Source organism: Nonomuraea sp. NPDC005650 (assembly GCF_040605375.1).
Lineage (GTDB): Bacteria > Actinomycetota > Actinomycetes > Streptosporangiales > Streptosporangiaceae > Nonomuraea.
The window spans coordinates 57,174-114,844 of the sequence record NZ_JBEXCR010000028.1 but is presented as its reverse complement, the minus strand read 5'-3'; the positions used below and the strand labels follow the sequence as shown (position 1 = coordinate 114,844).

Genomic DNA, 57,671 nt, shown 5'->3' with positions numbered 1-57,671 from the left:
TGTCCAGTACCGTCACGGCCGCGCCCGCTGCCGAGAGCACCGGCCCCTGCTGCCCTCCGCCGGAAGCCAGGCACAGCACCTCGGCACCGACCAGTTCAGCCGGAAACCAGCCGCGCGGCACTGCCTGGTAGCCGATCAGGACGACGGACCAATCGCCGGCCCGTGCCTGGGCGATGACCTCCGGCCCGACCGGCTGGGTCCATTCGTTACTGTTCTCCACCTCGCGGTCCCAGGCGGCACGGTTATACGCCACGGGATCAAAGCTGTCCGTCACAACGGCAAAGCTTAGGGGCTGGCACAAGGGCACCCGATGCGGGCTGGGCAGGGCGCACAGGATGCCCGGCGCGGCGCAGGCCCACCACTCGACCGCCGTGCCTACCGGGAACACGCGGGTTACCGGCCGACGGCGAGCGGAGGTCTGGCGGACCTGATGAACGGCATCGACAAGATCGTTTTCTCCGCCATGCTGATCGAGGTCGGCCGGCGCAACGCACGGCGACCTCACCGAGGAGGTCGCGCGGTTCAGGCGGCGGCCCGGCAAGGACATCCTGGTCCAGATTTTGAACACCGACTGCGACGGTGGCGCGCGGTTGCGGTGATCAGGCGTTGCTGTTCTGGAGGAGAAGGCGGGGTCAGCGTCCGGTCGTGCCGTCGATCAGTTCGCGGAGGATGTCCGCGTGGCCCGCGTGACGGCCGGTCTCCTCGATCAGGTGGGTGAGTGCCCAGCGGATGCTGGGAGCGGGGCGGCCCGGCCGCGGTCGAGGGACCGGTGCGCCGAGATCGGCGCACCCGTCGAGTACGTCGTTCGCGCGCCCGACCGCCTCGCGGTAGCGGGCGACGACATCGGCCACGCTGTCCGCCGGCGCGGCACGGAACGTCGCCTGCCAGTCGGTGACGTCGTCCCCGAGGAACAACGAGCGTTCGACGAAGGTCAGGTGGTTGAGCAGGCCGAGCAGGGTCGTGCCGGATGGTACGGCGGCCGTTCGCACCTGAGGTTCGGGGGCGTCCTCGACCTTCGCGGCGATCGAGGTCCGGAGGTAGTCGAGAAATCCGCGCAGGACCTCGGCCTCGCCGCTCCCGGTCCGGGGCGGGGGAGTGTCGCGGCGGCGGCGTACGGTGTGAGGCATGGTGATCTTCTCCCTTCGCCGGGTCAGGCGCCGCGGCGGATGAGCAGGACGTGGTCGGTGAGCTCGGCGGTGCGCCCGCCCGGCCCCGTCGCGATCCGGCGGGGTGCGTCGGCCCGCTCGACCGTCCATCTCGCCGGGTCCAGATCGAGGTCCGCGGCGACCTCCTGCGGCGCCGGGTAGCGGACGTCGGGGTCCTGGTTCCACGACCACGGCGCGGTCGAGCCGTGGTCGACGACCAGCAGCCGTCCGCCAGGGCGCAGCGCGTGCGCGGCCGCGCGCAGGACGGTTGCCCGGTCCAGGTCCAAGGGGGTGTGCAGGTAGTGGGCGCAGATCAGGTCGAACCGGCCTTGGGGGAAAGACCCCGTCAGGTCATGCCGTACGGCGATGATCTGGTCGCCCAGGTCGTACGAGCGGGCAAGGGCGGCGAGCCGCTCGGCCGCCACGGCCGAGACGTCGACGGCGGTGACGTGCCACCCCCGGCGGGCGAGCCACAGCGCGTCGCCACCGTCACCGCACCCGAGGTCCAACGCGTCGCCGGGCGCCAGGCCCGTAACCGTCTCGGTGAGACGGGCATTCGGCCGCGGGTTGACGGCCGCCGAACGTGCCGCGTAGACGCCGTCCCAGAACGTGAGCGCATCGGTGGTGCTCATCAAAACTCCTTCGGTGGGTACGCGCACAGTCTGACCAGGCACGCCGCGATCTGGCACGCAATCTTGCGGTTCCGGCAAGATGGCCTCATGGACCACGAACTGGACGAGGTGCTCGACGCGGTGGGGCCGCGGCTGCGCGCGCTGCGCCGTCACCGCGGCATCACCCTCGCTGCCCTCGCGGCGACGACCGGCGTGTCGGAGAGCACCCTGTCCCGGCTGGAAAGCGGGCAGCGCCGCGCCACCCTGGAGTTGCTGCTGCCGCTGGCCCGCACCTATGACGTTCCGCTGGACGACCTGGTCGGCGCCCCGCGCACCGGCGACCCCCGGATCCACCTCACGCCGATCCGGCGGTTCGGGATGACCTTCGTGCCGCTGTCCCGGCGGCCGGGCGGGGTGCACGCGTTCAAAATGATCATCCCCGCCCAGTCGGAGCCGGTCGCGCCGACCCCGCAGACCCACGACGGCTTCGAATGGCTGTACGTGCTCAACGGACACCTGCGGCTCATCCTCGGCGAGCGCGACCTGACGTTGCCGCCCGGTGAGGCGGCCGAGTTCGACACGTCCTTGCCGCACTGGCTGGGCAGCGCCGACGGAGGCGTCGTCGAGCTGCTGATCCTGTTCGACCCGCACGGGATGCGCGCGCACATGCACGCCAGCCCGCATCGGCCGGCGCCAAGCGGAAGCCCGCGGTGAACGCGCCGAGGTCCGCGGGCTACAGGTAGGCGTCCTCCTGCCAGGGCACGCAGCCGGGACGGCGCCCGCCGGACAGGAACTCCTTGACGGCCTGGCGGGCGAGGTCGAGCGGGATGTCAGAGTTCGCCGGGAAAGGGATCCGCTCGTGGATCATGCGGTATCCGCCGGCGCCCGACTGTGTTTCCGGGCGGCCGCTGCTCGCCCAGTTGCCCGCGGGGTCGGCGTACTTCAGGGCGCCGACCCCCGCGTCGCCGTTCACCGCCAGGTACAGCTCGTGGTCGGGGAAGCCGGTGTCGGGGTCCACGCGTTCGGCGACGAAGAGGGCGGCGACGCGGTGCGTGTCCGGCATGCTCAGGAGCGTGTCGATGAGGGCGTCGACGTCCTCTGGTGTGGCGAGCAGCTCGGGCGCGTCGCGGTGGCTCGACGCGTAGTACGCCTCCACGTGGTAGGTCATGACCGGTCCTTCTCGCCTGAGTAGAGCTTGTACTGCCAGGTGCCGCCCGAGTCGAGCCAGTAGACCGTCAGTCTCTGGTCCGGGGCGAGTAACCAGGGTAGGACGTGGTTGCAGCCCATGCGTGGCGGGCAGGGCCCCTCGGGGTGGTTGACGACCAGGTGGGCCTCCTTGAGCGACTTACGTCGCAGGTACATGTAGTAGGCGAACTTCTGCTCGGCGTCGTGCGCCCTCGTGGAGCGCAGACCGGCGAAGTTCGGCAGCCGTTCCTGCAGCCGCTTGTTGATGCGGTCGATGAGTTTCCGATCCGCCGCCTCCTGTCCGCTCGCGACTCTCGGCAACCGCTTGCCGTCGACGTCCGCGCCCACCCCGCTCGTTTGGCCGGCGTAGGGCGGCAGCAGCGCCCGCAGCCGGCCCAGTTCGGCTTCGGGCAGGAGGACGGGGACGCTGTCATACTCCGCGTCCAGCGCCTTGACCATGACCGGGATCTCGGCCTTGACCGGGGCCTGGGCGAAGGCGTTGTACTCGGCGTTGACCCGATGGCCGCGGGTCGTCGAGGCGTTGTACGAGACCCGGCAGGAAACGTCCACGGTGCCGTTCGGGGGCATGGTGACGTGCTTGCGGCAGTTGCCCGCGAGGGCGCCGTCCAGCCAGACGGTGATGACGACGTCGACCGTGATCCTGCCGATCTTGACGTACGGGCTGCCCGCGTTGGTACGGCTCTGGAGGGTGAAGTTGGCCGTGCAGCCGCTGTTGCCGCAGGGCGAGAGCCTTCCCCTGCCCTGGACGTCGAGCCGTACGCTGAGGTCGACAGCGCTCTTCAGGACTTTGACGCGCTTCCGCAGATTGTTGATGTGCGCGCGTGCGTCCTCGCCGCGCATTGCGTCGACGACGACGTCCAGTGCGAAGTCGTCGAGCCTCCAGCCGAGACGTGCCGTGCTCGAGTAGCGGGTGCCCCTGATGCGCGGGGTGGCGCTGGGCGATCCGCCGCCCCCCGACTCGATGCGCACGATGCGGTACGGCGCCGCGGCCGTCACGTAGACCGTGCCGAACGGGACGACGACTTTCCTGGTCTCGACGCCGTCGATCTTCGTGACGGGGCCGTTGGGCGAGGTCGGGCGCCCGGCGGCCAGTCCCACCCATTTCGCCAGTTCGGGAGGGGAGAAGACCTTCAGGAGATCGGTGCCGATCGTGTCCTTGGAGGTCCTGGCCCAGCGCTTGGCGTACTCCTTGCTCAGCGCCTTCGTGGCGCCGTTCTGCCGCCAGTAGGCCGCGTCGGCCTTGATGAAGGTCCTTCCGCTGACCGTGATCAGCTGGATCTTCTGGCCCTTCACGGTGAGCGTGCCCGAGGCCGAGCCTTTCGAGGTCACCTTGATGTCGAGGCCGATGCGCCCGCTGCGGTCGGACATGGCGCCGACGTAGTGCGCCGCCGGGAGACCGGACAGGTCGGCGACCGCGCTGGTGAAGGGGGCCGACTCGGCGGGCTTGCTTGCCGAATCCCGTGAGGAGGGGGTCGGCAGGCGGCCGAGGATGCTGATGACCATGGAGAGCACGACGGCCACGCCGACGAGTACGGCCGTGATCCCGCCGCCTATGAGGAGGAGGTGGCCCCGGCGGAGCCCCCGCCGCACCGGCTGCGCCCCGTACGGCGGGGGTGGACCTTGGAACGGAGGCGGCCCCGCGGGTGGGGGCGGACCTTGAAACGGGGGCGGGGGCGGGCCTTGAAACGGAGGCGGCCCCGCGGGTGGGGGTGGGCCTTGGAGCGGAGGTGGCCCCGGAGGCGGGCCGCCGGGTGGTAAGCCTTCGGGCGGGGTGTTCCCCGCGTTCGGGTCAGGTCGATCGCTCATTCCGCCGCCCCCTGGCTCCTGGGAAAGTGGTCCGCGTTGCCCCTTTCGTGGATCTTCACATCCGTTGCCGATCACGGCAATGGCCCTGCTCCGGACCGGACGGAGTCGCCGGATCCCGCTCGCCGCGGGAGCTACCCGCCCACCCCCGGCTGGAAGACGCTGAGCGCGAATCGCGCCGGCCCGTCGGAGTCCGGCGCGTTCGCGTAGCAGTGCGGCTGATCCCCGTTGAAGCTCACCGCGTCCCCCGCGAGCAGGAGCAGTTGCTCGTCCGAGACCTGGAGCCGGACTTCGCCGCTGATGACGAGCAGGTGCTCGACGGTGCCCGGACTGTGCGCCTCACTGCTGTGGGACTCCGCCGGGAAGAGGGTCCAGTCCCACAGCTCCAGTACGTCGGGCGGGCCCGCGCCGCCCACCAGGTGGGCGTGCCCGCCATGGGCGCCCTGCCACAGCCGAGGACCTTGACCGGCACGGACGACCTTGGGCCTGGGGGACTCGGGAAGCTCCACGAGCCGCGGAAGGCCCAGCCCGAGAGCGTCGGAGATCCGCAACAGGGTCGCGATGTTCGGATTGGACCTGCCCTGTTCAATCTGCACGATCACGCGCCGGCTCAGCCCGCAACGCGCGGCCATCTCATCCAGGGTCCAGTCGCGGGCCTGACGGGCGGCCCGCACGTTGGAGGCGATCACGTCGGTCAGGTCCTGCAGGCTCGTCATCCGCCACCTCTTGTACGAGTGCACTTCATAGTGCACTCTAATGCACTATCCGTTCCAACGCTTCAGGGAGGCCCGCCGATGCCACGAGACCTGGGTTTCAGCACGCGTGCCGTACACGGCGGGGTGAGCCCCGATCCTGCCACCGGCGCCATCGGACCTCACATCGCGACCTCGACGAACTTCGCGGCCGAGTACGGAAGCATCGGCTTCAGCGCCGAAGGCACCGTGGAGGAGGAGGTGCCCTTCGCGTACGCGCGTGAAGGCCACCCGAACGCCGCCCAGCTCGAGCAGAAGCTGGCTCTGCTGGACGGCGCGGAGGCGGCCGTGGTGTTCGCCACGGGCATCGCGGCGATCTCCGGGCTGATGCTGCGGGTGCTCTCGCCCGGCGACCATCTCCTGGTCAGCGATGTCAGCTATGCGGGCACCGCCGAGTTCACCCGTGGGCTGCTGCCCTCCCTGGGGATCGAGGTGAGTGTCGCCGACATGTCGGATCTCGACGATGTCCGCGACGCGCTGCGGCCGAACACCCGCCTCGTGTACGCCGAGACCCCGTGCAATCCGATACTCAAGCTGGCCGACATCCAGGCGCTCGCGCAGGTGGCACACCAGCACGGGGCCGAATTGTGCGTCGACAGCACCTTCGCCACGCCCGCGGTCACCCGCCCCCTGCTGCTCGGCGCCGACTACGTGGTGCACTCGCTGACCAAGTACATCGGCGGTCACGGTGACGCGCTGGGCGGAGCGGTGCTCGGCAGGGCCGAACCGATGGAGCGCCTGCGGCGCCAGATCGGGGTCCACCTCGGCGCCACGCTCAGCGCGTTCAACTGCTGGCTGATCCTGCGCGGAATCGAAACCCTGCCGATCCGCATGGCCGCGTACGCGCGCGGAGCCGGGCACGTCGCGCGCTTTCTCGAGGACCACCCCCGGGTTCTTTCCGTACGGTATCCCGGGCTGCCGTCCCACCCGCAATACGCTCTGGCGAAACGGCAGATGGACAGCGCCTCCGGCATGATCTCCTTCACCGTCGCCGACCATGAACGATTCGGCGGAGGACTGAAGGAGCACCTCGAAGTCTTCTCCTTCGCCGCGTCACTTGGCCTGTCGCGCAGCCTCATCCTCGAAGCCCGCACGGCCGATCTCCAGCGCACGACCTTCAAACTCGACGATGCGCACCTGCGGCGTTATCGCGAATGGGCCGGTGAAGGTTTCTTCCGCCTGTCGATCGGCCTGGAAGACGCCGAAGACCTGTGCGCCGATCTCGATCGAGCCTTGTCGGCGACCTGACCACCGGAAAGAAGGGAACGCGGACATGGCGATGACAGTGGAGCGCCTGGCGGAGTTCGGAGCCGCGTGGCGGGAGAAGGACCTCGACCGGCTCATGGAGTTCATGACCGACGACTGCGTGTTCCGGTCCTCGGTCGGGGCTGAGCCGGGCGCGACGTTCCGGGGGCGGGCCGAGGTGCGGCGCGGCTTCGAGTTGATGCTCTCCCACGATGCCGGCTCCGAGTCCCACGACGGCATCTCGTTCGTCGCCGGCGACCGAGGCGCCGCGCAGTGGGCCTACACCCGGACGGACGCGGACGGGCGGGAGCATCGGGTGGACGGCTGCGACCTGTTCGAGTTCGACGGTGACCTGATCAGGGTCAAGGACGCCTACCGCAAGGTCCACGGATCCATCGGCTGACGGCTCGCCTCCTTCGGCCGCTCTTTCACGCGCGCGCATATCTGGCGGCCATGGCATGGAAGACTTCCTTGGGCGTCCACCGGGTCTCGTCGAGCAGCTTGACCACGCCGTATGAGCTGAGATCCTGCTCGCCTTGCAGGCTGAATCCCGCGAAAGTGAACCAGAGCGCGGTTTCGACGCCCTCGTCGTGGAAGATGTCGAGCAATTCGGTGAAGTACCGCACCTGCTCGCCCTCGTCGCGGATGGCATCCTTCGGCGGCTGCCACGCCATGGCGCCGAGTTTTCCCGCGCCGGTGTAGGCGCAGGTGCCGAATTCGGTGATGGCGACCGGCTTGCCGTGCGCGAAATGCCCGCGCAGATCCTCGCGGAAACGGTGGGAGTTGTACGCGGCCCGGTAACCGCCGACGCCGACCAGATCGAAGGGGGACCAGTCGACGGCCTCCCATTGCCCGGACGCGTAGGTGACGCGCCCGTCGAAACGCTTTCTCACAGCCGCCGCCACCTCGCCCAGCCGGCCGTTGAACCGCTGCATGATCGGGCCGATGGACGACCAGAGCTCTGGGCTCCGCATGGCCGCGAACCGATCGAGAAAGGTGTCACCGGGCAGGTAACCGCCGCAGTACGCGCTCATCTCGCACCCGGCCACGAAGGTCACCTCGGCGCCGTTCTTCCGCAGCGCCTCGGCCTGCTCCGCACACTCGACCAGACAGGCCATGGTCTCCTCGGCCGGAAGGTCGACCGGAAACGGCGCCAGCCAGACCTCCAGGCCGACGGCGGCCGCTTCCTCGGCCGCGACGGCCAGCCGCGCAGGGTTACCGCCTGAGACGCGGACCACCGAGCAATGTAACTCGTCGGAGATCGTCCGCATGTCCCGCCTGACGGCCTCCACGTCGAACGTCTTACGGGACAGCTGCTGGCCGGGCAGGAATCCGGTGTCGTAGTTGATGCCGTGTTTCATGACAGACCCTTCTGTAGAGGACGCACGGTGCTATCGGGGGCCGCAGATTCCCAGCGCCTTGCCGATGAGCTCGGGGTCTTCGACGGTGTCGAGCAGCGCCATCGCATAGTCGGCCCGGGACAGCTGCATCGCGCCGCCGGTCGCGTTGGCCTCGAAGTCGACGTGCACCTGCCCGGCCGGGGGCTTGTCATTGAGCATGGTGGCGCGGGCGATGCTCCAGTCCAGGCCGCTGACCTGCAGCATGCCCTCGGCCCGCGCGAGGTCGACGTAGACCTCCCGGAAGAACAGCCAGGCCAGGGTGACCGCGAGGCGAGGGCGGGTGGCGGGCACCGAGCGGCTGCTGGTCATCACCAGCCGTGCCACGCCGGCCTCCCGCATGGCGGTGACGAGGTTGTGCGCGATGCGGCTCCCGCCGACGGCGGCGAGCACCGCGTCCTGGCCGCGTACGGCGGCGCGCAGTGTCTCGAGGTCGTGCGCGTCTCCCTCGTGTACGCCGGCCAGGCCCGGAAGGCCGGGTAACCGGGAGGTGCGACGAGCGAAGGCCGTGATCTCGTGCCCGCGCTTGGTGCCCTGCTCCAGGACGTGCTTGCCGGTGCGACCCGCCGCACCGACTACCAGGATCTTCATCTTATTGCTCCTTCCTATATTGCATTATGCACTATAGCGGTATGCCTCAACCTTCGGTGGGGATTCGGTCGCCGGGAAGAGCATGATCCCGGCCACGACGAGCGCGGCGCCGGCCGCGTGCCAGCCGGTCAGAACCTCGTCGAGGAAGATCACAGCGGTAACGACCCCGATCACCGGGACCATGTTCAGGATCATGCCCGCCATCCCGGCGGAGACGAACCGGATCGCGTGGTTGTACAGCACGAACCCGAGCGCGAAACAGACTCCGCCGACGAACATGGCGATGACCCAGAAGCGCGGGGCGACGTGGACGGGCAGGACCTCCTGGCCGGTCACCCAGGGCCAGACGGCGAGCGGCAGAGTGAGCGCGGTGGCGTAGGTGAACTGGTAGGCGGTCATCGTGATGGCGTCGACGGTGGGCGCGGTCTTCGCGGCGAGCGTGACGTAGACGGCCGCCGCCACCGACCCGCCGATGACGATCAGGTCGCCGGTGTTGAACCCGGTCCCAAGGCGGCCGCCCTCCAGGGCGATGACGCCGGCGAGCGCCAGGACGAGCCCGAGAACGGAGCGGCCGCGGATGGGCTCCTTGAGGAACATGGCGGCGAGGATCAGCACGAAGCATGATTCGGTGGCGCCGAGCAGGGAGGCGTTCGTCGCGGTGGTGTAGGTCAGTCCGACGGTGAGCCCGCCGTAGGCGAGGGCCGGTTCGAACAGTCCCAGCAGGGCGAATCGCGCCTGGCCGCCCGGCGGGCCGCGGCGCCTGCCACGCGCGAGCACCAACATCCACAGTACGGCGGTCGCGGCGGCCAGCTTGAGGAACAGGAGCGTGATGGGGCCGAAGCCGGCCAGGGCGTATTTCGTGGCGGTCGTCGCGCTGCCCCAGCCCAGCGCGGCCACGATCAGGATGAGGGTGAACCGCCAGGAGTTCACGAGATCGCTCCTTCCACCGGACAGCGGTCCTGAGGGCAGGCGTGGTAGTCGCAGAACCTGCAGATGCGGTCGGCGCGGTCAGGGCTCACCGTCAGCCGGGCGAGGACTTCTTCGACGATGCCGGTCAACGCTCCCACCTGCTCGTCGGCCAGTGAGGCGAAGGCCACGCGCAGCACGGCTCGCCGCTGCGCGACGATCTCGGTCGCGACGGCGGTCCCGCGCTCGGTCAGCCACAGCGACACGCTGCGCTTGTCCCTCCCCGCGCGGCGCTCCACCAGCCCTTCCGCCGCGAGCCGGTCGACGAGCCGCACCGTTCCCGAGCCGGTGATGCCGAGCACGCGGCTGAGCTGGTCGATGTGTTCGCCCGGCACGGCCAGGATGGTCGCCAGGGCGGAGGCGCCGCTGGGGCCGAGGGTGGTCACCTTTCGGGTGGCCTCATCCAGTTGGTCGGCCAGCGCGACCACCAGGGCGCTGATGAGATTCGCCGCTCTGTCATCCATATACGCACGATAGCTGACTGAGTCAGTCATTCAATGGTATGGCGTGATTTGTGGGGTATCCGTCGTGGACAGCGCACGGCCGCCTTGTGCACAGTCGAATGACTGACTCAGTCAGCTATTCGGATGGAGTGCGCCATGAGCCGACCCTCTCTTGACAGGCCGTCGTACTGGCACCTGTTCGGCGTGCTCGCGCGCGGGCGCCGGCTCCGGCTGGCCGGGCTGGGCCTGGTGCTCGCCGTGAGTTCGGCGCTGCCCCTGGCCGGGCCGCAGCTGCTGCGCGCGTTCATCGATCAGGTGGCGAGCGGGCGGTCGTCGTCCCTCTGGTTGCCGGTCGGCGGTTATCTGCTGGTCTCGGTCGTCCAGCAGGCGTTGTCCGCCGGCTCCGCGTACGGAGCGACGCACCTGGCCTGGATCGCCACCAACGCCCTGCGCGAAAGGGCGACGCGCCACGCTCTCGAGCTCGACCTGTCGTTCCACGACGGGCGATCGCCCGGCGAGATGATCGAACGGACCGACGGCGACATCTCCGCGGTGTCCTCGTTCGTCTCCTCCTTCGCGGTGCAGGTGATCGGCAACACCCTGACCATGGCCGGCGTGCTCGTGCTCGTTCTCCTGGAGGACTGGCGCATCGGGCTCGGCCTGGCCGGCTTCGTCGCCGTCGCCGGGGTGACGCTGGCCCGGCTGCGGCACTCCGCGGTTCCGCGGGCCGCGGAGCGACGGGCGGCCTCGGCCACGTTGTTCGGCGAGATCGAGGAGAGGCTGACCGGCGCAGAGGACCTGCGCGCCAACGGAGCCGGCTCGTACGCGGTGGGACGCTTCCAGCAGACAGGTGCCGCGCTGCTGCGGGCGACCGTCCGGGCCGCCACCGCCACCAGGAGCGTCTACGTCCTCACCCTGTCGCTGTTCGCCGCGGGGAGTGCCCTGAGCCTCCTGGCAGGAACGGCGCTGTTCCAAGCCGGGACGATCACCCTCGGCACCGTCTACCTGCTGTTCCGCTACACCAACCTGCTCCGTGATCCGCTGGAGCAGATCTCCACGCAACTGCAGAAGGCCCAGGACGCGATCGCGGGGTTCGCCCGCGTCCAGGAGCTGCTGGACGAACGGCCCTCCATCCGCGACGACGGGCAGGCCGCGCTTCCCCCGGGGCCGCTGGCGGTGGAGTTGAAGCGGGTCGGATTCGCCTACCGCGAAGGCGCCCCCGTCCTGGAGGACGTCTCCCTGAGCCTCGGCCCCGGCTCCGTACTGGGCGTCGCGGGCCGTACCGGCAGCGGGAAGTCGAGCCTCGCCCGCCTCCTGTTACGCCTGGCCGACCCCGGCGAGGGAGTGGTGCGGCTGGGCGGGGTGGACCTGCGCGAGGCGCGACTGGGGAGCCTGCGCGACCGCGTCTGCATGGTGACCCAGGACGTGCAGCTCTTCGACGCCTCCGTCCGTGACAATCTCACCCTGTTCGGTGCGCAGCCCGCCGACGACGGCCGGCTGGTCGAGGTGCTGCACCGACTCCAGCTCGGGCCGTGGTACCGGGCACTGCCCGACGGCCTCGACACCAGGCTCGGCCCCGGCGGGGCCGGAGTGTCGGCGGGGGAGGCCCAGCTCGTCGCGTTCGCCCGGGCGTTCCTGCGCGATCCCGGGCTGGTCGTCCTGGACGAGGCGACGTCGAGGCTGGATCCGGTCAGCGAGGCCCGCATCGAGCAGGCCGTCGGCACGCTGCTCCAGGGACGGACCGCGATCCTGATCGCGCACCGGCTCGCCACCCTCGGGCGCGCCGACGACATCGTGGTGCTGAGCCGGGGGCGCGTCGTGGAACACGGCCGCCGGCAGGTGCTCGCCGACGACTCCACCTCCCACTTCGCCCGGCTGCTCGCCACCGCATCGGAGGCCACGCGATGACAATCAGACCCGAGCCGACGTGGCGGCTGACGCTGCGCGTCGCCCGCCACCGGATGGGCCTGTTCTCGGCCACCGTCGCCCTGCTCGTCGCCGCCAACGGTCTCGTGCTGGTCATCGGCCGGCTGCTGCAGCAGCTCTTCGACACCCTCAGCGGCGCCGCCCCGGCCGGACTCGGCGCGTACGAGCTCATCGCGATCCTGGTCGCGGCGGAGGCGGCGCGGATGGCCGTGGTGTGGGGCGGAATGGTGTGGAGCAGGTGCATGGAGTCCATGCGGGGGCTGCTCAGGCTGAACCTCCTCCGTGCCCAGCTGCGGAGCGGGGGACCGCGGGCCCCCGGCAGGCCGATGTCCAGCGGCGACGCGGTCAGCCGGTTCCGCGACGACGTGGACGACTTCCTCGGCTTCGCCGACACCGGCGTCTACGTGGTGGGGAAGATCGCCTTTGCCGTCGGATCCATGGCGATCATGCTCAGCGTCGATCCCCTCGTGGCCCTGGCGGTGGTGCTGCCGCTGACGGCGATGGCGATCGTCGCCCGGATCGCCGGCGGCCGGATCCGCGCGCACCGTACGGCCTATCGGCAGGCCTCGGCGGCGGTGACGGCGCTGCTCGGCGAGGTGTTCGGCGCCGTGCTCGCGCTCAAGACGGCCCGCGCCGGCGGAGAGGTCCTGAGCCGTCTGGCCGTGCTCAACGAACGGCGCCGGGAGGCGGGCCTGCGCGACCAGCTCGTCACCGCGTCGTTGTCGGCGTTCAACCGCACGACCGTGGACGTGAGCGTCGGGCTGGTGTTGCTGCTCGCCGTGCCGGCCATGCGACGCGGCGACTTCACCGTCGGCGATCTCGCCCTTTTCGCGTCGTACGCCACCAAGCTCGTCTACCTGCCCCAATACGGCGGCAGGCTCCTCGTCCGGCATCGCCAGTCCGGCGTCGCGGTCGAACGGCTCTGCGCGCTGCTCCCCGCCGGATCGCCGGCGGCGCTGGCGGCCGGCCGTCCCCCGGCGACGGCGACGCCCGCGGCCGGGGACCCGCTGCGGAGCCTGCGCGTGTGCGGGCTGACCAGCGTTCATCCCGGATCGGGGCGCGGGGTTCACGACGTGGACCTGTCCCTGGCCGGCGGCACCTTCACCGTCGTCACCGGCCCGGCGGGAGCCGGCAAGACCACCCTGCTGCGCGCCCTGCTCGGGCTCGTTCCCGCCCAGGCCGGGAGCGTGTGGTGGAACGGCGAACCCGTCGACGACCCGGCCGCCTTCTTCGTCCCGCCACGCTCGGCCTACGTGCCGCAGGTGCCGCGCCTGTTCAGCGAATCCCTGCGCGACAACCTGCTGCTCGGGCTCGACCGCGACGGCGCGCGGCTGACGGCGGCGATCCGCTCCGCCGTACTGGAGGACGACGTCGCCTCCATCCCCGACGGCCTGGACACCCGGGTCGGGGCCCGCGGCGTGCGCCTGTCCGGCGGGCAGGTCCAGCGTGCGGCGATCGCCCGGGCGCTGGTGCGCCGCCCGCGACTGCTGGTGCTCGACGACGTGTCCAGCGCGCTGGACGTCGAGACCGAGAAGCGGCTCTGGGACCGGCTCCTGTCCGATCGGCGCGCCGCGCTGCTCGTGGTGTCCAACCGGCCGGCCACCATCGCGCGTGCCGACCAGGTCATCGAGCTCGACCACGGTCGGATCCGCCGATGATGGTGCGGCAGGTGGACAGCGGGCAGGCTGGGGAGATGCGCTCGCAGGATGTGACGTTCGTGGTCTTCGACGGCTTCCAGATCCTCGACCTCACCGGGCCGCACGAGGTGTTCAGCAAGGCCGGATACCGGTGCCGGATCGTCGCCCCGGCCGCCGGGCCGGTGCGCGCCGAGAGCGGCATGCGGATCCAGGCCGAGCACGACCTGCCCGGCCTGGATCCCCGGGGGATCGACACGCTGATCGTGGTGGGCGGCGACGGTGTCTACACCGCACGGCAGGACCGGGCACTGGTGGAGTGGACAGCCGCCGCCGCGGCCGCGGCTCGGCGGGTGGCCTCGATCTGCAGCGGCGCGTTCCTGCTCGCCGCGGCCGGGCTGCTGAACGGGCGGCGCGTGACCACCCACTGGCAACGCTGCGAACAACTCGCCCGGGAACATCCCGAAGCGACCGTCGACTGCGACCCCATCTTCATCCATGACCGGGGGGTGTGGACCTCGGCGGGAATCACGGCGGGCATGGACCTGGCGCTCGCCCTCGTCGAGGACGACCACGGCCCCCGGAGCGCCCATGCGATCGCTCGCGAACTGGTCCTGTTCCTGCGCCGGCCCGGCAACCAGTCCCAGTTCGGCATCCCGCTGTGGTCGGTGCAGCCGTCCAGCGACGGGATGCGCGCCGTCGTCGAGGCGATCCACGCCGATCCCGGCGCCCCGCACGGCATCTCCGACCTCGCCGCACGCGCGCGGATCAGTCCACGTCATCTGCAGCGCCGCTTCACCGGCGAGCTCGGCATCTCTCCCGCCGCCTACGTCGAGCGGGTCCGCGTCGAGGCCGCCCAACGGGCGCTCGTCGAACGCGACGATCCCGTCGAGGCCGTCGCGCGGCACTGCGGGTTCGGCACCGCAGAAACCCTGCGCCGCGCGTTCCACCGGCTGGTCGGCATCGCGCCCTCCGACTACCGCGACCGCTTCAGAACCGCGCTGCCGGCGGACGGCAGCGCGCGGGCGGCGGCCGCCACGACCCAGCACAGGGGGAGCGAGACAAGCGATACGAGCGCGAACTTCTCCAGCGGCCCGGCGGCGACCCCCGACAACGCGCCGGACACGGCCACGAGGACGACCGCGTGGGAGACGTAGACGGCGTAGGCGTTACCCGACAGGAGCCTGCCGAAAGCCGTGGGCGGGCCGGCGAAGCGGCGGCTGAACAGGCCGAGGACGCCCAGCGACATGCCGACGCAGAAAACGCCGTCGAAGAGGCCGTGCGCCACCGGGGCGAGCGGCGATGCCTCCGGGGCGCCCAGCGCGACGGGGAGGAGCGTCACGGCCGCCAGTCCGGCGACGGCGAATCCCCAGCGCGTCGCCCCCGCCGGTACGGCCGCCAGCCATCCGCGCCGGTAGGCGAGCACTCCCGCGGCGAACATGCAGACGTACTGCGGCAGATACGCCGGCACCGGAAGCTGCAGCACCGGGGTGCGCTCGACGGGCTGCCACACCCGCCACGCCACTCCGAGCACCGCGAGCAACGCGGCGAAGCCGACGACGTCACGCGCCCGCAGGACCGTCGCGCGGGGCCCCTGCCGCGCCGGCCGCAGCGCCCGGACCAGCGCATAGGCCGCCACGAAGACCAGCAGGGTCACCAGGAACCACGCCGGGCCCTGCTCCAGCTCGCGGAGGTAGAAGTCGGGATAGGCGATGGGCCGCCGGGCGTTCTCCCACCGGAACAGCGGCAGCTTGGCCAGCGGGACGACGACGAAGATCATCACCAGCAGCGGGACGCCCAGCCTGAGCGCGCGGTCGGCGAGGAACCGGCCGGTGCCCTTGCGGTCGTGGGCTCCGGGCACGAAGTAGGCGGAGATCAGGAAGAACAACCCCATGAAGTAGGTCTGGTTCAGCAGCAGGAACAGGTCCAGCAGTTGCCCCCACTCGCTCGCCGGCAGGGGCGGCGTCCGCATCGTCGGCTCGTGGTAGTACCAAAGGGCGAAGCTCCCGTACGTCAGGGCGACGTGATGCAGGACGACGAGCGCGGTGAGCAAGACGCGGATGCGGTCGATGAAGAACAGACGTGTGATGCTGGTGGCCGTGAGATGACCGGCGGTCATGGCCTCCCCCTCGATTCTCGTCGGGCCGGGTCGTCCAGCCACCGTAGGAGCGGGCCCGGCCCGCGGGCATGGGGCCTGGCCTCCGACTGAACGGGGGCTGGCACCCATACCGATGGCGCCCATGATCTGGTTTCCTCGCCGTGAGGGGCCCGCGGCACCGGCGCGGGACGCAGAATCGAGGAGGGAGGTGGCGGGGTGTTGCGCACGTACGTGATCGCCCCCGTACGGTGCCTGGCGCTGGCCGCACTGGCCCTGTCGGGATGGCCGCTCCTGGCCGTCGTCTTCCTGGGATCCCACCTGGGCCTGCCGTCCCCGGCCTTCTTCGTCGAGCAGACCCGCCGCGCGCCGGTGCTCGCCCGGCGGCTGGCCGGGCGCTGGGGCGGGCTGGAGATCTCCCCGCCCTACCGTCCGGCTCCGCAGCCGCCCGCGCGCGGCGCCGACGGGTGGTACCGCGACGGCGACGACCTGTTCCGCTCCGCCTTCCTGCCCGCCTATCTCATGAGGCTGCGGTGGCTCGTCCGAGATCCGGCGACCTGGCGCGACCTGTGCTGGATGGCGGTGAACCCGGTGGTCGGCGGCGTGCCGGCCCTCCTGCCGCCGGCCCTGATCGCCGGGGGCATCGCGCTGGCCTGGCTCCGCCACCCCGTCCTGGGCGCGGCGGCTGTGCTGCTCGGGATCGCCGTGGGGCCCGCGATGGTGCGCTGCCATGCCCGATGGAGCCGGGTCCTGCTCGCGCCGACGCGTCGATCGGGGCCCGGCGGGGTGGCGGCGGCCCTCGCCCCGCGCCTGACAGCCGGGGCACGGGTCTGCGCGAGCGTCGGATCGGCGGCGGTGGCGGCGGTGCTGGCCGTGGCGCACGTGCTGACGATCGTGCTGACGGCCATGCGGCTGTGGCCCGACACGGTGCTGGCGGCCCGCCGTTTCGTGTCCTGGCGCCGAGCTCGGATCGGCGATTGGACGGGCGTCCGGATCGCCTCACCGTACCTGGACGAACCGCCGATGCCCGCGCCGGACCACGACGGGTCCTACCGGACGGGGTGGGGCGAGTTCGGCACGGTGCACCGCAGCCGAGAGTCCGCCGTCCGCGCCCGGCGGTGGCGGTGGACCGTACGCGATCCCGCCTCTTGGCGCGATCTCGCGTGGTTGTCCCTGGAGATTCCCGTCGCCGCGGTCCTGTTCGCCATCCCGGCCGCGCTGATCGCGGGCGGGCTCGTGGTGCTCTGCTGGCTGTGGGTGTGGATCAAGGCGCTCGGCCTGGTCGGGGCGAGCATCGAGTGGTCGCCCGACGACCTGCTCCGGGCTGCCGTACCGGCACTGGCCGGCCTCCCGGCGCCGGTGGTCGGCCTGGCCGCCGCGGCGCTCGGCGTGGCCGTGGCGTCCCCGCTCCTGCGCTGCCATGCCCGCCTGAGCGGGTTGCTCCTGGGGCCGACGAAAGCCGCACTGCTGGCTCGGCGGGTCGGCGCGCTGACCAGCAGCCGCACCCAGATCAGCGACGCGCAGGCCGCCGAGCTGCGCAGGATCGAGCGCGACCTGCACGACGGCGCCCAGGCCAGGTGGATCGCCGTGGGGATGACGCTGGGGGCGGTCGAGGAACTCATCGGCGCCGACCCGGAGGCAGCCAAGGCCATGGTCGCCCGCGCCAAGGACGTGTCGGTGACCGCGCTCGGCGAGCTGCGCGAGCTCATCCGCGGCATCTACCCCCCGGTGCTCGCCGACCGGGGGCTCGCGGACGCCGTACGCACCCTGGCATTGGACGCCCCGCTGGAGGCGGAGGTCCGGGTGCACCTGGCAGGCCAGGTGGCTGCCCCGATCGAGGCGGCGGTCTACTTCGCGGTGTCCGAGCTGCTGACCAATGTCGCCAAGCACGCCGCCGCGTCGAGGGCCTGGGTGGAGCTGCGCCATGAGGGCGGCCTGCTGACGGCCACCGTCACCGACGACGGGCGGGGCGGCGCGGCGGCCGGGCGCGGCGGCGGGCTGCACGGCATCCGGCGCCGCCTCGACGGGTTCGACGGGGTCCTGTCCATCGCCAGTCCGCCCGGCGGGCCCACCGTAGCCACCTTGGAGATTCCATGCGCGTTGTCCTCGCCGAGGACGTCTACCTTCTCCGAGAAGGGCTCACCCATCTCCTGAGGGCCCACGGCATCGACGTGGTGGCCGCGGTGGACACCGGCGAGGAGCTGCTCGACGCCCTCGCCGTCCACCGGCCCGACCTCGCCGTCGTGGACGTGCGGCTGCCGCCCAGCTATACCGACGAGGGTGTGCGGGCCGCCGTCGAGGCCCGCAACCGCCATCCCGGCTTCCCCGTACTCGTCCTGTCCCAGTACGTCGAGCAGATCTACGCACGGGAGCTCCTGGCCGACGGCGCCGGCGGCGTCGGCTACCTGCTCAAGGACCGGGTCTTCGAAGCCGGTCACTTCGTCGACGCGCTGCGCAGGGTCGCGGCCGGGGGCACGGCCATGGATCCCGAGGTGATCGCCAAGCTGCTCGGCGGCACCTCACCGCAGCACCCGCTCGCCCTGCTGACCCCGCGCGAGCGCGAGGTGCTCCAGCTCATGGCGCAGGGACGTTCCAACACCGCCATCGCCGGCCAGCTGTACGTCAGCGAGGGAACCGTCGGCAAGCACATCGCCGCCATCTTCGCCAAGCTCGGCATCGAGGCCGCCACCGACACCAACCGCCGCGTGCTGGCCGTGCTCGCGTACCTCAACCGGCCCTAGTCAAGGTTGGCGGCGCAGCGGGGAGAGGAAGATCGGGATCCAGCTCACCGCCATGATCAGGGCGCCGGTCACCAGTGCCGAGCGGACGCCCCAGATCTCGCCGAGCGCGCCCGCCAGCAGCCCTCCGATGCCGACCGCGCCCATGAGGAGCAGCCGCATGGTGGCCGTCATCCGCCCGAGCATGTCGTCGGGGGTGGCGCGTTGCCGCAGGCTGACCAGCAGCACGTTGTTGACCCCCGTACGGAAGGTCAGCACGAACCACGCCGCCGCGGCCGCCCACAGCCACGGCCCCCGGTCAAGGAACGGGATCAGCAGCGAGGCCGGCGCGGTGGCCAGGCTGACGAGCCAGGTGGCGCGGCCGGTCCCGAGGCGGCGGCCGATCAGGTGGGCGGCCGACGAGCCCGCCAGCGCGCCGAGCCCGCCGACGGCGAGGTAGGCGCCGAGCACCCATTCCGGGTAGCCGAGCTGATCGACGATGAGGATGGGGAGGAGTACCGAGCAGAGCGGGAAGGCCAGGTTGGCCATCGTCCCCTGAACGAGGGCCGCGACGAGCACCGGGTTGCCGAAGAGGAAGCGCACGCCGGCCGAGATCTGCCGACCGAGCGGCTCCCTCGCGGCCGGCGCCGTCGAGAGGGGCTCGGGAACCCCGCGCAGCCAGGCCGCCGACCACAGGTAGCTCAGCGCGTCCGCCAGCACGGCCAGCGGCGCGCCCGCCACCTGCACCAGTATCCCGGCCGCGCTGCGGCCCGCGATGTCCATCCCCGAGCTCGTCCCCACCAGCAGCGAGTTCGCGGACGTCAGCCGCTCACGCCCCACCAGCCGCGGCACCAGGCTCATCGACGCCACATCGAACAGCAGCGTGCCCGCCCCCACCAGCACCGCCACCGCGTACAGCTGCCCCATGGACAGCCACCCGCCCCACCACGCCACCGGTACGGACAAGAGCACTGCGGCCCGCCCGACATCGGTGGCGATCATCACCGGGCGTCGCCTGACCCGGTCCACCCAGGCGCCGGCCGGCAGGCCGAGCAGCAGCACCGTGATCGTGCTGAGCGCGGCCAGCAGCCCGATCTCGCCCGCTCCCGCTCCCAGCGAGGTGACGGCGAGCAGGGGCAGCGCGACGTAGCTGATCTGGCTGCCCAGCTGGCTGACCGCGTTGGCGACGAAGAGGTTCCGAAATCCGCGAGACCGCAGCAGCGGCTCTTCCGTGACAGTTGCCGACATGCCGGCCAGAGTGATGAGATGCGGGCGAACTCGCCATTGATTAAGTGAGACGCGAATCCAGTGACCCTTGACCTGACGTTCACGGCCCACGACATCGCCAACACCCGCTTCGCGATCTCCCCGCTCGGCGAGGTCATGGCCAGCGTCCGCGTGGTGAAGAACCCGCAGGCGCATCCCCTCCTGCGCCCCTGGGCCGACCAGGTGCGCCGCCGCCTCCAGGACGTGGACTGGCACCTGCTGTCCGACCTCGTCCCGGTGCCCACGGTCGTGATCGCCGGTTTCACCTGCACCCCGCCCGCCACCTCCGTGCCGGACATCGACCTCGAACTCGTCACCATGCGCGGCGCCGCCGACCGGGTTCGCTCGGACCTGGACCACATTCCCGGTCCGCGCACGAAACGCGTCCAGGCGCTCTATGACGATCCGGACAAAGGGCTCGAACAGCTTGCGGAGGAGGTGGGAGCCTACTGGGAGGCCGCGATGGCCCCGTACTGGCCGCGGATCAGATCCCTGCTGGAGGGAGAGATCCTCTACCGGGCCAGGCTGCTGGCCGAGGGCGGCATCCGGCGCATGCTGGCCGACCTCGACGACGCCGTCACCTGGCAGGACGGGACGCTGCGCATCAGGCACCGCTACGCGTCGGGCGCACGATCGCTGCGCGGGCTCGGACTGCTGCTGGTGCCCTGCGTGTTCGCCTCGCCGAGGGTCTTCTCGGTCACCACCCCGCCGTACCAGCCCACGGTGCGTTACCCGCCGCGCGGCCTCGCCACGCTCTGGGAGCGTCGCGAGCTGGACGCGCCCGAGGCGCTGGCCGCCGTGCTCGGCAGGACGCGCGCCCGACTGCTGGCCGCGCTCGACCAGCCTGCCTCCACCCGCGAGCTGGCCCAGCGCGCCGGGCTCTCCGAGCCCGGCGTCAACCAGCACCTCACCGCGCTGCGCAAGGCGGGACTCTGTACGGCGCACCGCACGGGCCGATACGTGCTGTACGCCCGCACCGCGACAGCCGAGTCCCTCCTGTCCGGCCGGGCGCCAGGCAGCTGACGTCACCCCGTTCCCGGCGCCGGCCGCGTGCGAGAGGACGCGGATTTTCAACTATTGCATAGGAAGCTTTCCTATTTAATACTACGATCAATGCAGCGTATCGCGGTGCGTGATGCCCCATCACGCTCCTGCGGCGCGTGACGCCCCGCCTCGTCAGCTCGGCGTCTTACCGTCCGGAGGTCCTCGTGACTCGTCGTGTCCCTGCCCTCCTCACCGCCCTGCTCGCCGGCCTCGGCGCGCTGTCCATCTCCGCCGCACCAGCGCAGGCGGCAGTCGTGGAGGTGACCTACAGTCCGATCTCACTCGGCGATTACTGCTCCGCCAAGGTCAACTCCTCCTCCACCATCGGCTTCTACAACGGCAGCCTGAGCTGCTACCGCTGGAGCAGCGGCGGCTCCGGCATGACCTACACCGGTAGCGGAAGCGCTTCCGCCGCGTGCGCGTACTTCAACCCCACCTACACCTTCCTCAGCTACGCACAGGGCGCCAGCCAGGCCTTGACCTGCAGCTACTCGGTCTGACCCGCCCCGGCGCCGCCCCTCTCGCGGGCGGCGCCGGACGGGCCCCGGCTGTTCTGCTCCGGCGCCGACCGTGACGGCGATTTAGCGACCCTCGGTGCCGAGGACTAGTGCGGGAACGCCTTCGGCGGGCGGGGCGTCACCTCGTCACGGAACGCCTCGATCACGGAGACGACCTGGCGCATGAGCACGGTGTCCCCGAGCTGGTCCAGGTAGAGCGAGCGCCGGGCCAGCGCGTCGAGGTCCACCGCGAAATAGATGGCCATCAGCGGGTTGACGAACAGCTCGCTGCCCTTCGTCCTGTCGGTGAAGCGCACGTCCCCGAACTCGCCGCGCACGGCCGCCGCGATCGAGCCGTTCACGATGCTCGGGTACGCCGGCAGCTCGGCCTGGGCGTGGGCGACGGCGTCGAGGTAGAGCGCGCCCGCCTTCGTGGACCTGGAGACGGAGAACGCGCCCAGGTAGGCGCCCTCGCGTTCCAGGGCTGCCAGGTTCTCCAGGACCTGTACGTGGTTGACGCCGTGATAGGCGTCCACGCCGAAGCCCAGGCAGGCCACGATCTTCTCGGGGACGTCGAGGGCGTGGGCGGCGGCCAGGCTCGTCATGTCGTCGGCCGGGGTGCCGAGACCGGCCTCGTCGCCGCGCATGAGGATGTCGGTGCCGCCGTCCACCAGGACGACCGCGTCCAGGTCGAGGTGCTCGGCGAGCTTGGCGTACGCGGCGCGCAGCGGGCGGACGCCCACCTTGGGGAAGGCGTACACGGTCGACGGCTGGCCGTGCCTGGCCAGCCAGCGGGCCAGGCAGCCCTCGGGGAAGTACCAGTCGCGGGCCTCGGTGTCCGGGCGTATCTCCGCGACGTCCTCGAACAGCCAGACGTCGAGGTCGAGGGCGTCGAGGTGGCTGAACGACAGGTTCGCCAGGTGCACCTCCTTGCCGGCTTCCCGCAGGGTCAGGGCGAGGGGTAACCCGGCGTACACGTCGGAGCCCCCGCCCGCACCGGCGACGAGGATCCGGCGGGAACGCTCAAGCCGGGTGGACAGGGGCGAGCCGAACATGCGCCACATCTTTCCGTAAAGCAGGCCGAAGCGCTCAGCACGCGCGGTCGTGGATGACGCGGGCGAGGGCGAGGCGGCGCGCGGTCAGCGGCCCCGCTTCGTCGCTGAGCTGCCGGTCTTGACCAATCCCTTGACCGAGTGTTCAACTTCAGAAGATCCGAGCCGAGGAGCGATCACAACCCCCATGGAATCGCACTCCACCCCTGTCGCCCCGATCCCCGCATCGATGTCCCGCCGGGCCGTCCTGGCGGGCGGCGCCGGCGTCGCCCTCGCCGCCGCGATGGCCCCCGTCACGGCCCCACCGGCGAGGGCCGGCGTAACGGGCGGCGTCGGCAGTACGTCCGTCACGTCCGGCACCGACTTCGCCGTCGCGCCCTCACCCGACGGCCGCCTGCTGGCCCTCGACCTGCTCGGTGTCCTGTGGGTCTGCTCCGCCTCCGGCGGCACCGCCCGCCGGCTCACCAGCGACCTGTACGACATCGCCCAGCCCGACTGGTCCCCCGACGGGTCCACGATCGTGTTCCAGTCGTACCGCGACGGCGTCTTCAACCTGTGGACGATCCGGCCCGACGGGTCCGCGATCAAGCAGTTGACCAACGGCCCGTTCGACCACCGCGAGCCCCGCTACAGCCCCGACGGGCGCACCATCGCCTACTCCTCCGACGCCGGCGGCAGCTACGGGATCCACCTGCTCGACGTGGCCACCGGAACGACCCGCGTCCTGACGGACACCTCCAGCGAGGAGTACGAACCGGCCTGGTCGCCCGACGGCACCAAGATCGCCTTCGTCGTCGCCGACACCAGGATCGACGTCGTCGACGTCGCCACCGGCGCGCGCAGCAACTCGGTCACGGTCCCCGCCGGCCAGGTGATCCACCAGCCGTCCTGGCTGCCGAACGGCGCCGACCTCGCCTACCACCTCTTCCGCGCGGGCGCGAACGACCTGGTCAGCACCGCGGGCACGCTCGTCACCGGCGAAGTGGTCTTCCCGTTCCGGGCCCGGTTCGCCCCGGACGGCCGCTACTTCTACACCTCCGCCGGCACCATCCGGACCCGCCGCCTCGACTCCGCGACCGCCGGCACCGTCGGCTTCACGGCCGCGCTGACCACGACGACCCCGAAGTACGAGAAGAAGGTCCGGGTCTTCGACGCGCCCGGCTCGTTCCCCGTCGTCGGGATCGGCAGCCCGGCCGTGTCCCCTGACGGGTCGAGCATCGCCTTCCGCGCGCTCAACGACATCTACCTGATGCGGATCGGCGAAAAACCCGAGCCGCTCTTCCGTGACCGATGGTGGAAGGCCGACCCGGATTTCTCCCCTGACGGGCGGCTGCTGGCGTTCGTCACCGACCGCACCGGGACGCTCAACATCTGGGTCCGTGACCTGGGCGCGGGCACCGACCGCCAGCTCACCCGGCTGACCGACTCCGCCGCCCTGTCCGTGCGGTGGTCACCCGACGGCACGGAGATCGCGTACCTGGATCAGGACGGCGCCCTCTGGGTCCTGGAGGTGGCCACCGGCGACGTCCAGAAGATCTTCGACGCCACCTTCGAACCGGGCCGGCCCACCTGGTCACCCGACGGCAGGACGATCGCGCTGGCCGCGGTCGTGCCGTACTCACGCCGCTACCGTGAGGGCCTGTCCAAGATCCTGCTCGTCGATCGGGCCACCGGCGCCGGCACGTACATCGACCCCGCCCCGCACCGGTCCCTGCAGACCCGCGGCGACGACGGCCCCGTCTGGTCACCGGACGGCACCAAGCTCGCCTTCGCCATGGAGTCGTTGTTGTGGATCCTGCCGGTGGACAGGGCCGGACGGCCCACCGGTCCGGCCCGGCAGGTCACCAGGGAGGTGTCCGACGCGCCCGTCTGGGCGGGTGACTCCGCCACCCTCCTCTATCTCAACGGCGGGCGCCTGAGGAGCGTGCGCGTCGACGGCAAGTCGGCCCGGTCCATCCCGATGCGGCTGACCTGGCGCAACGACACCGGCCCCGAGCAGGTCGTGGTCCACGCCGGGCGCATGTGGGACGGCGTCTCCGCGACCGTCGCCCGCGACGTCGACATCGTCGTACGGGGCCAGCGCATCGTGGCGGTCGAGCCGCACCGGGACGGACGGCCCGGCACCCTGATCGACGCCCGCGACCGGTTCGTCATGCCCGGACTGATCGACATCCACCATCACCGTGAGATGCAGGGCTACGCCTACGGTTCGCGGCAGGGGCCGCTGTGGCTCGCCCTCGGCGTCACCACGACGCGTTCACCCGGCTCGCCCGCCTACCACATGGCCGAGGAGCGCGAGTCGGTGCAGTCCGGCGCCCGGCTCGCGCCGCGTTACCTCGGCACCGGCGAGGCCATCGACGGCCCGCGCGTCTACTACAACTTCATGCGCCCGACGTTCTCCCACGACCAGCTCCGGCTCGAACTCGAACGGGCCGACGCCCTCGACTACGACCTGATGAAGTGCTACGTGCGGCTGCCGGTCGTCTGGCACAAGGAGGTCATCGACTGGGCCCACCGCCGCGGCAAGCCGGTCACCTCCCACTACCACTACCCGGCGATCGCCATGGGCGGCGACCAGACCGAGCACGTCGGCGCCACCAGCCGGTTCGGCTACTCGCGCACCGTCACGAACGTCGGCTCGGCCTACTCCGACGTCATCGCCATGTTCAACGCGTCCAAGATGGCCAGAACCCCCACCCTGTTCAACTCCAGCGCCCTCTACCGGGAGGACACCTCGCTGGCCACCGACGAACGCGTCCGCCGGCTCTACCCGAAGTGGCGGATGAACGCGTTGCAGGCGTCGGTCGACTCGGCGCGGAACGCCGACCCGGCGGCGATCCAGGTGCTCCTCACCAACCTGGGCCATCAGGTCGCGCAGCTCGTGGCGATGGTCCGCGGCGGCGGCGTGGTCACCGTCGGCACCGACGCGCCGATCGATCACCTCGGCCTCAGCCTGCACATGAACCTGCGCGCCATGGTCAAGTTCGGCCTGACCCCGCTGGAAGCGCTCACCGCCGCGACCAGCACGTCCGGCGCGTACCTCGGCCAGCCGCTGGGCAGGATCGCCAAGGGGATGTACGCCGACCTGGCCATCGTCGACGGCGATCCGCTGTCCCGCATCCAGGACGCCGCGAACGTCACCGCCGTTCTCGTCGGCGGCAGGCACCACACCGTGGCGCAACTCCTCGCACCGTACCCGTCCGCCTCCACCACCGACCAGCCCGCCCCGGCGGCTGCCGGCCGGGTCAAGGACCGCGTCCCCGTCCACCCGAGCACCGCGGACCAGTGGTGGAACCACCCTGGCGAGCTGCGCAAAGCCCTGACCTCCTGCTGCGACGACCACTAGCCCGCCGGAACGGACCCGCGACGCTATCGGCCCAGCCCGGCCTCGAAGACGAGGAGGCCGGCCTGGGTGCGGTTCGTGCACACCACCTCGACGCCGCCGGCCGAGCCGAGGATGGTGCGCAGACGCGCGCACACCAGCGGCTCGTCGTCGATCACGACCACCCTGACCGGCGGCCCGCCGGGGATTCACGGGCCCAGCAGGTCACGGAAGCCTGAGCCGACCGGCTAGGAGCCCGGCATCGGCGGCAGCTCGTCCAGGAACGGCGCGGGCGGAACGAAGAACAGCCCGCCGGTCATCGCCGTCGAGAAGTCGAGGATCCGGTCGTGGGAGGCTTCCCCGGTCCCCAGGAACATGTTGCGCAACATCTGCTCGGTGATCGCGGGGTCGGCGGCGTACCCGATGAAATAGGTGCCATACGCGCGGTCGGCGTACCGGAAGAACGGCATGTTGTGGCGCACGATCTTGAGTTCGTTGCCGTCGGCGTCCTCGATGACGGTCAGGGCGATGTGCGCGTTCGCGGGCTTGGCATCGTCGTCCAGCTCGATGTCCTCGAGTTTGGTACGGCCGATGGCCCCCTCTTGCTCCTCCACGGACAGGGCGTTCCAGGCCGCGCGGTCGTGCAGGTACTTCTGCACGACCACGTATGAGCCGCCCGGGAAGTCCGGCTCCTGAGCAGCCGATGCGTAGGCCCATGCCGCGGCGTCGGCGCCCTCGGGGTTCTCCGTGCCGTCGACGAAGCCGAGCAGGTCCCGCGAGTCGAAGTACCCGAAGCCGTGGGTCTCGTCCGCCACCGTCACCGCGCCGGTCAGACGCGTGAGGATCCGGTCGGCCAGTTCGTAGCACAGGTCCATGCGGTTGGCGCGAAGGTGCAGGAGGAGATCGCCGGGGGTCGTGGGGGCGGTGTGGACGGGGCCCTTGATGCGGGGGAGGGGGTGCAGGTGCGCCGGTCGAGGGCCTGAGATGAGCCGGTCCCAGGCGTCGGAGCCGATCCCGGCCACGGCCTTCAGCGACTCGGGGTCCGGGTCGCGGAAGGAGACCGCGCGGCGCAGCGACGCCAGGGCCTCCAGCGTGTCACGCACCTGCTGCTCGCCGCCGGGATCGATGGTGAGTACGAGGAACAGCGCCGCCGAGGTCAGCGGGCCGGTCACGTTCTGGGTCGCGGATTCTGCCACGGGTGGATTTTGACACGGACTCGCCTCCTCGATGTCACCCGGCCGGGAATCATTGCTGTTCCGCGAACGTGCAGGTGCGGCCCGCGAGAGGGCCGGGCACGCCGACCTGGTCTCGCCGGGATCGCCGCGGCGAAGAACGAACAGCGACCCTGACAGTCTTTGTTGACTCACATCCATGAGTGTTGTCATGGACCGCCGGCCGTCGGGAACGATTGCCTCAGTCAGCACGCCGAACATGAACATCGGGAGAAACCGCATGCCTGTCTCCAAGGCGCACGCAATCTGGAACGGCGACATCCCCAGCGGGTCCGGGAGCTTCACCGCCGGTGACAGCATCGCGGGCGGTGTCACGTACAAGTCCCGTTTTGAGGGCGGCCCCGGATCCAACCCGGAGCAGCTCATCGGCGCGGCCCACGCCACCTGCTTCTCGATGGCGCTGGCCAGCACGCTCGCCGGCGCGGGCTTCCCCGCCGAGTCGATCGAGACCGCGGCTTCGGTGACGCTGCGGCCGGTCGACGGCGCCCCCACGATCACGAAGATCGAGCTGGTGACGACCGGCAGGGTGCCCGGGCTCGGGGAGGCCGAGTTCCAGCGGTTCGCCGAGGCGGCGAAGGCGAACTGCCCGGTGAGCCGCGCGCTGGCGGGCGTGCCCGAAGTGACCCTGCAGGCCGGCCTCGCCGGTGAGTGAGGGGGCATCGGCCCCGGCACCAGAAGGAGAGGCGCCCAGCACCGTGGCGAGCGAATACGTGCTCCGGATCCCCCTCGAGCGGCACATCATCAAGACCCGGCGACCCTTCGTCGCCGTCATCGAGGAGATCCGCGACATCGTCGGCAGTTCCAAGGCGGGCAGCGGGCCGACCTCGGTCGGCCGGAGCCGTCGACGGGTCGACGGCCCGCCCGCGCCCTCCAAGCTCGTCGTACTCGGAGAGCTCGACATCGAGCGGGCCTCGGCCCGCGACTGCGACGTCGGCCGCCTGCTCCGGCTGCTCGTCGACATGCCGGCCGCCACCGAGGAACTGGTGCGCTTCCTGCCGGAGGTGGGCGCGTACTGTCCCGTGACGATCCTCGTGCAGCAGAGCGCCGACGGCGGCACCCGCCTGGTCTACGACACCCTCGCGAGCGCCATCTCCGCCTGCGAGGACGAGCAGTCCGTGGTCGTCGCCCGCGGCCTTGACGCCGAGGTCCTGGCACTCCTGCGGCACGTCGCGGCCGGCGATTGAGACGGGCGACCGGCAGGGCGGATGCGGATGACAACGGACCCGATACGTCAGCTCGCCGCGTGGTTGCGGCGCCGGGACCCGGACCTGGCCGCCACCCGGCGCGCGGCCAGGACCGCGCTGGTGATGCCCGCCCTGTTCGCGCTCTGCACCCAGGTCTTCCACGCGCCGGTCACCGGCACGTACGCCGCGTACGGCGCGTTCGCGATGTTGCTGCTGGTCGAGTTCACCGGGACCGTGGCGGAGCGACTGCGGGCGCACGCGGCGCTGGCCGCGGCGTGGCTCGTACTGGTCACGCTGGGCACGCTCGCGGCGCATTCGGTCTGGAGCGCGGCGGCGGTCACGGTCGTGGTGGGCCTCGTCGTGATCTTCTCCGGCGTGGTCAGTTCGGTGCTGGCCGGTGCGACGACGTCGCTTCTGCTGGCGTTCATCCTGCCGGTCTCGGCGGCCGCCCCGCTGTCGCAGCTGCCCGATCGGTTGATCGGCGTGGTGCTCGCCGCCGGAGCGGCCATGATCGCGGTTTCGTCGTTGTGGCCGAGGACGCCGGCCCCTCCGCTGAGCGCGCCGGCGGCGGAGGTCTGCCGGGCCGCGGCGAGGCAGTTGCGTGCCGACGCGGATCACTTCGCTGATCCGGCCGGTGGCCCGACCTTCGCGCAGTGCCGGGCGTGCGCGCAGGAGACCGAGTCGGCCGCGCGGAACCTGCGGGAGGCTTTCACCGCCACCCCCTACCGGCCCACCGGCCTGTCGACCGGGTCCCGGGCACTGGTCCGCCTCGTCGACGAACTGACCTGGCTGAGCGCGATCCTGGCCGAGTCGGGCCCCAAGACCGAGGACGGCCCGAGGGGCGACCCGGAGCCCTCGGCGGTACGGGACGCCGCTGCCGCGACGCTGGAGCTGGCGGCGCAGATCCTCGAAAGTCCGGGCTCCGCACCGGACCGGCTGCGCGACCGGGCCGAGGAGCTTCGCCGAGCCTCGGGCGCGCTGGAGGAAGGGGCCGTCAACCGGCTGCCGGCTCCTGACGGGGCCGGCCTGGACACCTTCATCGACAGCCTCGACGTGTCCTTCCGCGCCCAGGAGGTGGCCTTCGCCGTCCTGCAGATCGCGCGGAACGTCGGCATCGCTCAGGCCGCCGACCGGCGCAACTGGCTGGACCGCCTGCTCGGCCGCGAACCCGAGTCGCCGGCCGGCCCGCTCTCCAGCGCCAGGGAGCGCGCGGCCGCGCACGTCGAACCGCACTCGGTCTGGCTGCACAACAGCATCCGCGGCGCCGTCGGGCTGGGCATCGGGGGCGCGCTGGCCGACGTGACCGGCGTCCAGCACTCCTTCTGGATCATGCTCGGCACACTGTCGGTGCTGCGCTCCAACGCCCTCAACACCGGGCAGAACGCGTTCAGGGCGCTCGGCGGCACCGTGGCCGGCTCGGTTCTCGGCGCCGTTCTGCTCCGGCTCATCGGGCACGACACGGTTCTGCTGTGGATCCTGCTGCCGGTCGCGGTGCTGCTGTCGGGCATCCTCCCGGCCGCGGTCTCGTTCGCCGCCGGGCAGGCGGCCTTCACGTTCACGCTGGTGATCCTGTTCAACCTCGCCCGGCCGGAGGGTTGGTCGGTGATCCTGTTCCGCATCGAGGACATCGCGCTCGGCTGCGCGGTGAGTCTGGTCGTGGGCCTGCTCTTCTGGCCGCGCGGCGCGTCGGCCGCCGTCAGCAGGGCGCTGGCGGTGGCGTACGCCGACAGCGCCCGCTACCTGGTCGGCGCGGTGGACTACGCGGTGTCCCGCGGTGGATCCGGGCCCGCGGAGGTTTCGCGGGAGGGCCGCCGGGCGGCCGCCGCGGCCCGCCGGCTCGACGACGCCTTCCGGACGTACCTGGCGGAGCGGGGTTCGAAGCCCGTCCCGCTGGGCGAGATGACGATCCTGGTCACCGGTGTCGTGGGGCTCCGCCTGGCCGCCGGCGCGGTCCTGGAGCTGTGGCGGCGCTCGCCGGGCGTCCTGCCGATCGAGGACCGTGCCGCCGCCCGGCAGGAGCTGTCGCTCATGGCGCAGCAGGTCCTCCGGTGGTACCGGGGTCTCGCCGACGCTCTGGCCGGCGAAGGGCCGGTGCCGGTGCCGTCGCCGTCCGACCGGCAGGCCATCGGCAGGCTGGTCGAAGCCGTCCGCCGAGACCTGTACGGCGCGGACGGGCGGGCGACGGGGACCGGCGTCCGCATCATCTGGACCGGCGACCATCTCGAGGCGGTACGGCGGCTGCAGCCCGGCATCGCGGCGGCGGCCGAGAAGACGTGGTCACGCGGTCGAGGCCGGTGAGCAGCGCGGGGGACTCCATCGCACCCTGGCGGTACGACGCGGCGCCGAGAAGGCCGGCGCGCACGTCGCCTTCATCCCGGTGGACACCAGCACCGATGAACAGCGGACCGCACTCGACGCCGCCGACGCCGTGATCTTCGGAGCGCTCACCTACATGGGTGGCGCGTCTGCCGACTTCCACCTCGCGAGGCCGCCAACGGCTGCTGCTCGACGAGCCACTTCGCCACCGGCCACCGGTCGTATGCGCTTTCCGCTTTCTGCAGCTCTGACCGCGGCATCCCACACCATACCGGGCCTATACCGCCAAAACCTACTGTCAAGTAGCGCTTCGACACGCGCGCCGGAGCCCTCTCCGCGTGTCAAGCCTTCCCGAACCCTTGTGTGAGAGGAACGACATGCTGAAAAGGCGCTTAGCACTCGCGAATTCGAGGATTTTTGAAGCGCGGATCAATCATGCCGACAAGGAAAAGACTGAAGTACCATCCACTGGAGAGGCACCCTCAATGGCTGAACGGCTGTCCTTTCGCGTCCTCGGGCCACTGGAGGTGCTCGCCGGCGAAGGCCGGGTGAGCATGGGCGGGGCGCGGCAGCGGGTCATTCTGGCGATGCTCCTGCTCAACTCGGGGCAAGTCATCTCGATTGACCGGATTGCCGAGGCCGTGTGGGGTGATCGACCGCCCCCAACCGCCCGCCGCCAGGTCGTGATCTGCGTTTCCGGCCTGCGACGCATCCTCGCCGAGGTGAGCGCCCAGGAAGAGCTGATCCGCACCACCGCACCCGGTTACGCCTTCCAAGCCGATCCCGAGCAACTCGACCTGGAAGTCGCTGCCCGGCTGGCGGCCGAAGCGCGGGCGGCGCAGGACAGTGGCGACCTGGCGGCCGCGGCCCGGCTGTTCCAGGAGGCGTGCGGGCTGTGGCGCGGGCCGGTCCTGCCCGACATCGACAGCAGGCTGATCGAGTCGATCGTGCGCCGGGTCGAGGACAAGCGCCTGACCTGGACCGAGGAGCGGGGACAGCTCGAACTCGCCCTGGGGCGGCATCGGGAGATGATCGACGACTGGGCGGCCCTGGTCGGCGCCAATCCGCTGCGGGAGCGGCTGCGAGCCCAGCTCATGCTCGCCTACTACCGCAGCGGGAGGAGGGCCGAGGCACTGGCCTCCTACCGCGAGGGCTACGGGCTTCTCGCGGAGGAGCTCGGCATCGAGCCCGCGCACGAGTTACGCAACCTGCACGACTCGATGCTGCGCGGCGACCTCGAGCTCGACACCGTCCCCGTGTCGGCCGGCGAGGCCCCGGCCCCCGCGCCCTTCATACCTTCGGTGCCCGCGCAGCTCCCTGCGGACGTCCCGCACTTCACGGGTAGGGTGGTGGAGCTGGCCGCGCTTGACGCCCTCGTGGTCGAGCGGCTCGACCAGGGAGTGCTCACGGCCATCCTGATCACGGGCGTGGGCGGGGTGGGCAAGACCGGCCTGGCCGTGCACTGGGCGCACCGGATGGCGGCGTCCTTTCCCGAAGGGCAGCTGTTCGTGGATCTGCGCGGCTACGACCCCGACGCGGAACCGCTGCCCGCGGGTACGGCCATCGACCGCTTCCTGCGGGCGCTCGGGATCGGCGGCGAGCGCATTCCCGAGGACCTAGACGAGCGGGCCGCCCTGTTGCGTACCGTGATCGGCAGGAAGCGGATGATGATGCTGCTCGACAACGCCAGGACGATCGACCAGGTGCGGCTGCTGTTACCGGGCTCGCCGTCCTGCTGCGTGATCGTGACCAGCCGGGACCCGCTGGTCGAGCTGACCACGCTGGACGGAGCGGGCGTCATCCACCTGGACGTCCTGGGAGCCGATGACTCCGCCGCGCTGCTGATGCGGGTCGCCGGATCGGCGCTGATCGGGAGCGGGCAGGAGGGGTCCAGGCTGGGCGAGCTGTGCGACGGCCTGCCGCTGGCCCTGCGGATCATCGGCGCCCGGCTGAACGTGCGTTCCCGCTGGACACCGGCCCTGCTGGCCAACCGGCTTGCCGATGAGCGGCGCAGACTGGATGAGCTCAGCTATGGCCAGCTCACCGTGCGGGCCAGCTTCGCGCTGAGCTACCGCGACCTGCCGCCGCCTGCCGCGCGCCTGTTCCGGAGACTGGGCCTGATCGATGCGGCCGAGTTCGCCGCCTGGACCGGCGCGGCGGTGCTCGACGTGTCGCCGGCCGCGGCGGAGGCGCTGCTCGACCAGCTCGTGGACGCCCAGATGCTCAACGTCGTCGTCGGCGCCGAGGACGGCCGGATCCGCTACCGCTTCCATGACCTGGTCCGGCTCTTCGCCAGGGAGCGCGCGCTGGAGGAGGAGGTCGAGGAGGAGCGGCTGGCCGCGATCCAGCGGGTGCTGGGCGGCTGGCTGGCGCTGGCGGGCGACGCGCACGAACGCCAGTACGGCGGCGACTTCACCCATTTGCACAGCTCGGCGCCCCGGTGGCGGGCGCTGGGCGGCGGCGAGGTGGAGGAGCCGCTCGGCTGGTTCAGCGCGGAGCGGGCGGGCTTGATCTCCGCGATCTCACAGGCCGCCCACCTCGGCATGGCCGACTTCTGCTGGGACCTGGCCGTGACGACCACCACCTTCTTCGAGGCGCGAAGCTTCTTCGACGACTGGCAGGCCACGCACGAGATCGCCCTCGCTGCCTGCGAGGCCGCGGGCGACCAGCGGGGCCGCGCCGCCGTGCTGTACTCGATCGGCAGCATGTTCCTCTTCCAGCAGGTGCCGCAGAAGGCCAGGGAGCACTTCGACCACGCCCACAAGCTGTTCGAGGACCTGGGCGACGACTACGGGCGCGCGCTGGTGCTGCGCAACGCCTCGCTGCTGGACCGTATCGCCGGGCGGTCCTCCGTCGCCATGGACAACTATTCGCGAGCCGCGGACATCTTCGCCAAGGTCGGCGACCGCTTCGCGTACGCGCACGTGCTCGGCAGCATCGCCCAGATCCACCTCGACCACAGTCGGCTCGACCTGGCAGAGCCGCTGCTCGTCCAGGCGCTCGCCGCCTTCACCGACATGGACAGCGACCGTGGCCGGGCCCAGATCCTGAACCGGTTGGGCGAGCTCCTGCTGCGCCAAGACCGGCTGGACGAGGCGCACGACGCGTACCTGACCGCTCTCGACCTGACCCGGCGGCAGCAGGACACCGTTGGCCAGGCTTACGTCTTGCGCGGGCTGGCGGAGATCGACCTGCGCAAGGACGCGCCGGCGACGGCCGGGGCCCGGTTGAAGGAGGCCTTGACCATCGCGCTGGACCTGCGCGAACTGTACGCGCAGGGCCGGATCCAGAACACGCTGGGCCAGGTCAAGATGCGGACGGGCCATTACGGCGAGGCGGCGGGGCAGTTCCGCGCGGCCGCCGCCGTGTTCGCGGAGCTCGACGCCACGCCCTGGCGGCTGAGAGCGCTCCGCCTGCTCGGCGAGGCGCTCCAAGCGCAAGGCGCCCACACCGCCGCAGCCGACATCTTCCGGAGTGTCCAGATGGAAACGGGGGTCGGCGGCTCAGATGAGCACGGGTGGCCCCGTGCGCATCTGGAGCCGGAAGGGGACACCTGACGATCAGGGCCAGTGGCTGTTCTCGATGCCGTCGTCTTCGCCGATCACGATGGGACCGGCCGCGTGGGCGGCGGTGGCCACGGCGACCGCGGGGGCGGCCGCCAGGAACACCACTGCGATGATCTTCGCAGCCCAGGTAGTCCAACCGGACATACGATGCCTCTTCATGATTGAGATCCTATGGTGAGGTAAATCGGATTCTTTTCTTGGTTATTCGGTGCTTCCTGCTGTGCGTCGCGCCGCAGCACGGCCGCCAGCAGCACGTCGGCCCCAGCGGCGAGATGCTCTGGAGCCGTGTACTCCGCAGGCGCGTGGCTGACGCCCCCGCGGCTGGGCACGAAGATCATGCCGATGGGCGCGATCCGCGCGATCACCTGCGCGTCGTGCCCCGCCCCGCTGGGCAGGCCGTGACACGGCAGCCCGTACTCGGCGGCCGACTCCGCGATGAGCAGCCGCAGGTCCGGGTCGCATGCCACGGGACTGGTACGCGCACCCGCACGCACCTCGATCGCTGTCCCGGACTCCCGCCCGACCGTCCTGGCCAGCTCGCGCAGCCGGGTGACGGCCGCGTCCAGGTTCGCCGCGTCGGCGTCCCTGAATTCCACGCCAAGCCGCACCCGGCCGGGGATGACGTTCCACATGCCCGGCGACACCTCGCAGGTGCCCGTGGTGGCCCGCAGGACGACACGTTCCTCGGCGGCGATGGCGCGTGCCGCCAGGACCATCCTGCCCGCCGCCACCAGCGCGTCCGCGCGGTGCTCCATCGGCGTGGTGCCCGCGTGCCCGGCAACGCCGTCCACCGTCACCGCGACGTTCACCCGGCCGGTTATCGTCTCCACGACGCCCACCGGCACGCCGAGCCTCTCCAGCACGTCACCCTGTTCGATGTGCAGCTCGAAGTACGCCGCGACGTCCTCCGGCCGCCAGGCGCACCCGGCCAGCCCGGCCGGATCGCCGCCCACCGCCCTCAGCAGATCCCCCACGCGCCGCCCGCGCTCGTCGAACGCCGCGGCCGCGTCCTCAGGCAGGACTCCGGCGAACGCGTGCGAGCCGAGCATGCCCATCGTCCCGTAAGCGCCTTCCTCGTCGCTGAACGCGACCACGACCAGCGGATGATCCAGCTCGATGCCCTGCGCCGCCAGCGTCGCGGCCACCTCGACGCCGGCCAGGACGCCGTAGGCGCCGTCGTAGGCACCGCCGTTCACCACCGTGTCGATGTGCGAGCCGATCAGCAGCGCGGGCGCCCCGCGCCGGCGGCCAGGCCGGCGGCCGAGCAGGTTGCCCGCCGCGTCCACCTCCACCGCCAGGCCGGCCTCGGTCATCAGCCCGCTGACGTAGGAGCGGCCCTCGACGTCCTCTGGCGAGAAGGCGAGTCTGCTCACGCCGCCGTCCGCGGTCGCGCCGATGGACCTGAGCCGGTCCAGATGGCTGGACAGGCGGCTCGCGTCCACGCGGAGAGGCGAGATCGGCGCCGCGGTCATGAGGCGCGTAGCGACTTGGGTCGCATGTCGGTCCACGTCCTGTCGATGTACGCCAGGCAGTTCTCCTTGTCGCCGATGACCCCGGCGTTGGTCCACCCGGCCGGGAGGGGCCGGCCCTCGGGCCAGATGGAGTACTGCTCCTCGTGGTTGACCACGACGGTGTAGGTGTCCAAATCAGACCTCCAGATCGTCGATGATGTGGCTGAGCAGGTCGGCTTGGCGGTCATGTAGGAAGAAGTGGCCGCCGGACAGGACGCGAAGCCCGAACCCCGCGCTGGTGTGACGGGCCCAGCCGCGAGCCTTGTCGGGTGGCGCCAGGTCGTCGGCGTCTCCCGCGTACGCGTGGATCGGGAACGGCAGCGCCGCCTCCAGGGCCGGCTCGTACGAGTCGGCCACCTCCAGATCGGCCCGCAGCCTCGGGAGCACGGTCCGCAGCAGCCGGGGGTCGTGCAGCGGCGAGTCCCGCTCTCCGGACAGACGCAGGGTCCTGTCGATCACCTCGGCGTCGGTCATCGAGCGCACGTCGCCGCTCCGCGGTGTGTCCGGCGGGAGCGCGGCCGCCGCGAGTAACCCGGATGGCTGGACCGCGCCCCGCCGCCGGAGCTCCCTGACGAGCTCGAACGCCACCCAGGCGCCCATGCTGTAGCCGAACAGCGCATAAGGGCGGTCCAGCAAGGGAGCGAGCGCGTCTGCCAGCTCCGGCACCAGGGCGCCCATCCGGGTGCGGGGCGTTTCCCTGAAGCGGCGCTCCCGGCCAGGCAGGTGCACCGGGATCGCCTCGACCGCCGGTGGCAGCAGAACTGCCCACTGCTGGTACTCCACGGATCCGCCGCCGGCGTACGGCAGGCAGATCAGCCGCATCGCCGCGTCGGGCCGAGGCCGGGGCCGGCTCGTCCACCTCGTGTCCTGCTCAAGCGCGGGCAAGGCGATCACCACCCACCACCACGCGGACGGGGCCGTCCGGGTCGGCCGTCACCAGGTCGATCACCCTCAGGTACCGTTCGGCCAGGCCTGCGACCGTCGCCGTGTCGAACAGGTCGGTGTTGTATCTGAACACGCCCGAGATCTCGGTCCCGGCGACGATGAACTCCGCCTCCAGGTCGAAGCAGACGGTCCCCTGGTGCAGGGGGAAGGACGAGAGGGTGAGCGCCCCCAGCTCCAGCAGGACGCCGCGTTCGCTCTCGGCGGGAGCGCCCAGCGGGGAGGCGGCCTCGCCGCCCACCTCCGTTCGTGTGAGCGTCCCCCGGTGCGAGGAGCGCAGGGTGAACGCCACGTCGAACAGAGGGGACCTGCTCGGGTCGCGGGGCACCGGCAGCCGCTCCACCAGCAGCGGGAACGGGTAGTCCTGGTGCGCGAGCGCCTCCAGCACGCTCGCGCGGCAGCGGTGCTGGATCTCGCGGAAACCCGCGCCGCCGCCGATGTCGGCCTTGAGTACGACGGCGTTGACGAAGTCACCGACCACCGAGGCGAACTCCTGGTGGCTGCGCCCCGCTGCCCAGGTGCCCAGCAGGAAACGGTCCTGCTCCGCGGTCACGCCGAGCAGGACCTGGAAGGCGGCCAGCAGCGTCGTGTAGACCGTCGTGTCGCTCGCGCCGGCGAGGCGCGCGACCGCGGCGGAGCGGGCCTCGCCCAGGCTGAAGGCGTGCGCGTCGCCGTTGAAACCCTGCAGGGCGGGCCGGGGCCGATCGGTCGGCAGCGCCAGCGGAGCCGGCGGCTCGCGGAGCGTACGCTGCCAGTACTCCTTCATGCGCCTGCCCTCGGCGCTCGCCACCAAGGCGGCCTGCCAGGCGACGAAGTCGGCGTACGTGACGGTCGGCACGCCTCCCGGGGGGCGCTCACCGGCCGCGTACGCGGTATACGCGTGGCCCAGTTCCTCCATGATCTGGAAGATCGACCAGCCGTCGATCGCGATGTGGTGACTGCTCCAGAGCAGCACCGGCCGCCCGGCGGGGCGGCGTACCACCAGCACCCGCAGCAGCGGGCCGGAGGCCAGGTCGAACCGCCTGGCGGCCTCGCGGGTGAGCAGGAGCCCCACATCCGCGTCCCGCTCCACGTCCACGACGCGGAACTCCAGCTTGGCCTCGGCGTCGACATGCTGGAGCGGGATGCCCCTGATGGGAACGTATCGCGTGCGCAGGATCGCGTGCCGCGCCACCAGCCACTCGAACGCGCGGCGCAGGGCGTCGAGGTCGGGCCGGCCGTGGACGGCCCACGCGAACGACACGTTGTAGGCGATGCTCGCCTCCGGCCTGAGCTGGTCCATGAACCACATGGCCTGCTGGCCGTACGACAGCGGGAAGGGCGCCATGCCGGAGCTCATCAGGCGGGCCAGCAGGGACCGCCGGTCCCGGCCGGTCACGGCGTCGTCCTGATCATGGTCTCGATCAGGTCGAGCGCGTCCTCGGCGGTGTCCACCGCGCGGAACAGCGGTTGCTCTCTCGGCGCGATCAGGTGGAAGTCCTGCAGGGTCGCGACGAGGCCGAGGAAGTGGTCCCAGACGCCCTCGACGTTCACGACCACCAGCGGCTTGGCCGACACGTCCAGGTACGCCGCGGAGATCACCTCAAGGATCTCATCCAGCGTGCCGTACCCACCGGGCAGCGCCAGGAAGGCGTCGGCGCTGTGCAGCATGAGCTCTTTGCGCCGGTTGAGCGAGTCCGTGAGGTGGGTCTCCTGGGCCGGCGCGGAGATGCCGAGCTCGCGCTCGTAGAGGAACTTGGGAATGATCCCCCTGATCGCTGCGCCCGTCTCCGCGGCGGCCCAGGCCACTTCGCCCATCAGACCGGACCCGCCGCCGCCGTACACCAGGCGGTGGCCGCGCTCGCCGATGAGCCGCCCCGTTGCCCTGGCCGTGTCCACGATGGCCGGGGAGTTGCTCCTGCCCGCGCCGCAGAAGACGCAGATCGACAGCGAACCGGCTCCCTGGCTGGCGCCGTGGCCCTGCTGAAGGATGGTCGAGGTCATGATTGGTCTCCTTCGGCGTAGATGAGAGCCGACCTTCGCATCTCTGAGGCAGGACGATCCCGCATGGGACAGCTCGCCGGTATTCGTCGCCTGGCTAGGGTTGGTGGCCCGGCCCAGACTTTCGAATAGGTCATGATCGAGCCTTGGGGCGGGGGACGTGCCGGTCTCGTGCGGCGATGCTCTTCGCCATGAACCCTGTGGTCTTCGTCTTCCCCGGCCAGGGAGCGCAATGGCCTGGCATGGGCGCCGCCCTGCTGGCGCGCGAGCCGGTCTTCGCCGCGGCCGTTGAAGAGTGTGAAAGCGCGTTGCGCCCGCACGTCGGCTGGCCCCTCGCGCGGACGCTGTCGGGCGATGCCCCGCTGGACCGGGTCGACGTCATCCAGCCCGCGCTCTTCGGTCTGCAGGTCGGGCTCGCCAGGCTCTGGCGCTCCCGGGGCATCGAGCCGGCCGCGGTTGTCGGCCACAGCCTGGGAGAGGTGGCGGCCGCGCACGTGGCGGGGGCGCTGAGCCTGGAGGACGCGGCCCGGGTGGTCGCCGTACGCAGCCGGTTGTTCCGCAAGGTCACGGGCGCGGGGGCGATGGCGCTCGTCGGGCTCGGCTGGGCGGAGGCCACCGCGGTGGTCGCCGAGCAGCGGGGCCGGATCAGCCTCGCTGCGGGTAACGCCCCGGGCTCGACCGTGGTCACTGGCGATCAGGAGGCCGTGCACGAGCTGGTCGAGCGTCTGCGCTGGGAGGACGTGTTCTGCCGGCTGGTCGACGTCGACATGGCCGCGCACAGCCACCACGTCGACCCCCTGCTGCCCGAGCTGGCCGCCGAGCTGGCCGGGCTGTGTCCGGCCGCCCCGCAGATCCCGCTGTGGTCCACTGTCACCGGACGTCGTGACCCGGTCGTCGACGCCGCCTACTGGTGCAGGAACCTGCGCGAGCCCGTGCTCTTCTGGCCGGTGCTCCAGCAGTTGCTGGTCGCGGGACACGACATGTTCGTCGAGCTCAGCCCGCACCCCACGCTGATCACCGGACTGCAGGGGCCGCAGGCGCGCACTCCGGGAGGGGCGGCGCCGCTCATGCTGGCGTCGATGCGTAAGCAGGCGCCTGAGGCCTTCGCCGATTCGCTGGCCGAGCTGCGCGCGGTGCACCTGTCCCCGGCCGGTTTCCTGGCCGGCCACCAGGTCGAGAAGCAGGCGATCTTCCCCGGCGCGGGATATCTGGCGGCGGCGCTGGCGGAATCGGAGGCTGTGGTCGCAGTGGAGTTCCGCGCGCCGCTGGCCGTACGGGCCGGTCAGCGGTTGCGCACGGACACCGACGGCGAGCGGATCACGTTCACGGTGGACGGCAAGGTCCACGCGACCGCGTCGCGCGGCCAGACCGGCGCCGCGGCGCCGATCGACCTGGCCGAGGTCGGGGCCAGGTGCCCTGCCCGCGTCGATGTGGACGGGCTGTACCGTTCCTTCGCCGCCAGGGGCGTGGACTATGGTCCGGCTTTCCGCCTCCTGGCCGAGGTCGGCCTGGGCGTGGGGGAGACCCTGGTCCGGTTGGCCCCGCCCGGTCCCGCCGCTCTTCGACCCGAGGAGCCGTACCGGATGGAGACGCCGGTGCTCGACGCGTGCCTGCAGGCCGCCGCTCCCTTGCTGCCCGACGGGGACGACCTCTACCTGCCGCACCGTGTCGGCCGGGTGTGGGCGTCAGGCGAGATCGGGCAGGCGAGGTGGGCGCACGCCCGGCGGCGGACCGATCCCGTCGACGGCGGGATCGAGTTCGACATCGACGCCTCCGACGAGGACGGCGCGGTCGTTCTGAGCCTGCGCGGCGTGGAACTGCGCCGCCTGCGACGCGCCAGGAAGAGCGACCGCTGGCTCTACGCCGCCAGGTGGGTGCCGGTGGGCACGGTTGACGGGGCGGAGCCCGCCGACGGGCAGATCTACCGGCACAGCCCCGGCGACGGGCTGGAGACCGCGCTGGCCCAGCTCCTGGAGCTGACCAGGAAGCTGGCCGCGGAGCCGGAGCCTCGCAGGCTGTGGGTGGTGACCCGCTCCGGGCAGTCCGTGCTGCCGGGAGAGCAGGGAGACCCGGTCGCCGCGGCCCTGTGGGGCATGGCGCGGACCATCCGTTACGAGTATCCCGAACTGCGCTGCACCATGGTCGACCTGGATACAGATGAGCAGCCCGCCAGGTGGAAGCTGCCCGGCGAAGACGAGGTGGCCTTCCGCGACGGCCGCGCCTACGCGTTCAGGCTGACCCCGGTGCTCCCGCTGCCCGACGGGCCCTACCAGGTGCGCCAGGACGGGGCCGGCGACCTGGATGACCTCGTCCTCGCCCCGTGCCTTCCGGCGGAGCCCGGCCCAGGACAGGTCCAGATCAAGGTGCACGCGGCCGGACTCAACTTCAACGACGTGCTGCGCGCCCTCGGCATGCTGGGCGACAGGGAGGGGGCGCAGAGCTTCGGCCTGGAGTGCGCGGGCGAGATCACGGCCGTGGGCGAGGGTGTCCCCGGTCTGGTCCCCGGTGCCCGGGTGGTCGCCGCCGTGCCGGCACCGGAGGCGATGTCATCGCTGGTCACCGTGGACGCCCGGCTGGTGGCCGAGCTCCCCGGTGACCTCGGCCCCACCGCCGCCGCGGCCCTCCCCGCCGCGTACACCACCGTGCTGTACGGGATGGAGCGGCTGGCGGGACTGGCGGCGGGCGACCGGGTGCTGATTCACAGCGCGGCGGGCGGCGTCGGCCTGGCCGCCGTGCACCTGGCCCGGCGGGCTGGAGCCGAGATCATCACGACGGCCGGTTCGGAACGTAAGCGGGACTGGCTGCGGCAGCAGGGCATCCGCCACGTCTTCGACTCCCGCTCGCTCGACTTCGCCGGCCAGGTTCTGGACGCCACCGGCGGCGAGGGCGTGGACATGGTGGTCAACAGCCTGGCAGGAGCGGCCGTGGACGCGGGACTGCGGGTCCTGGCCCCCTTCGGCCGCTTCGTGGAGCTCGGCAAGCGCGACATCGCCGAGAACCGGCCTCTGCCACAGGCGCCCTTCGCCAAGAGCCTGTCCTTTCACGCGGTCGAGGCGGCGCTCCTGCCCGTCCACCGCCCCGAGCTGGCCGGAGGGCTGCTCCGCGAGGCCGTCGACGCGGTCGTCAGGGGAGAGCTCCCCGCGCTCCCGACGGTCGCCTTCACCGCTCGCGAGGCGGCGCAGGCCTTCGCGTTCATGGCCTCGGCCCGGCACATCGGCAAGGTCGTGATCACCTTCGACCAACCCGAGCTGCGCCAGGACGGAACCTATCTGATCACGGGAGGGCTGGGCGGGCTCGGGCTCGCCGCCGCCGCGCAACTCACCGCGCAGGGCGCGAGGCATCTGGCGCTGCTCGGCCGCACCCCGCCAGGCCCGGACGCCGCGGAGCGGATCGCGGCGCTGAGGGCGGCGGGCGTCGAGGTGCTGGTGCTCACGGCGGACGTCGTGGAGGAGAAGTCGCTGGCCGAGGCGCTCGACGCCGTTCGTGTCCAGTGCCCGCCACTGCGTGGTGTGGTGCATGCCGCCGGCGTGCTGCGCGACCGGACCATGGCCGCCGCCGATCCCGGCGAGCTGCGCGAGGTGCTGCGTCCCAAGGTCGACGGCACGCTCAACCTGCACCGGCTCACCGCGGGCGATCCCCTGGAACTGTTCGTCCTCTACTCGTCGGCGGCCGGACTGCTCGGCTCGCCGGGGCAGGCGGGTTACGCGGCGGCCAACGCCTTTCTGGACGGTTTCGCCCACTGGCGGCGCGCCCAGGGGCTGCCCGCGACCAGCGTCGGCTGGGGCCCGTGGTCGGAGGTCGGGCTCGCCGCCCGGCCGGACCGGGCGGGACGGCTGGCCGGGCTCGGCATGGGCGGCATCGACATCGGGTCGGGGGCAGAGGTGCTGGCGCGCGTGCTGGCCGAGCGGCCCGCTCAGCTCGCCGTGCTGCCCCTGGACGCCGACGCGTGGCTGGAGCACCACCCGGAGCAGCGCCACTGGTCCGTCTTCGCCGCGCTGGCCCCCCGCGAGGGCTGGGCGCCGGTGGCCGTGATCGGCCCCGATGACCTGGAGCGCGCGCTCACCGAATGGGTGGCGGGCGTGCTGCGGGTGCCCGTGGAGTCCGTCGACGCCCACACCTCTCTGGTGCGGCTCGGGCTGGACTCGCTCATGGCGGTGGAACTGCGCAACGTCGTCGAGGCCCGCCTGGGCGTGCGCCTGTCCACCGCCTCCTTCCTCGACGGGCCGACGCTCGCTGAGCTCGCCGGCCGCATCAGGGAGCAGACGGGAACCGGCCAGGCGGCCCCCGGCGACGACGCTGGAGACGCGCTGGTCCCGCGGCTGGACATGCTGTCCGACGCGCAGGTGGACGCCCTGCTCGACGAGCTACTCAACAAGCACATCGGAGGTGCGGGATGATCAAGGACCGGGCGGTGACGGCGGCGCTCCTCGCCGCGGGCGTGGAGCGGGGCGACCGTCCCGCGCTGACCTTCCTCGGCAAGGAGGGGCCGGAGGAGCTGACCTTCGCCGGGCTCGCCGCGGCCGCGCGGACGGTGGCCGCCCAGCTGGCGGCACTCGATGTCCGCGGCGAGCGGATCCTGCTGGTATGCCCCTCCTCGCTGGTGTACGCGCCGCTGTTCTATGGCGCCATGCTGGCGGGCGCGGTGCCCGTGCCGGTGTTCACGCCGTCGGTCGCGGTCTTCCGCTCCGTGTGGAACAGGATCGCCTCGATCGCGAGGGACGCCGAGGCCGCCTACGCCATCGCCCCCGGACCGGTGCCGGGTGGTGAGGCGCTGGCGGCGATTCCCGGCTTCCGCGGCTGGTTGTACGCCCCCGACCTGCTGCGGGGCGATGGAGACGCCGACTTCCCCGAGCCGGCCGCCGACAACTTGGCGTTCCTGCAGTACACCTCCGGCTCGACCGGCCACCCGAAGGGCGTCATGGTCACCCACGGCAGCCTGGCGCACAACGCGCGGGCCCTGGGCACGGCGCTCGGCGCGGGGGAGGAGACCACCACGGTCTCGTGGCTGCCGCTCTACCACGACATGGGCATCATCGGCTCGCTGGTGTCGCCGCTGACGTGGGGGGCGCACGTCGTCCTCATGTCGCCGCAGACGTTCGCGGCCCAGCCGGTGATGTGGCTGCGCGCCATCGGCGAGTACGGCGGGCGGTTCAGCACGGCGCCGAACTTCGCGTACGAGCTGTGCGTGACCAAGGTGAGCGACGACCACCTCGCCACCCTGGACCTCAGCGGCTGGTGGCACGCCACCTGCGGCGCGGAGCCCATCAGAGCGGCCACGTTGGAGCGCTTCGCCGCCCGGTTCGCCGCGACGGGATTCCGGCCGGAGTATCTCCACGCCGGGTACGGCATGGCGGAGGCCACCCTCTGCGTCTCCATCGCGCCCTGGCGGGGCGCCGCCGACGGCGTCCACGTCGGAGACCGCTCCTACATCTCTTGCGGCAGGCCGGGGATCGACACCAGGGTCGAGATCGTCGACCCGGTCACTGGCCAGGCCCTGCCCGAGGGTGAGGTCGGGGAGGTGTGGCTGTCCGGGCCGTCGGTGACCGCCGGTTACTGGCGGCGGCCCGCCGAGACGGCCGAGACCTTCCACGCCATGCTGCCCGGCGATCCCGAGCGGTTCCTGCGCACCGGAGATCTGGGGGTCCTGAGGGACGGCGGGATCGCCATCGTCGGGCGGCACAAGGACCTCATCGTCATCAACGGCGTCAACCACTATCCGCAGGACATCGAGGAGACCGTGGAAGGCGTGCACCCAGCGCTGCGCGACGGCTGCGGGGCCGCGTTCGCGGTGGAGCCCGCGGCCGGGGCCTCCAGGGCGGAGGCCGCGGTCGTGGTCTGCGAGGTCAAGTCCAAGGCCGTCGACGATCTCGAAGCGCTGATCACCGAGATCAGGTTGGCGGTGGCCAAGGAGCACGACCTGAGCCTGGAAGGGGTCTTCCTCGTTGGGCCGCGCTCCGTGCCCAAGACCACCAGTGGCAAGATCCAGCGCAAGGAGACCAGGAGCAGGCTGCTGGCCGGCGAGTTCGACGTCCTGGCGGGCTGGGCGGCGCCCGGCCTGGCCGTTCCCGAGAGGGTGTCGGCCGGATGAGCCCGGAGGAGCGCCTGACGAGCCGCCTGGCCGCCCTCATCGCCGAGCGCACCGGCGCGGACGCGGCTCACGTCGACCCCGACGTGCTGTTCATCGATTTCGGCATCGCCTCGGTCGACGCCGTGGCCCTGGCGGCGGAGCTGGGCGCGGAAGTCGGCATGGAGCTGCCGAACACCATCTTCTACGACCACCCGACGCCGCGCGCCCTCGCCCGCCACCTGGCCGTGGCGCCACCGCCAGAGCGGGAACGGCAGGTCGCACCGGTGGTCTGCGAGCCGATCGCCATCGTCGGCATCGGCTGTCGTCTGCCCGGCGCGTACGGGCCGGGACAGCTGTGGCGGCTACTGGACGACGGCGGGGACGCGGTTGGTGCTCTCCCGGAGCGGCGCCGCGCTGACCACGAGGAGTGGGACGAGCCCGGGGTGGGGGTCGGCGGTTTCCTGCCTGACGTCGAGCCGTTCGACCCGGAGTTCTTCGCGGTCAACGGCAGGGAAGCCGCCGCCATGGACCCGCAGCAGCGGCTGCTCCTGGAGGTCATGCACGAGTCCGTGCAGGACGCCGGGCTGCGCGCGAGCGACCTGGCCGGTAGCCCGACCGGCGTCTACGTGGGCATCAGCAGTAGCGACTTCCTGGTGCGCGAGTTCGGCGCAGGCCTGAGGCCGCACGGCTACGCGCCGACCGGGGTGGCGCACAGTGTCGCCGCCAACCGCCTGTCCTACGTCTTGGACCTGCGCGGCCCTTCGCTGGCCGTCGACACGGCCTGCTCGTCCTCCCTGGTCGCCGTGCACCAGGCGGTCACCGCGCTGCGGGCGGGCGACTGCGACGCGGCGCTGGTCGGCGGGGTGAACGTGATCCTCTCGCCGACGGTCGGCCGGTGCTTCCGAGCTGCCGGCGTGCTTTCCCCCGATGGGCGTTGCAAGTCCTTCGGCGCGGCGGCGGACGGCATGGGCCGCTCCGAAGGCGCCGTTGCGGTGGTGCTCCAGCGCCTGTCCGACGCGCTCGACGCAGGGAACAGGGTGTATGCGCTGATCCGCGGCGGCGCCGTCAACAGCGACGGCAGAACCAACGGGCTGATGTCGCCGAGCGCGCTCGCGCAGACCCGGTTGCTTCGGTCGGCCTGCGCCGCGGCGGGAGTCCGGCCGGAGGAGATCGACTACGTCGAGGGCCACGGCTCCGGCACGCCGCTGGGCGACCAGATGGAGCTGCGGGCGCTGTCGGAGGTTCTGGGCCGCACCGGGCGGCGGCGTGAGCTGCGCATCGGCTCGATCAAGAGCAACCTCGGGCATCTGGAGGCGGCGGCCGGGCTGGCGGGGCTGGTCAAGGTGGCTCTGGCGCTCCACCACGGCCGGCTGCCCGCCAGCCTGCACGCCGATCGCCTGGCCCAGGGGTTCGAGTGGACGGGGAGCGGCCTGGCCGTGCAGCGCCGGTCCGAGCCGTGGGACGGCCGGTTGGCTGGAGTCAGCTCGTTCGGCTTCGGAGGCACCAACGCGCACCTCGTCCTGGAGTCTGCTTCCGGCCTCGCCGAGCGGCCGGCTCGGGATCGCCGGGGGCGCCGCTACCTGCCTCTGTCCGCGCACACGCCGGAGGCGCTGCGCGAGCTGGCCGTCCGGTGGCAGTCAGCGCTGGCCGAGCCCGGCCTCGACGTGGCGGCCGCCTGCGCCACGGCGAGCGGCCGGAGGGACCACCATGCCTACCGGGTGGCGGTCAGCGGCGATGACGCCGCCGGGCTCGCCGCCGAGCTGGACCGGGCGCTCAGCGACCTGGCGGCGGTGCCGCCACACCACGCCCGGCCCGGCGGGCTGGCGTTCGTCCTCCCCGACGAGAGCTGGGACGAGGTGGTTTTGGATCTGGCGGGAGAACTGCGCCGCGCGGGCGTCCGCCCTGACCTGGTCATTGGGTACGGCGCCGGAGAACCGGCGGCGGCCTGCGTCTCCGGCGCTCTGACGCGGGCCGATGCCGCCTTCGTGGCCGGGAACCGTGAGCGGCTGCTCGCCGGGCTGCCCCAGCCGCAGGCCATGCGGCTGCGGCTGGCCGGACGCGTGGCGGAGAGGCTGTGCCGGAGGATCGATCCGAGCCTCGCCGTGGCCGCCGTGGACGGTTCGGAGAACACCACGGTGGTGGGGCCGCCCGGCCCGCTGGCCGAGCTGGCCGCCATGCTGGATGGCCAGGTGCTCACGAGCGCCCTGGGCCCCGCCTCTCCCGACCACAGCGCGCTGGCCGAGCCGGTGGCCTCCGGCTTGGCCGCAGACCTGTCCGGGCTGCCGGTCAACGCGGGGGAGACGCCGCTCGTCTCGGCGCTGACCGGCGGCCAGGTGGACGGAAGGTCGCTGGACGCCGGGCACTGGGCCCGCCATATCGTCTCGCCCACCCGGCTGGCCGACGCGCTCGGCCACGCGCTCGGCTGCGGCGTCACCACCTTCGTCGAGCTCGGCGCGGGCGCCACCGGGCCGTGGCTGCGCGCCCTGGCCGCCGGCCGGCCCGCCACTTTGGTCCGCTGCGCCGGTCCCGACGACCTGCCCGGCACGCTGGTACGCCTCTACGAGCTGGGACATGACCCGGACTGGGAGACGCTCAACCCTCCGGCGGCTGTCGTGTCCATACCCCTGCTCCCCTGGTCCCGCACGTGGACCCCGTACGCCATGGAGGCTCTCCTATGACCGTCGAGTCCGCGGCGGGCACCGTTCTTCACGAGGTGGCCGCGCAGGCCGCCAGGACGCCCGAGGCGGTCGCCGCCGTCGATCCCGCGGGATCCCTGACCTACGGCGTGCTCGCCGCCCGCGCCAACGCCGTCGCCGCCGCCTTGCGCGCGCGGGGCGTCGGCCGGGGCGACGTCGTGGCCGTCGAGCTCCCGCGCTCGGCCGACTACGTGGCCGCGGTGCTGGGGGTCTGGCAGGCGGGGGCCGTGCTCGTGCCCATCGACCGGACGCTGCCGCCCGCCCGGCTGGACCACCAGCGACGCCAGGCGGGGGTCACGGCCACACTGTCGTCCGTCCCTCCGGCGGCCGGGCCGCAGCCGCTGCACCTTGGGGACGTCAGTCCCGGCGACTGCGCCTACGTGATGTTCACGTCAGGCTCGACCGGCCGGCCGAAGGGCGTGCAGATCACGCACGCGGCACTACGCCACTGCGTCTCCACCGTCGCCGCGCTGCTCGAACCCGGGCCTGACGACAGGTACGCCGCCAACCAGACCTTCGCCTTCGACATCTCGCTGCTGGAGATGTTCCTGCCGCTGACCCGCGGCGGGGCCACGTTGGTGACCTCGGAAGCCCTGCAGGCCCACCCGGCGGAGCTCGTGCGCTGGCTGGAGTCCGAAGGCGTGACGGTGCTGCACGCCACGCCGACCGCGTGGCGCTCACTGCTGCCACATCTGACGCCGGGCAGGCCGCTGCAGGCCGTGTCGGGAGGTGAGGCGCTGATCGCGCGCCTGGTCGCCGAGCTGGCCCCGCGCACGTCCCGGATCTGGAACTTCTACGGGCCCACCGAGGTCACCGTCTGGTGCACGGCGGGTCTGATCGGCCCGGCACACGACGATCCGCTGCCGGTGGGCCGCCCCCTGGCGGGCTACCGGATCGAGCTGCTCGATCCCGACGGCCACCCCGTGCCCGAGGGCGAGCAGGGCGAGATCCACGTCGGCGGCCCCGGCCTGGCGATCGGATACGCGGGCGCACCCGACCTCACGGCGGAGCGCTTCATCGACCACCCGCGGTTCGGCCGGTTGTACCGCACCGGCGACCTGGGCCGCTGGCGGCCCGACGGCATGCTGCACTTCGGCGGGAGGGCGGACCGGCAGGTGCAGCTGCACGGCTACCGGATCGAGCTCGGCGAGATCGAGGTGGTCGCGCAGGAGCACCCCGCGGTCGACCTGGCCTCCGCCCACGTGGTGGATGGCGCGCTGCTGCTCTTCGTCCAGGGGGAGACGGCGCCACGGGCGCTGCGCCGGCACCTGGCCGCCCACCTGCCCGCCTACATGATCCCTGCGCGGATCGAGGTGCTGGCCGCCTTCCCGCTCACCCCCACCAAGAAGATCGACCGGGCCGCCCTGCTGGCGACGGCCGGCGGATAGGAGAAGTCGTGGCTGTCCTACACGAGCTCGTCGAGGCCCAAATGGCGCGTACCCCCGCGGCGTTCGCCGTTACGGGGCACGGTGGCGAGCGCTTGACCTACCAGCAGCTCGAGGAGCGGGCCAACCGGCTGGCCCGGCACCTCGCCGAGCTGGGCGTGCGGCCGGACACGCCGGTCGCGGTGTGCGTGCACCGGAGCCCCGACCTGGTCGTCGCCCTGCTCGCGATACTCAAAGCGGGGGGCGCGTACTTGCCGATCGACCCCGACACGCCGCCGGCCAGGGTCAGGGTGCTGGTCGAAGAGGCCGCCGTGCCGGTCTGCGTCGGCGAGTCCGCGCTCGCCGACCGGCTGCCCGCGGACGTCTGCGAGCTGGTGCTGCTCGACCGCGACCGCGCCGCCATCGAAGGCCACCCGGCCACGCCGCCGCCCGTGGACGTGCGCGCCGACAACCTGGTGTCCGTCTACTTCACCTCGGGCTCAACCGGAACCCCGAAAGGTGTGGCGAGCACGCACGGTGGCTGGGTGAACCGGATGCGCTGGATGCAGGACGAGCACGGGCTGCGCCCCGGCGAGGTCGTGCTGCACAAGACCACGCTCAGCTTCGACGACTCCGCCGTGGAGATCTTCTGGCCGCTGTCCGTCGGCGGCGTGGTGGCGATCCTGCCGCCCGGCGAGCACCGTAACCCCGTGGCCCTGCTCGACGCCGCCCGCTGCCACCAGGCGGCCGTGGTGCAATTCGTGCCCAGCATGCTGGCGCTGTTCCTGGAGGCGCACCGCCGCGCGGGCCTGCCGCCGCTGCCCTGCCTGCGGCACGTGGTCTCCAGTGGCGAGGCGCTGACCGCGCCGCTGGCCCTGGCCTTCCACGAGCAGCTCGGCGTGTACGGCTGCCGCCTGCACAACCAGTGGGGCGCCACCGAGGTGTCCATCGACTCCACGCTCTATACCTACGACCCGCACGACCCGCACGCCGGCCCCGTGGTGTCCATCGGGCGCCCCTTCACCGGCAACACCGTGCACGTGCTGGACGCGAATGGCGGCGCTGTCCCCGACGGCGAGCCGGGCGAGCTGTACATCGGCGGCATCGGCCTGGCCCGTGGCTACCACCGGCGGCCGGGACAGACAGCGGACAGGTTCGTGCCCGACCCGTTCGGCCCGCCGGGCTCCCGCCTTTATCGGACGGGTGACATGGGCAGACGCCGCCCGGACGGGGCTCTGGACTTCCTCGGCCGCACCGACCATCAGGTCAAGATCCGCGGGGTCCGCATCGAGCTGGGAGAGATCGAGGCGTGCCTGGACGCCCATCCGGCGGTCCGGCAGTCGGTGGCGGTCGTCTCCGGTGAGCGCCTGCTCGCCTACGTGGCGGGGAACGCGCCGGATCCTGTCGAGCTTCGCGCGCACCTGGCCGAGCGGCTGCCCTCGTACCTCCTTCCCGCTCACATCACCGTGCTCGACGCGCTCCCGCTGACTCCCAACGGCAAGGTCGACAGGAAAGCGCTGCCCGAGCCTGCGGCCGCGGAACCGGAGACCGGCAGGCCCCCTGCGACGGAGACGGAGCGGGCGCTGGCAGCCATCTGGGCCGACGTGCTGGACGTGGACCGCGTCATGCTCGACGACAACTTCTTCGAGCTGGGCGGCAATTCGCTGCTCGCCACCCAGGTGATGTTCCGCATCCAGGACGACCTCGGCATCGAGTTCCCGCTCTACCTGCTGTTCGCCGCGGAATCGCTGGAGGAACTGGCCGAGGAATTGGACGGCGGGCACCGGGAGCGGCTGCCCGAGCTGCGGCCCGTGCCAAGGGACGGGGCGCTGCCGCTGTCGTTCGGCCAGGAGCGGCTGTGGTTCCTGCAGCGGCTGGCCCCGGAGTCGACCGCCTACAACGTACCCACGGCCTGCAGGCTGAGCGGGCGCTTGGACGTGGAGGCGTTCAGCCGGGCCTTCGACCAGCTGGTGGCCAGGCACGAGATCCTGCGTACCCGCTACGTGGAGAACTCCGAGGGCGTCCCGGAGCTGCGCATCGACGCCGAAGGGCCGCGGCTGACCGTGGGCGCCGCGTACGGCGGCGGCCGTATCGCCCGCGAGGCCGCCGCGTCCGAGGCCATGCAGAAGGACTGGGACACCGCGTTCGACCTGGCCGCGGCCGCGCCCGTCAGGGCCCGGCTGACCAGGCTGGATGACTACGAGCACATCTTCTCGCTGATCATCCATCACATCGGCTACGACGCGGGGTCCGAGCACGTCTTCTGGCAGGAGCTCGCCACGCTCTACGAGGCCGCCCTGTCGGACCGGCCGGCCGTGCTGCCCGACCAGACGGTCCAGTATGTGGACTACGCGGCTTGGCAGCGCGAGCGGGCGGACTGGGACGAGCAGATCGCCTACTGGCGGGAGACGCTCGCCGGATGCGCGCCGCTCGACCTGCCCGTGGACCGGCCGCGTCCGGCGCGGCAGACCTACAGCGGCGCCAGGCTCTCCTTCCGGCTGCCGGAGGGGCCCACGGAGCGGTTGCGCACGCTCAGCAGGGAGGCGGGCACCACGGTGTTCACCGCGTTGCTGGTCGCCTTCCAGATGACGCTCGGCCAGGCCTGCGGCACGGACGACGTGATGGTGGGGTCGCCGGTCGTCGGACGTGACCGCCCGGACACCGAGCAGATGATCGGCTATTTCTCGAACACCGTGGTGCTGCGTACCCGCACTGGCGGCGACCCGAGCTTTACGGAGCTCCTCGGCAGGGCCCGGGACGTGGTGAACGGCGCCTACGCGCACCAGGACATCCCCTTCGAACGGCTCGTCCAGGCCCTGCGCCCGCCGCGCGACGCAGGCAGAACCCCGTTCGTGGACGTGATCTTCAACGGCGTGCCGCTCACCGCGATCACCAGCGCCGAGAGCGTCCGATTCCCGCTGCTCACCGTCACACCCATCGACCTGGCGGCCACCACCACGATCGTGGACCTGCTCTGCTCCGTCGCCGAGACCCCCGACTCGATCATCGGGGAGATCACCTACAACACCGACCTGTACGACGCCGACACCGTGCGACGGCTGATCGGCTCCTGGCTGTACCTGCTGGAAGCGGCGGCCGAGGATCCCTCCCGGCCGCTCTCCGCGCTCGCGCTCACGCCGCGGGCGGAAAGGAAGGACTGATGTTGCGAACGTTGTTCAAGTCCAAGATCCACCGAGCCACGGTGACGCAGGCGAACCTGCACTACGTCGGCTCGGTGACGATCGACGAGGATCTCATGGAGGCGGCGGACGTGTTGGACGGGGAACTCGTCCACATCGTGGACATCACCAACGGCGCCCGGCTGGAGACCTACGCGATCAAGGGCGAGCGGGGCAGCGGGGTGATCGGCATCAACGGCGCCGCCGCGCACCTCGTCCACCCGGGCGACATGGTGATCCTCATCACCTACGGCCAGTACGCACCCGGCGAACTGGACGGCTACGTGCCGAAGGTCGTGCACGTGGACGGCGCCAACCGCGTCGTGGACGTCGACGCCGACCCGAGCCGGCCGGTGCCCGGGGCCCCCGACCAGCTCGCTCCCGCCGGCGCCGCGAGGAGGCAGGCGTGACCACGACCGTGCATGAGGCCCTGGCCGCCGACTGCGCCGAGCTGCTGGGCCTCGACGCCTTCCCCCGCGACGCCGACTTCTTCGCGGCCGGTGGGCACTCGCTGACCGCCATCAGGCTGGTCGCGCGCATCAGGGCGCGCTACGGCGTCGAGGTGCCGGTCGCCGAGGTGTTCACCAGCCCCACCGTGAACGAGCTGGCTCCCGTGGTGATCGGCCTGCTCGGCGGCGACCTGGCGCCCGCGGAGGCGCACGGTGCCTGAGCAGAGCCTGACCCGCGCGCAGGAGCGCCTGTGGGTCAACCACCAGCTCGATCCCGACGGCACCGCGTACAACATCTGCCTGGCGCTCCGGCTGCGCGGCCGGCTGTCAGTGCCAGCGCTGGAGACCGCGCTCAGCGGCCTGGTCGCCCGCCACCAGGCGCTGCGCACGGTGTACCGGTCAGAAGACGGCAGTCCGTCAGCGGTTGTACTGCCCCCGGAGCCGGTCCGGCTCTCCCCCCAGCAGGCCGGCTCGGAGTCGGAGGTGCGCGAGATCGCCGCGCGGGCCGTCCGCCACCCCTTTGACCTGGCGAAAGGCCCCGTGCTGCGGCCCGGCCTCGTCAGGATCGGCGAGGAGGATCACGTGCTTCTCCTCACGATGCACCACATTGCCACGGACGAGTGGTCAACGGGCGTGCTGCTCGGCGAGCTGGACGCGCTGTACCGCGGGCAGCTGGCCGGCGATCCCGATCCCCTGCCGCCGCTGCCCGCCGGGTACGCCGACGTCGTGGCGGCCGAGCGCGCGGCCGATCTCGGCCGGGCGATGGAGCATTGGCGGGGGGCCCTGACCGGGCTCCAGGTGCTCGACCTGCCCACCGACCATCCCGACACGGGACTGCCCGGCTCCGAGGGCGGGACGGTGGTGTTCACGGTGCCGGAGGAGACCAGAGCGGCGCTCGCCGAGGTCGCCGCCCGGGCGCGCACCACCCTGTACATGAGCGGGCTCGCGGCGTTCTCCGCCTTCCTGGGCCGCTACTGCGGGCAGGACGACGTCGCCGTCGGCACCACCGTGGCCAACCGTACGGCGCCGCACTCCGAGCACCTGGTCGGCGCCTTCTTCAACACTCTGGTGATGCGCGCCGACCTTTCCGGCGATCCGGGGTTCAGCGAGATCCTGCGCAGGACCCGTGCGTACTGCCTGGGCGCGCTGACCCACCAGCACCTCCCGTACCCCATGATCGCCGCCGGGCTGAGGCCGGGTGGTGCCCCGCCGTTCCGGGTGCTGTACGAGGTCCACGCGGCGCTGGCCGAAGGTGTGACCGTGGGCGGGCTGGACGCCGAGCCGTTCGACTTCCCCGACACGGCCGCCAAATACGACCTGGCGCTGTCTCTCGTGCCGCGCGCCGACCGGATCGAGGGACGCCTCACCTACCGTGGCGACCTGTTCGAGCGCGGCACCGCCGAGTGGTTGGCCGCCTCATTCGTCCACCTGCTCGGCGCGCTGGCCGCCGAGCCCGACCGGCCGCTGAGCGACTTCGACCTGCTGACCCCGGCGATGCGGGACGAGGTCATCGCCGCTGGACGCGGACTGTCGCCGCTCGGCGATCTGGAGGCGCGGGCGCACGAGCTGATCGAGGAGCAGGCGCGGCGGACGCCGGACGCCGTGGCGGTCGCCTGCGGAGCCACCTCGCTCACCTACCGGGAGCTGGACGAGCGGGCCAACCGGGTGGCGCGCTGGCTACGCGGCCGCGGGATCGGCAGGGAGAGCGTGGTCGCCGTCCGGCTTCCCCGCTCGGACTGGATGGTCGCCGCGTTCCTGGGGATCTGGAAGGCCGGAGCGGCGTACCTGCCGCTCGACCCCGGCATGCCGGAGGAGCGGACCGCCTGGATGGTCGCGGACTCGGGCGCCCGGGTGGTGCTGGCGGACCAGGACGAGTTGGCCGCCGCCGTGGCCGGGCAGCCCGCCGACAACCCCGGCGTGCCGGGCTCGCCCGACGATCTGGCCTACGTCATCTATACCTCGGGCTCCACCGGCAGGCCGAAGGGCGTGCTGGTGCCCCACCAGGGGCTGGTCAACTTCCTGCACTGGTGCGTCGCGGCCTACACGATCGGCGGGACGGGCGGGGCGCCGTTGTTCTCCTCCGTCGCCTACGACATGGTCGTGCCCAACCTCTTCACGCCGCTGGTAACGGGGCAGCGGGTGCACCTCCTTCCCGCCTCCGTCGAACTGGACGACCTCGGCGAGGAGCTGTCGGCGGCGCCGTACGGGTTCGTCAAGCTCACTCCTGGGCACTTGGAGGTGCTGGCCGGGCAGCTCGACCGTGAGCGGGCGGCGGGGCTGGCGGGCGTGCTGGTGGTGGGCGCCGACGCGTTCCCGAGCCGGGCGCTGTCCTTCTGGCAGGACCTCGACCCGGCTCCCGTCCTGCTCAACGAGTACGGGCCCACCGAGGCGTCGGTGGCCAACTGCGTGTACACCGTGCGCGGCGACGTCCGGGGGGAGCTCGTCCCCATCGGCCGTCCGATTCCCGGTACCACGATGTACGTGCTGGACGCGGCCATGCGCCCCGTGCCGCCGGGGGTGCCGGGCGAGCTGTACATCGGCGGCGTCTGCGTGGCGCGCGGGTACCACGGGCGGCCGGGGCTGACCGCCGAGCGGTTCGTGCCCGACCCGTACGGGCCGCCGGGCGCACGCCTGTACCGTACGGGAGACCTGGGCAGGCTCAGAGCGGACGGGCAGTTCGAGTTCCTGGGCCGTCTGGACGAACAGGTGAAGATCAACGGATTCCGCGTCGAGCCGGCCGAGGTGCAGGCGGCGCTGGACGAGCTGCCTGGCGTGGCCGGATCCGTGGTGGTCGCCGGTCCCGACGCCGCGGGACGCGTCCGGCTGGTGGCCTACGTCGTCGGTCCGGCGCGGCCCGCGGAGCTGCGCCAGGGGCTGGCGCGGGTGCTGCCCGGGCACATGGTGCCGTCGGTGTTCGTCCCGCTCGACGCCATCCCGCTCAACCGCAACGGCAAGGTCGAGCGCGCTGCGCTCCCCTCTCCGGTCGTGGCGGGGGACGAACCCGCCCGGCCGATGACGGGGCACGAGCGGCGAGTCGCCGCAGTGGCGGGGGAGGTACTGGGCGCGGATGTGGCGGACCCGGACGAGGACCTGTTCGGGCTGGGCCTGGACTCTCTCAGCGCAGTCCGCCTGGCCGCCGCGATGGAGCGCGAGTTGGGCGTAAAGGTGCGCTTGCGCGCCCTGCTAGCCGCGCCGACGGTACGCGGGCTGGCCCGCTTGACCGGCGCGGAGCCGCAGGCCGAGGCCGGGCCGGCTCCCATGCTCGTCAGGTTCGCCGCGAGTTCGCGGGCCCGCGGCCGGCCCGTGTACTGCTTCCACCCGCTCGGCGGATCGGCGTTGTGCTACGCGCCGCTGGCCACCCGGCTTGAGCGGCCGGTCGTCGGGCTCCAGGCGCTGGAGGCCGCCGTGGACACCGGCTCCGTGGCCGGGCTGGCGCGCCGCTACGCCAAGGAACTGCACGCGGCCGGCGACGACGAGCAATACACGTTGATGGGCTGGTCCGCGGGCGGCGTGCTGGCCTTCGAGACGGCCAGGCAGCTCACCGCGCTCGGCGCGCGAGTGGACCGCGTCGTGCTCGTGGACTCCACCTTGCCGGAGGATGTCGCGGGAGAGTCGCGAGACGGGCTGACGGAGCTCGAAGCGCTGGTCGCCGCCGTGGCGGCGGCCCCTCGCGAAGAGGCGGCCGAACTGCTGCTCGGGCAGCGCGACGAGCTCTTCGCGGCGCTCGGCATGACATCAGGGCAGGTGGCGGCCTACTACGAGGAGTACGGGCCGCGGCTGCTGCGGCTGTGGCGCGAGAGCCTGGACGGCCTGACACGATATCGGGCGGGCCGTTTCGACGGCCGGGTCGTCCTGCTCCTGAGCGACCGCGCCTCGCGGGCCCGGCGAGCCCGGCAGGAGGCAGGCTGGCGTGGGACGGCTGCCGATCTCGTTGTGCGGATCGTCGAGGGCGACCACCACGAGCTGCTGCGCCCCTCCCGGCTCGGGCAGCTCATTCCCTTCCTGCGGAGCTGACGGCGGCCTCGGCGTCAGCGACGGCGTGCGCGGACACCGACCGGACCAGCACGACCGCCGCAAGCGCGGACACCGCCGCCGAACACCAGAAGACGGCCGGAAGCCCCGCCACGACGGCCACTGCGCCGCCGCTCACCGCGCCGAGCGGCATCGCCCCCATACCGACCAGCCGGCAGGCCGAGTTGACCCGGCCGAGCAGGCCGTCAGAGATGAGCCGCTGCCGCAGGGTGATCGTGAGGACGTTCGTGACCGCGTTGGCCGCGCCGATGCCGAACGCGGTCACAAACAGCACCGCTGGGAACGACGGCGCGAGTAAAGGCCCCAGCAGCAGCACGGCACCGGCGATGGTGCCCCAGATCAGCACCCTGCCCTCGCCTGCGGGCCTGGCCAGACGCTCGGCGACCACTGACCCGGCGACCGCGCCGACGGCGAGCGTGGCGGCCAGCAACCCATACGCGCGCGCGTCGAGCCCGACGGCCGACCGCTCGCCTGTCACCCACAGCACCAGGACGGCGAAGTAGGCGTTGTAGGCCAGGTTGAGCAGGGCTGCGAACAGCGCCAGCGCCCGCAGGACGCGGTGCCCCGCCAGGTAACGCAGGCCGCTCACGATGTCCGCGCGCACGGAGGTGACCGGCACGCCGCCCCGGCCGTACGTTCCGCGCAGCGCGAGCAGGGCGACCGCCGCGGTGGCGAGTAGAACCGCGGCCGCGCCGAAGACCGCGGCCGCGGCCAGCCCGGCCAGCACGCCCGCCAGCGGCGCGCCGAGAAAGTAGTTGCCCACCGTCTGGGCGGCGGTGAGGCGGCCGTTGGCGGCGGCCAGACGATCCTTGCCGACGACCATCGGCACCAGCGATTGCGCGGCGGTGTCGGAGAAGACCTCGCCCGCGCCGGCCAGGAGGACGGCCACGGCGAGCACCGGCAGGCTGAGCAGGCCCAGCGCGGCGGCGGCGGCCGTGAGGGCGAGCACGGTCGCGCGGCTCCAGCTCGCCAGGAGCAAGATACGCCGCCGGTCGAGGCGGTCCGCCAGTGCTCCTGCGGGTAGCGCGAGCAGCAGCCACGGGAGCGTGGCCGCGCCGCTGACCAGCGACACCAGCAACGGTGACGAGGTCAGTGACGCGGCCAGCAGCGGGGCGCCGACGAGGAGGACGCCGTCGGCCAGGTTCGACAGCCCCGACGACCACCACAGCGCGGTGAACGAGGTCCCGAGCCCCTTCACGTAAGCGCCCTGGCCGGCGCGGGCGATCCGGCGAGGAGCTGTTCGAAGACGTCGGCCGCGCGCTCCACGGCGGCGCGGTCCACGCCCAGGTGGGTGACTGCGCGGATCCTGCCGTGGCCGAGCTCCTCGACGCGCACTCCGGCGTCGCCTGCCGCTTCGATGAACGAGCGGGTGGTGTAGCGGGGGTCGCGTACCCGGAAGAACACCATGTTCGTCAGCGGCCGCTCAGTGATCAGCTCCACA

General features: G+C 72.0%; 45 protein-coding genes and 1 pseudogene (2 of these 46 cut by a window edge). 23 read left to right on the top strand and 23 right to left on the bottom strand.

Features of this window, described 5'->3' with window-relative positions; translation table 11 throughout:
* The 3 genes from ABZS69_RS40665 to ABZS69_RS40655 form a co-directional block, all read right to left on the bottom strand.
* A protein-coding gene (locus ABZS69_RS40665; protein WP_355381705.1) for a class I SAM-dependent methyltransferase crosses the window boundary here: on the bottom strand, nt 1-568 show its 5' portion. The gene continues 506 nt to the left of window position 1, outside the view; 568 of the gene's 1,074 nt are visible here — the first part of the coding sequence; it begins with the start codon at nt 566-568; the stop codon falls past the left edge of the window.
* 64 nt (nt 569-632) lie between these two features.
* Nucleotides 633-1,127, bottom strand: a complete 495-nt coding sequence (locus ABZS69_RS40660; protein ID WP_355381703.1) for a DinB family protein — start codon at nt 1,125-1,127, stop codon at nt 633-635.
* A gap of 23 nt (nt 1,128-1,150) precedes the next feature.
* Nucleotides 1,151-1,777: a class I SAM-dependent methyltransferase gene (locus tag ABZS69_RS40655; protein WP_355381701.1), complete on the bottom strand. Its 627-nt coding sequence runs from the start codon at nt 1,775-1,777 to the stop codon at nt 1,151-1,153.
* Between the two features lie 87 nt (nt 1,778-1,864).
* Here ABZS69_RS40655 and ABZS69_RS40650 point away from each other — a divergent pair, with 87 nt between their 5' ends.
* Nucleotides 1,865-2,470 (top strand): XRE family transcriptional regulator, encoded by a 606-nt coding sequence (locus ABZS69_RS40650; protein WP_355381699.1) that lies wholly within the window; start codon nt 1,865-1,867, stop codon nt 2,468-2,470.
* A 19-nt stretch (nt 2,471-2,489) separates the two neighbouring features.
* On the opposite strand, the gene ABZS69_RS40645 is transcribed toward ABZS69_RS40650, so the two are convergent.
* From ABZS69_RS40645 to ABZS69_RS40635, 3 genes are all read right to left on the bottom strand, one after another.
* Nucleotides 2,490-2,924: an Imm1 family immunity protein gene (locus ABZS69_RS40645; protein WP_355381697.1), complete on the bottom strand. Its 435-nt coding sequence runs from the start codon at nt 2,922-2,924 to the stop codon at nt 2,490-2,492.
* Nucleotides 2,921-4,552, bottom strand: a complete 1,632-nt coding sequence (locus ABZS69_RS40640) for a DddA-like double-stranded DNA deaminase toxin (RefSeq protein ID WP_355381695.1) — start codon at nt 4,550-4,552, stop codon at nt 2,921-2,923. Before ABZS69_RS40640 ends, ABZS69_RS40645 begins: the two co-directional genes overlap by 4 nt.
* Before the next feature lie 347 nt (nt 4,553-4,899).
* The gene (locus ABZS69_RS40635; protein WP_355381693.1) at nt 4,900-5,481 is read right to left on the bottom strand and encodes an XRE family transcriptional regulator; all 582 of its coding nucleotides are present in this window, start codon (nt 5,479-5,481) and stop codon (nt 4,900-4,902) included.
* Nucleotides 5,482-5,559: 78 nt separating this feature from the next.
* Here ABZS69_RS40635 and ABZS69_RS40630 point away from each other — a divergent pair, with 78 nt between their 5' ends.
* Both ABZS69_RS40630 and ABZS69_RS40625 read left to right on the top strand, forming a co-directional pair.
* A complete protein-coding gene (locus ABZS69_RS40630) occupies nt 5,560-6,765 on the top strand; it encodes a PLP-dependent aspartate aminotransferase family protein (protein WP_355381813.1) in 1,206 nt (401 codons plus the stop codon).
* Nucleotides 6,766-6,790: 25 nt separating this feature from the next.
* A complete protein-coding gene (locus ABZS69_RS40625) occupies nt 6,791-7,165 on the top strand; it encodes a nuclear transport factor 2 family protein (RefSeq protein WP_355381691.1) in 375 nt (124 codons plus the stop codon).
* Nucleotides 7,166-7,190: 25 nt separating this feature from the next.
* Here ABZS69_RS40625 and ABZS69_RS40620 read toward each other — a convergent pair whose 3' ends face one another.
* From ABZS69_RS40620 to ABZS69_RS40605, 4 genes are all read right to left on the bottom strand, one after another.
* Nucleotides 7,191-8,033, bottom strand: coding sequence for a hypothetical protein (locus ABZS69_RS40620; RefSeq protein WP_355381689.1), 843 nt, complete (start codon nt 8,031-8,033; stop codon nt 7,191-7,193).
* Nucleotides 8,034-8,153: 120 nt separating this feature from the next.
* Nucleotides 8,154-8,750 (bottom strand): NAD(P)-binding oxidoreductase, encoded by a 597-nt coding sequence (locus ABZS69_RS40615; RefSeq protein WP_355381688.1) that lies wholly within the window; start codon nt 8,748-8,750, stop codon nt 8,154-8,156.
* 24 nt (nt 8,751-8,774) lie between these two features.
* Nucleotides 8,775-9,680, bottom strand: coding sequence for a DMT family transporter (locus tag ABZS69_RS40610; RefSeq protein WP_355381686.1), 906 nt, complete (start codon nt 9,678-9,680; stop codon nt 8,775-8,777).
* The gene (locus tag ABZS69_RS40605; protein WP_355381684.1) at nt 9,677-10,180 is read right to left on the bottom strand and encodes a MarR family transcriptional regulator; all 504 of its coding nucleotides are present in this window, start codon (nt 10,178-10,180) and stop codon (nt 9,677-9,679) included. The genes ABZS69_RS40610 and ABZS69_RS40605 overlap by 4 nt, the downstream gene beginning before the upstream one ends.
* A gap of 135 nt (nt 10,181-10,315) precedes the next feature.
* On the opposite strand from ABZS69_RS40605, the gene ABZS69_RS40600 reads away from it, so the two are divergent.
* From ABZS69_RS40600 to ABZS69_RS40590, 3 genes are read left to right on the top strand one after another with little or no spacing between them, the layout of a single operon-like run.
* A complete protein-coding gene (locus tag ABZS69_RS40600) occupies nt 10,316-12,067 on the top strand; it encodes an ABC transporter ATP-binding protein (protein ID WP_355381682.1) in 1,752 nt (583 codons plus the stop codon).
* Nucleotides 12,064-13,743, top strand: a complete 1,680-nt coding sequence (locus ABZS69_RS40595) for an ABC transporter ATP-binding protein (RefSeq protein ID WP_355381680.1) — start codon at nt 12,064-12,066, stop codon at nt 13,741-13,743. The genes ABZS69_RS40600 and ABZS69_RS40595 overlap by 4 nt, the downstream gene beginning before the upstream one ends.
* Nucleotides 13,740-14,876 (top strand): DJ-1/PfpI family protein, encoded by a 1,137-nt coding sequence (locus tag ABZS69_RS40590; protein ID WP_355381678.1) that lies wholly within the window; start codon nt 13,740-13,742, stop codon nt 14,874-14,876. Before ABZS69_RS40595 ends, ABZS69_RS40590 begins: the two co-directional genes overlap by 4 nt.
* Here ABZS69_RS40590 and ABZS69_RS40585 read toward each other — a convergent pair.
* Nucleotides 14,813-15,838, bottom strand: a pseudogene (locus ABZS69_RS40585) (acyltransferase); the annotation flags it as partial. The gene ABZS69_RS40590 and the pseudogene ABZS69_RS40585 overlap by 64 nt on opposite strands.
* Nucleotides 15,839-16,033: 195 nt before the next feature.
* On the opposite strand from ABZS69_RS40585, the gene ABZS69_RS40580 reads away from it, so the two are divergent.
* Both ABZS69_RS40580 and ABZS69_RS40575 read left to right on the top strand, forming a co-directional pair.
* A complete protein-coding gene (locus ABZS69_RS40580; protein WP_355381676.1) occupies nt 16,034-17,968 on the top strand; it encodes a sensor domain-containing protein in 1,935 nt (644 codons plus the stop codon).
* Nucleotides 17,908-18,555 carry a response regulator transcription factor gene (locus ABZS69_RS40575; protein ID WP_355381674.1) on the top strand — a complete coding sequence of 216 codons (648 nt, stop codon included), beginning with the start codon at nt 17,908-17,910 and terminating at the stop codon, nt 18,553-18,555. The genes ABZS69_RS40580 and ABZS69_RS40575 overlap by 61 nt, the downstream gene beginning before the upstream one ends.
* Here ABZS69_RS40575 and ABZS69_RS40570 read toward each other — a convergent pair whose 3' ends face one another.
* The gene (locus tag ABZS69_RS40570; protein ID WP_355381672.1) at nt 18,556-19,779 is read right to left on the bottom strand and encodes an MFS transporter; all 1,224 of its coding nucleotides are present in this window, start codon (nt 19,777-19,779) and stop codon (nt 18,556-18,558) included.
* Between the two features lie 60 nt (nt 19,780-19,839).
* Between ABZS69_RS40570 and ABZS69_RS40565 the strand changes: the two genes are divergently transcribed.
* Both ABZS69_RS40565 and ABZS69_RS40560 read left to right on the top strand, forming a co-directional pair.
* The gene (locus ABZS69_RS40565) at nt 19,840-20,820 is read left to right on the top strand and encodes a DUF5937 family protein (RefSeq protein ID WP_355381670.1); all 981 of its coding nucleotides are present in this window, start codon (nt 19,840-19,842) and stop codon (nt 20,818-20,820) included.
* A 185-nt stretch (nt 20,821-21,005) separates the two neighbouring features.
* Nucleotides 21,006-21,341 (top strand): hypothetical protein, encoded by a 336-nt coding sequence (locus tag ABZS69_RS40560; RefSeq protein WP_355381668.1) that lies wholly within the window; start codon nt 21,006-21,008, stop codon nt 21,339-21,341.
* 104 nt (nt 21,342-21,445) lie between these two features.
* On the opposite strand, the gene ABZS69_RS40555 is transcribed toward ABZS69_RS40560, so the two are convergent.
* Nucleotides 21,446-22,393 carry a DUF1152 domain-containing protein gene (locus tag ABZS69_RS40555; RefSeq protein ID WP_355381666.1) on the bottom strand — a complete coding sequence of 316 codons (948 nt, stop codon included), beginning with the start codon at nt 22,391-22,393 and terminating at the stop codon, nt 21,446-21,448.
* A gap of 184 nt (nt 22,394-22,577) precedes the next feature.
* Between ABZS69_RS40555 and ABZS69_RS40550 the strand changes: the two genes are divergently transcribed.
* On the top strand, nt 22,578-25,736 hold the full coding sequence (locus ABZS69_RS40550; RefSeq protein WP_355381665.1) for an amidohydrolase family protein: 3,159 nt from the start codon (nt 22,578-22,580) through the stop codon (nt 25,734-25,736).
* A gap of 23 nt (nt 25,737-25,759) precedes the next feature.
* On the opposite strand, the gene ABZS69_RS40545 is transcribed toward ABZS69_RS40550, so the two are convergent.
* Both ABZS69_RS40545 and ABZS69_RS40540 read right to left on the bottom strand, forming a co-directional pair.
* Complete coding sequence (locus ABZS69_RS40545) at nt 25,760-25,891, bottom strand: hypothetical protein (RefSeq protein ID WP_355381664.1); 132 nt, start codon at nt 25,889-25,891, stop codon at nt 25,760-25,762.
* A gap of 69 nt (nt 25,892-25,960) precedes the next feature.
* Nucleotides 25,961-26,908, bottom strand: a complete 948-nt coding sequence (locus tag ABZS69_RS40540; protein WP_355381662.1) for a Dyp-type peroxidase — start codon at nt 26,906-26,908, stop codon at nt 25,961-25,963.
* 256 nt (nt 26,909-27,164) lie between these two features.
* Between ABZS69_RS40540 and ABZS69_RS40535 the strand changes: the two genes are divergently transcribed.
* The 4 genes from ABZS69_RS40535 (at nt 27,165) to ABZS69_RS40520 (ending at nt 34,001) form a co-directional block, all read left to right on the top strand.
* A complete protein-coding gene (locus tag ABZS69_RS40535) occupies nt 27,165-27,596 on the top strand; it encodes an OsmC family peroxiredoxin (protein WP_355381660.1) in 432 nt (143 codons plus the stop codon).
* Nucleotides 27,597-27,639: 43 nt separating this feature from the next.
* On the top strand, nt 27,640-28,128 hold the full coding sequence (locus tag ABZS69_RS40530; RefSeq protein WP_355381658.1) for a hypothetical protein: 489 nt from the start codon (nt 27,640-27,642) through the stop codon (nt 28,126-28,128).
* Between the two features lie 27 nt (nt 28,129-28,155).
* Nucleotides 28,156-30,426, top strand: a complete 2,271-nt coding sequence (locus ABZS69_RS40525; protein ID WP_355381656.1) for an FUSC family protein — start codon at nt 28,156-28,158, stop codon at nt 30,424-30,426.
* 503 nt (nt 30,427-30,929) lie between these two features.
* Entirely contained in the window at nt 30,930-34,001 is a 3,072-nt protein-coding gene (locus ABZS69_RS40520; RefSeq protein ID WP_355381654.1) for a BTAD domain-containing putative transcriptional regulator, read from the top strand.
* A gap of 3 nt (nt 34,002-34,004) precedes the next feature.
* On the opposite strand, the gene ABZS69_RS40515 is transcribed toward ABZS69_RS40520, so the two are convergent.
* From ABZS69_RS40515 to ABZS69_RS40490, 6 genes are read right to left on the bottom strand one after another with little or no spacing between them, the layout of a single operon-like run.
* Nucleotides 34,005-34,154: a hypothetical protein gene (locus ABZS69_RS40515; protein ID WP_355381652.1), complete on the bottom strand. Its 150-nt coding sequence runs from the start codon at nt 34,152-34,154 to the stop codon at nt 34,005-34,007.
* 11 nt (nt 34,155-34,165) lie between these two features.
* Nucleotides 34,166-35,452, bottom strand: coding sequence for a Zn-dependent hydrolase (locus tag ABZS69_RS40510; RefSeq protein WP_355381650.1), 1,287 nt, complete (start codon nt 35,450-35,452; stop codon nt 34,166-34,168).
* 26 nt (nt 35,453-35,478) lie between these two features.
* Entirely contained in the window at nt 35,479-35,709 is a 231-nt protein-coding gene (locus ABZS69_RS40505) for an MbtH family NRPS accessory protein (RefSeq protein ID WP_355381648.1), read from the bottom strand.
* Entirely contained in the window at nt 35,657-36,415 is a 759-nt protein-coding gene (locus ABZS69_RS40500) for an alpha/beta fold hydrolase (RefSeq protein WP_355381646.1), read from the bottom strand. Before ABZS69_RS40500 ends, ABZS69_RS40505 begins: the two co-directional genes overlap by 53 nt.
* Entirely contained in the window at nt 36,393-37,841 is a 1,449-nt protein-coding gene (locus tag ABZS69_RS40495) for a condensation domain-containing protein (RefSeq protein ID WP_355381644.1), read from the bottom strand. Before ABZS69_RS40495 ends, ABZS69_RS40500 begins: the two co-directional genes overlap by 23 nt.
* A complete protein-coding gene (locus ABZS69_RS40490) occupies nt 37,838-38,446 on the bottom strand; it encodes a TIGR00730 family Rossman fold protein (RefSeq protein WP_355381642.1) in 609 nt (202 codons plus the stop codon). The genes ABZS69_RS40495 and ABZS69_RS40490 overlap by 4 nt, the downstream gene beginning before the upstream one ends.
* 188 nt (nt 38,447-38,634) lie before the next feature.
* Between ABZS69_RS40490 and ABZS69_RS40485 the strand changes: the two genes are divergently transcribed.
* The 8 genes from ABZS69_RS40485 to ABZS69_RS40450 are packed head-to-tail and all read left to right on the top strand — an operon-like array spanning nt 38,635 to nt 56,212.
* Nucleotides 38,635-42,840, top strand: coding sequence for an SDR family NAD(P)-dependent oxidoreductase (locus tag ABZS69_RS40485; RefSeq protein WP_355381640.1), 4,206 nt, complete (start codon nt 38,635-38,637; stop codon nt 42,838-42,840).
* Nucleotides 42,837-44,531, top strand: coding sequence for a fatty acyl-AMP ligase (locus ABZS69_RS40480; protein ID WP_355381638.1), 1,695 nt, complete (start codon nt 42,837-42,839; stop codon nt 44,529-44,531). Before ABZS69_RS40485 ends, ABZS69_RS40480 begins: the two co-directional genes overlap by 4 nt.
* The gene (locus ABZS69_RS40475; RefSeq protein ID WP_355381636.1) at nt 44,528-47,188 is read left to right on the top strand and encodes a beta-ketoacyl synthase N-terminal-like domain-containing protein; all 2,661 of its coding nucleotides are present in this window, start codon (nt 44,528-44,530) and stop codon (nt 47,186-47,188) included. Before ABZS69_RS40480 ends, ABZS69_RS40475 begins: the two co-directional genes overlap by 4 nt.
* Nucleotides 47,185-48,594: an amino acid adenylation domain-containing protein gene (locus tag ABZS69_RS40470; protein ID WP_355381634.1), complete on the top strand. Its 1,410-nt coding sequence runs from the start codon at nt 47,185-47,187 to the stop codon at nt 48,592-48,594. The genes ABZS69_RS40475 and ABZS69_RS40470 overlap by 4 nt, the downstream gene beginning before the upstream one ends.
* Nucleotides 48,595-48,602: 8 nt before the next feature.
* The gene (locus ABZS69_RS40465) at nt 48,603-51,731 is read left to right on the top strand and encodes an amino acid adenylation domain-containing protein (RefSeq protein ID WP_355381632.1); all 3,129 of its coding nucleotides are present in this window, start codon (nt 48,603-48,605) and stop codon (nt 51,729-51,731) included.
* Nucleotides 51,731-52,159: an aspartate 1-decarboxylase gene (gene panD, locus ABZS69_RS40460; protein WP_355381630.1), complete on the top strand. Its 429-nt coding sequence runs from the start codon at nt 51,731-51,733 to the stop codon at nt 52,157-52,159. Before ABZS69_RS40465 ends, panD begins: the two co-directional genes overlap by 1 nt.
* Nucleotides 52,156-52,419 (top strand): phosphopantetheine-binding protein, encoded by a 264-nt coding sequence (locus tag ABZS69_RS40455; protein ID WP_355381628.1) that lies wholly within the window; start codon nt 52,156-52,158, stop codon nt 52,417-52,419. Before panD ends, ABZS69_RS40455 begins: the two co-directional genes overlap by 4 nt.
* Nucleotides 52,412-56,212, top strand: a complete 3,801-nt coding sequence (locus ABZS69_RS40450; protein ID WP_355381626.1) for an amino acid adenylation domain-containing protein — start codon at nt 52,412-52,414, stop codon at nt 56,210-56,212. Before ABZS69_RS40455 ends, ABZS69_RS40450 begins: the two co-directional genes overlap by 8 nt.
* Here ABZS69_RS40450 and ABZS69_RS40445 read toward each other — a convergent pair.
* Nucleotides 56,190-57,428 (bottom strand): MFS transporter, encoded by a 1,239-nt coding sequence (locus tag ABZS69_RS40445; protein ID WP_355381624.1) that lies wholly within the window; start codon nt 57,426-57,428, stop codon nt 56,190-56,192. The two genes, ABZS69_RS40450 and ABZS69_RS40445, sit on opposite strands and share 23 nt — an antisense overlap.
* Nucleotides 57,425-57,671: the 3' end of a GntG family PLP-dependent aldolase gene (locus ABZS69_RS40440; RefSeq protein ID WP_355381622.1), read on the bottom strand. It continues 827 nt past the right edge of the window; only the last 247 of its 1,074 coding nucleotides appear in the window; its start codon lies beyond the right edge, outside the window; the stop codon is at nt 57,425-57,427. Before ABZS69_RS40440 ends, ABZS69_RS40445 begins: the two co-directional genes overlap by 4 nt.

What these genes read in the sequence shown, in the direction of transcription:
- ABZS69_RS40520 (WP_355381654.1), top strand. Translation starts at nt 30,930, where the DNA reads ATGGCTGAACGGCTGTCCTTTCGCGTCCTCGGGCCACTGGAGGTGCTC.
- ABZS69_RS40490 (WP_355381642.1), bottom strand. Translation starts at nt 38,446, where the DNA reads ATGACCTCGACCATCCTTCAGCAGGGCCACGGCGCCAGCCAGGGAGCC.
- ABZS69_RS40590 (WP_355381678.1), top strand. Translation starts at nt 13,740, where the DNA reads ATGATGGTGCGGCAGGTGGACAGCGGGCAGGCTGGGGAGATGCGCTCG.
- ABZS69_RS40470 (WP_355381634.1), top strand. Translation starts at nt 47,185, where the DNA reads ATGACCGTCGAGTCCGCGGCGGGCACCGTTCTTCACGAGGTGGCCGCG.
- ABZS69_RS40615 (WP_355381688.1), bottom strand. Translation starts at nt 8,750, where the DNA reads ATGAAGATCCTGGTAGTCGGTGCGGCGGGTCGCACCGGCAAGCACGTC.
- ABZS69_RS40620 (WP_355381689.1), bottom strand. Translation starts at nt 8,033, where the DNA reads ATGCGGACGATCTCCGACGAGTTACATTGCTCGGTGGTCCGCGTCTCA.
- ABZS69_RS40635 (WP_355381693.1), bottom strand. Translation starts at nt 5,481, where the DNA reads ATGACGAGCCTGCAGGACCTGACCGACGTGATCGCCTCCAACGTGCGG.
- ABZS69_RS40555 (WP_355381666.1), bottom strand. Translation starts at nt 22,393, where the DNA reads ATGTTCGGCTCGCCCCTGTCCACCCGGCTTGAGCGTTCCCGCCGGATC.
- ABZS69_RS40600 (WP_355381682.1), top strand. Translation starts at nt 10,316, where the DNA reads ATGAGCCGACCCTCTCTTGACAGGCCGTCGTACTGGCACCTGTTCGGC.
- ABZS69_RS40655 (WP_355381701.1), bottom strand. Translation starts at nt 1,777, where the DNA reads ATGAGCACCACCGATGCGCTCACGTTCTGGGACGGCGTCTACGCGGCA.
- ABZS69_RS40485 (WP_355381640.1), top strand. Translation starts at nt 38,635, where the DNA reads ATGAACCCTGTGGTCTTCGTCTTCCCCGGCCAGGGAGCGCAATGGCCT.
- ABZS69_RS40650 (WP_355381699.1), top strand. Translation starts at nt 1,865, where the DNA reads ATGGACCACGAACTGGACGAGGTGCTCGACGCGGTGGGGCCGCGGCTG.
- ABZS69_RS40630 (WP_355381813.1), top strand. Translation starts at nt 5,560, where the DNA reads ATGCCACGAGACCTGGGTTTCAGCACGCGTGCCGTACACGGCGGGGTG.
- ABZS69_RS40535 (WP_355381660.1), top strand. Translation starts at nt 27,165, where the DNA reads ATGCCTGTCTCCAAGGCGCACGCAATCTGGAACGGCGACATCCCCAGC.
- ABZS69_RS40550 (WP_355381665.1), top strand. Translation starts at nt 22,578, where the DNA reads ATGGAATCGCACTCCACCCCTGTCGCCCCGATCCCCGCATCGATGTCC.
- ABZS69_RS40660 (WP_355381703.1), bottom strand. Translation starts at nt 1,127, where the DNA reads ATGCCTCACACCGTACGCCGCCGCCGCGACACTCCCCCGCCCCGGACC.
- ABZS69_RS40605 (WP_355381684.1), bottom strand. Translation starts at nt 10,180, where the DNA reads ATGGATGACAGAGCGGCGAATCTCATCAGCGCCCTGGTGGTCGCGCTG.
- panD (WP_355381630.1), top strand. Translation starts at nt 51,731, where the DNA reads ATGTTGCGAACGTTGTTCAAGTCCAAGATCCACCGAGCCACGGTGACG.
- ABZS69_RS40505 (WP_355381648.1), bottom strand. Translation starts at nt 35,709, where the DNA reads ATGACCGCCAAGCCGACCTGCTCAGCCACATCATCGACGATCTGGAGG.
- ABZS69_RS40625 (WP_355381691.1), top strand. Translation starts at nt 6,791, where the DNA reads ATGGCGATGACAGTGGAGCGCCTGGCGGAGTTCGGAGCCGCGTGGCGG.
- ABZS69_RS40480 (WP_355381638.1), top strand. Translation starts at nt 42,837, where the DNA reads ATGATCAAGGACCGGGCGGTGACGGCGGCGCTCCTCGCCGCGGGCGTG.
- ABZS69_RS40645 (WP_355381697.1), bottom strand. Translation starts at nt 2,924, where the DNA reads ATGACCTACCACGTGGAGGCGTACTACGCGTCGAGCCACCGCGACGCG.
- ABZS69_RS40475 (WP_355381636.1), top strand. Translation starts at nt 44,528, where the DNA reads ATGAGCCCGGAGGAGCGCCTGACGAGCCGCCTGGCCGCCCTCATCGCC.
- ABZS69_RS40570 (WP_355381672.1), bottom strand. Translation starts at nt 19,779, where the DNA reads ATGTCGGCAACTGTCACGGAAGAGCCGCTGCTGCGGTCTCGCGGATTT.
- ABZS69_RS40575 (WP_355381674.1), top strand. Translation starts at nt 17,908, where the DNA reads ATGCGCGTTGTCCTCGCCGAGGACGTCTACCTTCTCCGAGAAGGGCTC.
- ABZS69_RS40525 (WP_355381656.1), top strand. Translation starts at nt 28,156, where the DNA reads ATGACAACGGACCCGATACGTCAGCTCGCCGCGTGGTTGCGGCGCCGG.
- ABZS69_RS40595 (WP_355381680.1), top strand. Translation starts at nt 12,064, where the DNA reads ATGACAATCAGACCCGAGCCGACGTGGCGGCTGACGCTGCGCGTCGCC.
- ABZS69_RS40515 (WP_355381652.1), bottom strand. Translation starts at nt 34,154, where the DNA reads ATGTCCGGTTGGACTACCTGGGCTGCGAAGATCATCGCAGTGGTGTTC.